The organism is Methylobacterium symbioticum (assembly GCF_902141845.1).
GTDB classification, from domain to species: Bacteria; Pseudomonadota; Alphaproteobacteria; order Rhizobiales; family Beijerinckiaceae; genus Methylobacterium; species Methylobacterium symbioticum.
On the sequence record NZ_CABFPH010000025.1, the window covers coordinates 1 to 57,485 of the forward strand.

A 57,485-nucleotide genomic window follows, 5' to 3' on the forward strand; every position below is an offset into this window, starting at 1 on the left:
CGTCATCGAAGGCCACATTGTGAGGCCTGACACACGTCCGATCGAAGACCCCGCCGAAATCTCAAAGATCATGCTTGCCAAACAGGGGGCATCCACACATGTCCCGGGCGTCCCTCGTCCATCCGCGTCAGCCTGCTCGCCGTATTCCCGGCCATCCCGTATTGCCTGGACCTGATCGGGGCAGCGCGTATCGAGACGGATCCGGCCGTGGTGCAGGCGTTCCGGCCGACTTAACCCGCCGGAGACCGCCCGGTCTGCCACGGTTCTCCCCTCTCCTTGCGATGGCGGCATCGATGGCGCAGAGGGCATTGAGGGACTGCCCACCGAGCAAGGCCCGGTGGCCTGTCGCGACGCGTGAGAACGGGTACGCGTACCGGATGACCGCCGTCGCGGGCTCCAGGCCGATCAGGTCCCGCCGCCGCAAGCGTCCCAGGCGGGCTCGCGCATGATCCTCGGCGACGCCCACCGTGGCGGCGATGGCGCCAGGGTGGACGTCCCCGTGCCGCGTAGAGGCGGCGGACGGCGCGCCAGAGCCGATCCTCATCGGCCTCCAGCGGACGCGCTTACGCCTCGATCAAGCTGGACCGCGCAGCCGTCGCCGGGCGAGCGCGGCCCGCGCGCCAGGCGAGACAGCGGCCGACCATTCCGGGCGGAGCACGCCCGGCCTGATCTCGACGGCAGAACGCTGCGGTCTCGCCTGCAGGTCGGAAGACATCCCCCTGCGGATCCTGGGCATCCCGGTTAACCGGCGCAGCAGGACAATTTCCTGACGTCCCTGTCGAAGGTCTGGGCCGCGAGCTTGAGACCCTCGACGGTGGTCAGGTATGGGAAGATCGTCTCCGCGAGCGCGTCGATGGTCAGCCCGCCGCGGATGGCCATCGCCGCCGTCTGGATGCTGTCCGCGCCCTCGGGGGCCAGGATATGCGCTCCCAACAGCTGCCGGGTCGCGCGATCCGCCACGAGCTTGATCAGCCCGCGCGTGTCGCGCGCCGCGAGCGCGCGGGGCACGTTGTCGAGCGTGAGCACCGAGGTGCGCACGTCGTACCCGGCCGCCCGGGCCTGCACCTCGGTGAGGCCGACGCTTCCGACCTGAGGGTCGGTGAACACCACGGCCGGCATCGCCCTGTTGTCGTAGCGCAGGCTGTCGCCGTTGAGGGCGTTCTTGGCGGCCAGTTTCGCGCCGTAGGCCGCCATGTAGACGAACTGGTCCTTCCCGGTGACGTCGCCGGCAGCGTAGATGCCCGGCTTCGAGGTGCGCATGCGGTCGTCGACCACGATGGCGCCCGTCGGCGTCTGGGCGACACCCGCGTCGGCGAGACCGAGGTCCTCGGTATTCGCGGTGCGCCCGGTCGCCGCCAGGATCCGCTCGGCCGTGACGGTCTCCCGGCGGCCGTCCCGCCAGAACGTAAGGCTCACGCCACCCTCCGTCCTGTCCACGGCCTCGTAGGACAGGCCGCCCAGAACGGCGATGCCTTCGCCGGCCAGATAGCCGGCGAGGGCCTCCCCGATCTCCGGCTCCGCCGCGGGCAGGAGCCGGCTGCGGCAGACGAGCGTCACGGCGACCCCGACCCGCGCGAAGGTCTGCGCAAGCTCCGCGCCGATGTAGCCGCCGCCGAGGACGATCATCGAGCGCGGAAGTTCGGTGAGGGCAAGCGCCGCGGTGCTGTCGAGGGGCGAGGCGTCGGCAAGGCCGGGAATGTTCGGCATGGCCGGGCGCGTGCCCGTGGCGATGAGGATGCGATTCGCCGCGAAATGCCGGCCCCCTGCCTCGACCCCGCCGGCGACGAGGCGCGCGCGACCCTCGTGGTAGGACACGTTGTTGTAGGCCGGCAGGAGGTCCGCGTACTTCGCCTGGCGCAGGCCCTGCACCAGGGCGTCCTTCTGGGCGACCTGGGCGCGCCAGTCGGTCACCCGAGCCTGGGCCTGGATGCCCGCGAACCGGCCGCCCGCGGTGTTGGCATGGTGCACGGTCTCCGCGGCCCGGATCAGGGCCTTCGAGGGGACGCAGCCCACGTTCACGCAGCTGCCGCCCAACGTGCCGTGCCCGATGAGGGCGACCTGTGCGCCCTGCTCGGCGGCCGTGATCGCGGCCGAGAACCCGGCCGAACCGGCGCCGACGACGACGAGGTCGTAGGGGCCGCTGCCGTTGTTCCCGCGCGGGGTGCTGCAGCAATCGCTCATGATCTCAGCTTCCGTGTGTGTTCGTCCGCGCCGCGGCACTCGGATGCCGCCGGACGCGTGGAGGTGTTGAACCGATCGGGCTTGATCCCGGCTGAGCTGCCCAGGACGAGGATTGGCGGGACCGGGACACCGTCGGCCCCGGTGGCCCCGGCCGCGAGACCGCCCGATCCTGGGACGGCCACCGGGATGGGCGTCGCGCGCCAGGGCGCGGCCGGGCAGGCGCCGGCTCGAAGGAGATGGCGGTCGCCAGAATGATGTCCCGGGCCTCGTCAGCGCGCCTGAGCGGGGCTGCCGGTGATGTCGGCGGCCGCGTTCCTCACCTCCTTCACGGAGGACGGGTACCCGGCGTTGGTGGCCGCCCCGGACAGGGCCTCGGCCGTGACCTTGTCGTCGTCGAAGGTCACGGTGGCCGTGGCCGTGCCGCCACGTTCGACGACCGTGACCTGGGTCACCCCGTCGAGGCGCGACAACGTCTTCTTGACGATGGGCGCGCAGGTGACGCAGCTCACGTTCTGGACGTCGAGAATGGCCGTGCGCGGGGCGGCGAAGGCGCCACCGGCCGGCGCCAGGACCGATCCGGCGATGAGGGCGCGAAGCAAGATCTTCATAGTGATCTCCTGGGTAAGGACGGTGAGGGTCAGACGAACAGGGGGGCGGTGTAGGGGAAGGTCACGGCCGCCAGGACGAGTGCGGCGGCAATCCACAGCCCGATCCTGGCGAGACGGCCCGAGCCGGGCCGCGCGCACGCGCCGGCATCCGCGCAGGCCGCCGGCCGGCGGTAGGCCCGCCAGAACCCGAAGCCAAGGAACGCCACCGCCGCGGCGATGAAGACGGGCTGGTAGCGCGCGAGCGCGGTCAGGTTGCCGATCCAGGCCCCGCTGACGCCGAGGCTGAAGAGTGCGAGGGGCAGGATGCAGCAGGAGGAGGCTCCGAGCGCGGCGAGGATGCCGCCGACGGCAGCGATCCTCTGCCCGTCCCCTTCGGCCTCGCTGCGCGGTGCGACCGTGCTCTCGCATGGAGCCGTGCCAACCAACTTGTCCATGTGGGATCCTTTCGATGTCCGGATTGTGCAACCTGTAGCGACTACAGGTGCAAGCGCTGATTTGGGCCGTTCACGTGTTCCTCGCTCCGGCCTCGGGACGGCTCTGCGGGCTGCCCCGGTGGGATCGGGTCCAGGATGAGGGATCGGCCCGTCCGGCCCGGTCACCACGCGACGGTAGAAGCAGCTGGAGCGGCCGGTGTGACAGGACCCTGCTCGACCGGCCAGGCGAACCCTCAGCCAGATCGCGTCCTGGCCGCAGTCCACCCGGATCTCCTGGACGTGTTGGACCTGCCCGCTCGTCGCGCCCCTGTGCCAGAGGCGCTGCCGGGACCGGCTCCAGAACCACGCCTCACCGGTCTCGATGCTCCTGTGGAGCGCGGCGGCCTTCATCCAGGCCAGCATCAGGACGGCGCCGGAGCCCGCGTCGGTGGCAACGGCCGGAAGCAGCCCGGCGCCGCCGAAGCGTGGCAATAGCGCGGCGCATTCCTCGCGGGCGATGGTCTCGCCAGAGTGGAACATGCGTCGCCCTCGGTCTTGCCCGTGCCGGGTCGCCGCCGGCGGACCTGCGGCCCCGTCCACGACCCGGCGAAGACCCGAGAGTCGCTCACCGGTTGCCGCCCTCGGGCCGGTGACGCCCGATCCCGTTCGAGCGGGCGAGGGCGAACCAGACGGCGCCGTCCGGATCGACTGCGATCCCGTTCGGTGCCTTGAGGCCGCCCAGACCGATCTCGCTGAGCCGTCCGCCCGGGGACAGACGGCTGAGCCGTCCGCCACAATGCTGCGTCACCCACAGCGCGTCGCTGCTGGCCGCGATGCCGCAGGGAGACCTCGTGCCCGTACAACGGGCAGGGTGGCCGTCCTCGGAAACGGAACCAGGCGCGCACGATGCGAGCGTAAACTCGGTCACGCTGCCGTCTGTCGTGATCCGACCGATGGCATCCGCCGCAGCCTCGGTGAACCACAGGGCGCCGTCCGGACCGGAAACGATATTTTGCGGGGCGCTATCTGGGGTCGGCAGCGGGAACTCCGCAACCTGGCCGGCCGGTGTGATCCGGCCGACCGTGTTGCTGTTGAAGCCCGTGAACCAGAGATTGCCGTCGGGCCCGAGCGTGATGCCGTAAGGCGTCAGGGTCTTGGCGAGGCTGAACTCGCTCATCCTCCCCTCGGCCGTGATGCGGCCGATCCGGTTCGTGCCCGACAGCGTGAACCACAGGGCACCGTCGGGCCCCGTCGTGAGGCCGAACGGGTAGCTCTCGGGCGTCGGGACCGGATATTCCGTGATCACGCCCGCAGGCGTGATGCGCCCGATCTTGTTGCCGCGGTTCTGCGTGAACCACAGGGCGCCGTCCGGACCGGCCACGATCGCCTGTGGGCGGCTGTCTTGGGTCGGGATGGGGTATTCGGTCAGTTCGCCGTCGGGAGCGAGCCGCCCGATCCTGTTGCCCTGCTTCTCCGTGAACCAGATGGTGCCACCGGGTCCGACGGCCACGCTTTCCGGGTAGCTGTCGGGGATCGGGAGCGCGAAGAGCCCCACGTCGCCGGCGTGCGCCGGGCCGGTCAGGGCCAGGACGACCGGAAGGCTCCCGAGGCGCAGCGGCCGGAGGCGGAAGCGCGAGATTTCGTCGATCACACTCCGGGCATGCCTGCGCAAGGCCTGGGGGACGCGGGCAATCAAGGAGAATTTCAACACGGCTTTCCCTCCCACCTTGGAGGGGCTAGCATCTGTAGCGACTACAGGTTCAAGGAGATTTGCATGGGCATCGTTCCTGCGTCGCGCGGACGCGCTGCCCTGACCATCGGGGCGCTTTCTGAGGGAACCGGCGTCAACATCGAGACGATCCGGTATTACGAGAAGGTCAAGCTCCTGCCGGCACCGCCCCGGACGGCCGGGAACCAGCGGATCTACGATCGAGCTCACCGGCAGAGGTTGACCTTCATCCGCCGGGCCCGCGAGCTCGGGTTCAGCGTCGAGGACATCCGGGCGCTGCTGACGCTCGTCGACCGCCACGCGGTCACCTGCGGGGAAGTCCAGGGCGTCGCCGACCGCCAACTGATCGCGGTGCGGGCGAAGATCGCCGACCTCCGGCGGATGGAGCGCGTCCTGAAGGACATGACCGCGGCCTGTATCGGCGGCCTCGTACCCGACTGTCCGATCATGGAGACGCTGTTCCAGGACGAGGACTCGTGACGCCTGCATCCGCCGGCCGTATGCTTCGGGCACGCGGCCGGCGGCTTCCCGCCGCCTCAGGTGGCCGACGGCCTGCTCCACACGTGACCGCCAGCAGCGAGCGCGCTCAAACCGGCACCCTCCGAGGCCGGCCGATAGGTTCGCGGGCAGACGCCGCCGAGCCTGTTCGACAATCCAGACCGAACTTCGCATTCACCTCTGGCCGATACGGAACCGAAGAAACTTCCGGCCCGGCGGAAACCTGAAGCTGCTCCAGGTTTGTTGACCATCGTGCGTGCGGCCATCGGCCCATCTTCTGTCGCCGGTCGGGTCAGACGCGGGCTCGTCCGAGGCACCAAGCCGAGCCGGGGCCCGCTTGCGCCTGTCTGGCTGCCGACCTGTTCGGGGAGGTTCCATGCTGTCCGCTCGCGGCCCTTCGCGTGAGGTGGGCAATATCCCGGAACCGGCGCGAGCGCGGGAGTCGCCACCTTCCTCGCCTTCGCCGCGCTTGCCCTCGTCCGCTGTGGCTTGCCCATCCATCCATCTTCCGTCCGACGTGCCACTGGCCTCCGTGGCTCCGTACGAACCGGCGGCCGCAGGTGCCCTTGCAGCGCTCGGGCGGGTCGGCTTCGGCTGACACCTCCGACGGTGCTGCGCCACCTGCGCGCGCAATGCGGGCCGTCCCGGCAGGGCTCGCGACCGAAGAGGAGCTGCCGGTGAGCAGGACATCCCTCGCAAGTCTGGGTGAACGAGATGGCTGGAAGCTACGACTTGATCATCATCGGCAGTGGCACGGCGGCCATGGTCGCGAGCAATCGGGCCTCGGCCGCCGGCCGTAAGGTCGCAGTGACCGACTTCCGGCCCTTCGGCGGCACCTGCGCCCTGCGCGGATGCGACCCCAAGAAGATGCTGGTGACCGGCGCCCAGGTGATGGACGACATCCGCCGCATGCGCACCCGCGGGGTGGTCGCGCCCGAGGCTCGGATGTCCTGGCCGGAGCTCATGGCGTTCAAGCGCACCTTCACGGCCCCGATCCCGGAGAAGCAGGCGAGGAACTACGCCGGGAAGGGCATCGACGCCTTTCACGGCCAAGCCCGCTTCGTGGGTCGGAACGCGGTCGCGATCGCGGGCGAGGGCGTTTGCGAGGCGCGGCACATCCTGATCGCGGCCGGAGCCCGCCCAGCGCCGCTCCCCTTTCCCGGCGCCGAGCACCTCGTCACCAACGAGGAGTTCCTGGAGCTTGAGGAGCTCCCGCCTCGTATCATCCTGGTCGGGGGTGGCTACATCGCGGCCGAGTTCTCGCACATCGCGGCCCGGGCGGGCGCGAGCGTCGCGATCCTGCAGCGTGGCGAGCGCCTCCTGACCCAGTTCGACCCCGAGCTCGTCGGTTGGCTCATGGAGAGCTTCCACGAGGCGGGGATCGACGTGCGGACGCGGCGCGCCGTCGTGCGGGTCGAGAAGGCGGGGCACGGGTACACGGTCCTGACGCGGTCCGAGACCGGCGCCGAGGAGGCGATGGAGGCCGACCTCGTGGTCCACGCCGCGGGCCGAATCCCGGATCTGGAGCCGCTGCAGCTCGATGCCGCCGGCGTCGCGCGGGACGAGCGCGGGCATCTCAGGCTCAACGCGTTCCTGCAGAGCCCATCGAACCCTGCCGTCTACGCCGCAGGCGACGCCGCCCGGACGGGGCCGCCCCTCACGCCGGTATCGAGCCACGACGCCAAGGTTGCCGTGCGGAACATGATCGAGGGCAATCAGTACCGGCCTGACTATCGCGGCGTCCCGAGCGTCGCCTTCACTATCCCCCCGATCGCGAGCGTCGGGCTGAGCGAGGCAGAGGCGCGGCAGAGGAACTTGAGGTTCCGCCTGCGGAGCCAGAGGGTGTCCGGCTGGTACACGGCCCGGCGCGTCGCCGAGCCCACCTACGGCTTCAAGGTTCTGGTCGACGAGGACACCGACCGCGTGCTCGGTGCGCACTTGGTCGGCCCCCACGTCGATGAGGTCATCAACATCTTCGGCCTGGCGATCCGGCATGGTCTCACGGCCGAAGACCTGAAAACGACGATGTTCGCCTACCCAACCGGAGCATCCGACATCGGATACATGCTCTGAACGGCTGCGTTCTCGACGAGCAGGTGAAGGCAGGCGGCCTCGGAGAGCGGGGGCGTGGCTTGCACCCGGCTGCGCCGTCGCAGCCGGACGGAGTCCCGCGGCGCCGCCTTCGTGACAGGCACGTCCACGTCGCTGATCGTCGACGAGGCCGCGACACCCGCCCCTGGGGCTTCGCCTCGCCCGGCCGAGAGTCCCCGACGCTCGCGCAGGTCCGCGGCTTGGCAAACCAGCGCGTGTACGGCGCAGCGGCAGCGAGGATGGCGGAGCCGCTCCAGCGCTTCCAGGGGCTCTGCACCGGGGCCCTCCTGCACGGTACGCTCCTGCTCCGCTTGCGCAGCGGGACTCGGTGCACCCGAGCGGCCCGCCGGCGCCGGTTGGGCCGTCCGCGGTCACCTCAAACTGGGCTGGTGGGCCGTCCCGGCCTTAAGAGGTGTCGAATGCGGGGCACGGCTCCGCTCCGACGCGTTCCGCCTCAGAGACCCTGCCGCCCCGGGACGAGAACGGACCGTCGAGGCTCAATGCGGCTGCCTCGATCGACTTCCATACGTCGGGGAAGCGCGTCCCGTGCCCTGCTCGTCCGCGAAGCCAAGGCATGCCTCGGCCACGCAGGCCGATGCCGACGACGGGTCGGCCGCGCCGGCGAGGGCCTCCAGGGCGCGCATGAGGTGCTCGGCCGCGTCGCGATGTCCCTCGCGGCGCGCCTGCCGGAATGCGGAGAGGATGACGGTGTCGAGGGTATCCTCCTCGAATTCGGGTGTTGGCGTGCTCAGGGGCGTCCTCCTTCGACGGACGGCGTCTCGGGCCTGAAGAGACGCACGGCAGTTGCGGCCAGCGCCAGTTCCGCCGCCGCGAACAGCGCGAGCGTCGTCCCGAACCCGAAGCGGAGCAATCCGCCGAAGAGCAGGCTTCCCAGCCCGAACCCGGTGAACAGCAGGCAGACGTTGAGCCCCATGGCCTGCCCCGGACGTTGGCCCCCGAGCGCGGTGACGACGCCGGCGAGCAGCGGCTGGGTCATGTCGTAGCCGAGCGACAGGACCGTTACCGCCGCCGCAGCCAGGAGAAGCGGCGCGTCGAGGGTCAGAGCTGCCGCCGCGAAGGCCCCCAGGAGCAGCCCGACCGGGAGCAGGCGGCCGCGCCCTCGCCGGTCCGCGATGCGGCCGATGACAGGCCCCAGGAGGAAGCCCGGGATGCCGTAGCCGAGGAGCGCAAGGCCGACCCCGACGGGACCGAGCCCGTATCGCTGCTCGAAGTACAGGCCGAGCCAGGTGAACACGCCGGAGTGGAACATCGAGTTGAGCAGGACGAAGCTATAGGTGCGGCGTCCGCGTGGGATGAGCAGGAGGTCGCGATAGCCGCGGAACAGGTCGGGCAGCCGTGTCCCGATCGCCGTGGCGCCCGGGATGATCCCCCGTGACGGCGCAAGGACGAGCAGGAGCGCGCCCCCGGCGGCGCCGACGGTCAGGAAGAGGCCGCGCCATCCGGCGACCGGTTCGAGCAGGGCGCCGAAGGTCGACCCGAAAGCCATGCCGCCGGCCATGGCGCCGAACAGCCATCCCAAGGGGCGCCCGCGTCGTTCGTAGGGGAAGAGCCGGCCCACGAGAACGAGGCCGAGGGGGACGACCCCGCTCGCCCCCAGGCCGGTCAGGAAGCGCCACGTGGCGAGTTGCCCGACCGAGCTCGCCGTGGCTGTCAGGGCCGTCAGCGCAGCGAAGGCGGCCAGGGAACCCGCCATGACGCGCCAGACGCCGAGGCGGTCCGCCAGCAGCCCGTAGACCAGCGTCGCCGCGCCGTACGGAATCAAATAGGCCGGAACGATGAGCCCGACACGCTCGGGCAAGACGCCGAACCCCTGCGCCAACTGCGGCAGGACCGGCGCGACCATGAACGCCTGAAAGAAGATCACGAACGCCGCTGCCGCGAGCACGCGGAGGAGGCGCTCGCGGTCAGCCTCCGCGGGTTCCGCCGTTCCGGGGATCATGCCTGTACCTCGGCGCCGTCGAACCCGCCATTGGCGAGCGCCGACCGGATCTCCGCGGGTCCGACGCGGGACGGCTCGAAGCGAACGGCGACGTGCTTACGCCAGGCGCTGGCCCTCGCCTGCCGGACACCCGGAATGGCCATCAGCAGGTCACGGACCGTCTCGGCGCAGCCGTCGCATAACATGGTTGGCACGGAGAGGGTGACCTCCGTCAGAAAGGCGGTTTCGTCGCTCATGAGGTCTCCGGGGTTCAGAGCAGGTCCGCGTAGACCCGCGCGTAGTAGGCGCTGACCAGTAGGAGGGCGGCGCCGCTGAGGAGCTGCAGGGCTCGGCCCCAGACGCCGAGGCGGGCCAGGCGGGTGACCGCGCTCCCGGCCGCACCGGCGGCGAGGAAGGGCAGGCCCCGACCGAGGCCGAAGGCGAGGGCGAGGACGACGCCGCGCCCGTCCCGACCCTCCGCGGCCGCCACCGTGAGCAGCAGCAACAGCGGCGCGGCCGAGGTGCCGACGCTGAACACCACGCCGTAGGCGAAGGCGCCGAGCAGGCCGGGGTGGCGCCAGGCCGTCAGCGCTCGGGTGCGCAGGCGCGGCCACCAGAAGGCGAGCAGCGCCGCCGCGAGCGAGACGCCGGCCATGAGCAGGGCCCAGCTCCGGCCGAACGCCTCCGTCGCGAGCGCGCCGAGATGTCCCACCGCGGAGCCGAGGGCGGCGAGGCTCAGGACGATTCCGGCGAAGAAGGACCCGGCCACCTGCAGGCCGGCGCGGCGGGACCCCGCCTCCGAGGCCCCGGCGACGCTGGCCAAGCCGAGCCCGACCGGCAGGGTGCAGGGGCAGACCGCGCTGGCCAGGACCCCGGCAAGGAACGCGATCCAGAGGGCGGCCGGCCCGCCGGCGCCGGTCGCCAGGGGCCGGACGAGATGTTCGAGCGTCACGGCGCCACCACGGGAGGACCGGGGGTGTAGCCGAGGCCCGCGACGGCCGTCCGCACGCGACCGAGCAGGAGGGGTCGGCCGGCGGCGTAGGTGACGCGGAGCGTGCGGCCGACGAAATCGATCTCCGCGTCGGTCACCCCGTCCACCTTCCGGACCGCACGCTTGATCGAGGCGGCGCAGGAGAGGCAGACCATGCCTTCCACCGGGAGGGTCGCGACCTTCAGATCGGAGCCGCGGCGTGACGTGGCCGGCGTGTCCTCTTGGGCCCGAACAGGCCCCACCGGTCCCAGGAGGAGAGCTGCCAGTGCGGCCGCCCCGCTCGAAGAAATCAGGAACCTCATCGCCGACCTCCTTCGATGGCGAGCCCGTTCGTCCCGGGCAGGCTGCCGACGCTCGTGATCGCCCCCAGGAACAGTCCGGGCTGGCCCCAGAGGGAATTGAGGAAGATCGCGGTGACGCTCACCGCCATGGCGACCATGGCCCAGATCGGGTTGATGAGGCCGGTCGCGGCGATCGGGATGCCGAGGCCGTTGAAGGCGAAGGCGAGCCAGACGTTCTGGAGCATCTTGGCGTAGCTGCGCCGGCTGATGCGGCGGGCGAGCGGCAGCGCGGCCAGGCGGTTCGACAGGATGATGATGTCGGCGGCCTCGATGGCGATGTCGGTGCCCCCGCCCATGGCGATGCCGACATCGGCCTGCATCAGGGCGGGCGCGTCGTTGATGCCGTCGCCGACCATCGCGACCTTGGCCGTCGCCTGGAGGCGCCGCACGGTCTCCGCCTTGCCGTCGGGCATCACCCCCGCGTGGACCTCGTCGATGCCCGCCTCGGCGGCAATCCGGCGGGCGGCCCGCTCGTTGTCACCGGTGAGCAGGACCGTCCTCACGCCCTCAGCCCGCAAGGCCGCGACCGCCTGCGCCGCGTCGGACCGCAGGCTGTCGTCGAGCGCGAGCAGACCCAGCAGGCGATGGTCCCGGCTGACCACGATGACGGTGCGCCCGGCCCCCTCCAGGGTCAGGATGCGCGCTGAAGCGGGCGCGAGATCGATGCCGTGGCCGGCGAGGAAGGCCGGGCTGCCGACCAGGACGTTGCCCGCCTCGGTCTGGGCGACGATGCCCTTGCCCGGGACGGCCTCGAACGAGGTCACGTCCGGGGGCACGGCGCCGCGAGCGAACGCGGCCTTGACCACCGCCTGCGCGAGCGGGTGCTCGGACGAGGCCTCGGCCGCGGCGGCAACGGCGACGAGATCGGCCTCGCTCCCGGAGAACGCCTCGACCTCGCGGACCGCGGGCCGGCCCTCGGTGAGGGTCCCGGTCTTATCGAAGACGACGGTGTCAACGAGGCGATAGCCCTGGAAGGCCTCGCCGGTCCGCATCAGGATGCCGTGCTCGGCGGCTTCGCCGGACCCCCGCACGATGGAGAGCGGTGCCGAGATCCCGACGGCGCAGGGATAGCCCATGACCAGGACGCTCAAGCCCGCGAACACGGCCCGCTCGATGTCGGGTTCGCCGCCCGCCAACCACGAACCGGCGAGCCAGCCGACGAAGGCCAGCGCGGCCACCGCGAGCACGGTCGGGGTGTAGACCTGCAGGACGCGGTCGACGAGGTGGAGCAGGCCAGGCTTGAGGGCGCGGGCGTCCTCGACCTCGCGCACCACCTTCTGCAGGAAGCTGCCGGCCCCCACCGCGGTTACCCGCACCAGCAGGGTGCCGGTGCCGTTGATCGAGCCGCCGATGACGGCGTCGCCCTCCGCGCGCTCGACCGGGATCGGCTCGCCGGTGACGAGGGCCTGGTCGACGGCGGAGCGGCCGCCCGCGACCGTGCCGTCGACGGGCACGCGCTCCCCGGGGCGGATGCGGACGAGGTCGCCGACTGCGACCGCGTCCAGCGGCACATCCCGCTCCTGGCCGTCCCGGACCACGCGGGCGGTCTCCGGCTGGAGGTCGAGGAGCCGCTTCACGGCCTGGGAGCTGCGCGTCTTGACGATGAGGGACAGCCACTCGGAGAAGATGTGGTAGGTCGCGACCATGACCGAGACGGCGAAGAACGGGGCCGTCGGGTAGTCCGGCCGGTCGAGAACCAGCCCGATGACGCCGCCGAGCATGCCCGCGAAGGCGCCGATTTCCAGCAGCACGTGCTGGTTCAGGATGCCGCGGCGGAGGGCCTGGACGGCCATGTGCAGGATGTGGCGCCCAACCCCGAAGACGAGCACGACCGCGAGCGCGGCGACGAGCCAGGGAGCGGAGGCCGTTAGGTAGCCCTGGAGGTTCAGGTAGAGCAGGCCGAGTGCCAGGACTGCGAGACCGGTGGTGCTGGCGGCCGCGGCGAGGAGGCTGGTCTTCCGCAGGACGAGGAAGACCATCGCGCCGAGGCTGAGGCAGACCAGGGCGGGTAGGAAGCCGATCCAGCCGAGGGTGGGATCCGCGATGATGGGAATGGAGGCGACGCTCAGGGCGACCGCCACGACGAAGCGGCGGCTCTCGCGCACGAGATCGCGCTCCTCCTCCTCGTAGGGCCGGACCTTGCGCGGGTCGGAGATGGTGTAGCCGATGTCGCGCAGGATCCCCAGCAGCGCCGCCGGCCGCGCGACCGCCGGGTCGTACTCGACGAGGGCCTGCTCGTGGGTCAGGCTGACCGCCACCTTGTCGACGCCGGGCTGGCTGCCCAGAGCCTTCTCGATGGTTCCGGTGCAGAGCGAGCAGTGCAGGCCGCCGATCCGGGCACGGATGCGCGCCCGGTCGGGCCGGCTCGCCGGCTCCTCGCTCCACAGGGAAAAGTCGGTGTCGAGGGTTGCTGCGGCCATCGGTCCGTCTCCAGGAATGTCCAGCCGGCCGGATCAGGCCGAAGTACGGGCCACGACCTGGAAGCCGCGCTTCTCGATCAGCTCGACGAGGCGGTCCTCGCTGGTGGTCGCCGGGTCGTAGAGGGCGCGGACGCGTCCCTCGTCGAAGGAGACGTCGATGCCGCGGACGCCGGGATGAGCCTCCAACAGAGAGCCGACCGAGGCGGAGCAGGCGGCGCACCGCCAGCCTTCGACCTTCAGGGTGACCGTCCTCATGGCGTCTTCCTCTTTCTCGGCGCGCCGCATCGGCACGCCGCCGGTGCCGGCGGTGCCTCGTCGAGGGCTTCCAGGATGGTGCAGCCACCCAGCCCGCCGTGGCCCGGGCACGAGGCGACCACGGCCTCCAGGGCGGCGCGGACGCGCAGGAGTTCGGCGATCCTCGCGTCCACCTCGGCGATCTTGTGCCGGGCCCGGGCCCGCACGTCGCCGCAGTCGGCCTGCGGGTCGGCGCGCAGGGCGAGGAGCTCCTGCGCCTCCTTGAGGGAGAACCCGATCCTCTGGGCCTGCCGGATGAAGCGGATGCGGGCGATCACCTCGGGCGGGTAGGTCCGATAGCCGGCCCCCTTGGCCGGCTGCGCGATCAAGCCCTGGCGCTCGTAGAACCGGATGGTCTCGACGCCGACGCCGGCCTCCCGCGCCGCCTTCCCGATGGTCGGATCCCGCATGTGCTGCCCCGGCATCACCAACGCCCCGTGAGCCTAAGGTCCGTACCGTAGTACGGGGTCAAGGGCGTTTTACGAGGGAAGTCTTTGGGCTCTCGCTCCCGGTTATCCTCCGTGGTTTCCGGAAGGGGCGGCCCATGGGCTCGGTCTGCCGCCGGGCGGCGGCCCGAGATGCCTCAGGGATAGGCTCGCACCGCGTCATCGTGCGATGCGGACGGGGCGGGCAATGGCCTCGCGGGTCCCGCGCAATTCGCTGGAGGGCAGGTAACGCGGGTCGAGGTCGCCCACGCGCGAGAACGCCGGCCCGGCGAACTGGGCGCGCACGTCGTCCCCGCGGTTGTCCCGAGCCACCCGGAAGAAGTTGCGCGCGGTCCCGCCCTCGACGCCGAGGGCGAGGTCGAGCATGCGCACGATGCCGGAATAGATGCTCGTGGTGCGCGCGACCTCGAAGGCCGCCGCGACGTCGCCGCCCGCCTTGCCCAGCCAGAGCACGTCGATGAGTTGCACCGTCTCGGCCGAGCCGCTCGCGGTCAGGCGTTCGGGCAGGCGGTTGAGGCAGCCGCCCGACAGGCGGCCGGGGCCGTAGGGACGGCCGGCGTCGTTCGAGGCGATCCAGACGTCGAAGCCGAGGGCCAGGCCGAGGTCCCGCAGCCAGCCCTGGATCTCGGTGTGGGTGTGGTCCGCCTTGCTCGCGGCCTGCGCCCGCACCCGGTCGAGGTCCGCCCGCCGGCGGGCCAGGGCCGCGGCCCCCGTCGCGCTCGGGCAGCGGCCGGACCCGACGTCGAACAGGAAGCCGGCGACGCCCCCGTCATCGTTCGAGAGGAGCGTCCGGTGGCTGGCGTTGAGGGCGACGATCCCCCGGGCCCATGGCGAGGGACTCGTCCCACTTGCCGAGTGTCGCGTTGGCCCCGGTCAGCGCGTTGTAGCCCTTCACGATGGCCGTGTTGAACGGGCTCACCCAGGTCGGGTGCAGGAAGTAGAGCAGGTTCGCCGCCGCCGGGCCGAGGCTCGTGATCCCCGCCTGGTCGAGCGCTTGGATGGCCGCGAGCACCTGCGCCTCGGCGGTGCCGCGCAGGCAGGCGTCGAGGAAGCGCCCGAAGGCGACCTGGTTGGCGCCGTCCTCGTGGATGTCAGGGATGCGCAGCTTCGGCTTCCAGAGGAAGGCGTGGTCGGCGCCGTGGAAGACCTGGCGCTGCTCTGCGATCGCGTGGGCCCCCGTCTCCAGTCACGAGCCGCGGTAGGCGTTGCCGAAGGTGTCGGCCCGGATCTCCTCGACCACGGCCTGGAGGCGGCGTCGGATCGCGCGGAAGTTCTCGATGCGCTCCTCCCACAGGGACCAGGTCCGGTGGGAGCCGCCCGGGTCGTCGCGCCAGGCCCGGATGCGGTTCCCGATCCAGGCCGCGTCAGGCAGGGAGGGTTCGGTCGGTCCCGGTCTCGTCCATCACCTGCATCGGCGCGGCATACCCGTCCTTCGCATCCGGATGGGAGCGTACCATCCCGCCTTCGGGAACGCTGTCATCGGCAAGGCTCACGCGGGCAGTGTGGTCGGTCGCGTCGAAGGCGGCGCGCTCGGTCAGGGCGCGGCCCCCTCCCCGCTGGCCTGCCGGACTCGGCGCGGCAATTCGCGCGCGAGCGCCGTGCGCCGACAGGGCGTCATCTTACGCCATGCCCTGATCTCCGAACTGGTCCGGCCGCAGCCGACGCACCAGCCCGACCGGCCATCGAACCGGCAGACGCCGGTGCAGGGATCCTTCTCCGTCACGGCACGCCCTCCCTCGCCCGCAACGGGCTTCTCGCTCGACATACATAGGGTAGCCCCCTATATTACGAAGCGAAGGGAGCCGACCCATGTCCCACACCGTCAAGGACAAGACCAAGCTTCTGGCGCGCGTGCGCCGGATCAAGGGGCAGGCCGAGGCCGTCGAGCGCGCCCTGGAGGCGGAGATCGGCTGCACCGACGTGCTGATGCTGGTCGCCTCGATGCGGGGCGCCATCAACGGGCTGACCGCCGAGCTGATGGAGGACCACATCCGCCATCACGTCGTCGACCCCGCTCGCGAGCCCGACCCGGAGCGTGCCAAGGGCGCGGCCGAGCTCATCGAGGTCGTCCGGACCTATCTGAAGTAGGAGGGCGACCCGTCATGGTCCCGTTTCCCGAATTGCTGCAGCAGGGGACCGCGCACGCCTGGCTGTTCGTGCCGAGCGCGATCCTGCTCGGCGCCCTGCACGGCCTGGAGCCCGGCCACTCCAAGACGATGATGGCCGCCTTCATCATCGCGGTCCGCGGCACCGTCCTGCAGGCGGTCCTGCTGGGCTTGGCGGCGACGCTCTCGCACACGGCGGTCGTCTGGGTGATCGCGCTCGGCGGCCAGTACCTGGGGCAGGCGTGGGGCGGCGAGGCGTCCGAGCCGTACTTCCAGCTCGCCTCGGCCGTCCTCATCGTCGGCATCGCGCTCTGGATGGCGTGGCGCACCTGGCGCGAGCAGCACCACGACCACCACCACGACGCCGAGGGCCACGGCATCATGGCCCGCGATGGCGTCTTCCAGCTGGAGGTCATCGAGGACGGCGTGCCGCCGCGCTGGCGCCTGAGCCGGGTCAAGGGCGTGCTGCCCCCGGCCCAGCGCGTCACCCTTGAGACGGTCCGACCCGACGGTGCCCGCCAGGCATTCTCGTTCGCGAGTGGGGGCGACTTCCTGGAGAGCATGGAGGAGATCCCGGAGCCGCATGCCTTCAGGGCACGGCTGCACCTCGATGGGTCCGCCGGGGCGGAGATCCACGAGGTCGCGTTCGAGGAGCACGGCCACGCACACGACCACCTGAACCTGGGCGACGAGGACGACGCACACGCCCGGGCGCACGCCGAGGCCATCCGGCGACGGTTCGGGGGCCGCACCGTGACCACCGGTCAGATCGTGCTGTTCGGCCTGACGGGCGGCCTGATCCCGTGCCCGGCCGCCATCACGGTGCTGCTGCTCTGCATCCAGCTCAAGCAGTTCAGCCTCGGCTTCGCGCTCGTCGTGTGCTTCAGCATCGGGCTGGCGCTCACGATGGTGTCGGCCGGAATCCTGGCCGCGCTCAGCGTGAGGCACGTGGCGAACCGCTGGTCGGGCTTCGACGCCTTCGCCCGGCGGGACCCTACGCCTCCGCGGCTCTGATCGTCCTGGTCGGCCTCTACACGGGCTGGCTCGGCTGGGAGGGCATCCGGCACGGCCACCAGGAGCCTGCGACGACGATTGCCGTGTGGGCGCCGGCCTGACGGGCGCCGCGGCCCTTGACCTTCCCACCAGGGGAAGCCCCATCTGCGTAGGACGCCACCGACGGGAGGGCGTCATGGTCCGCTACAGGGTCGAGAAAATGGGCTGCGGCGGCTGCGCCCGGACCGTCATACACGTCGTGACCGATATCCGATTTTGACGAAACCGTTCGATTCGATTCACAATCGGTCGATTGCGATTCTGGCGAAACACCATGGCAAATCCCGACCGCACCTACTTGGTTTACGCAACGAACACGGACGGCCACGAGGTTTGCGCAGGCGAATACGCGGCCAAGTGCGCAGATCATGCGATCAACCTGGCCAAGGCAGCCGGGTACGGCGGCACCATGGTCGCGCAGCCCTCGCCGGGTCAGCTCGTTCGCGACCATTACCGGAAGGACAAGGGGCGCGGCTGAGACTATCGCTGGACCGGTTCGGCCCCGACCTGGCCAGGCGGCGCGACCGCGCTCATGCGACGCCTCAGCGAACTCGGTGGAAAGCCCGGCTTGCGCGGCTTTCTTCGGGTGGCGCGTCTTTTCGAGGGAAAGCCATCAATTGTGGTTTTCACCTCCTGTCCCGGAAAAGCCTGTTGACCTTCCCACTATGGGAAGCCCCATCTGAGCGGGACGCCACCGAGGGGAGAGCGTCATGGCCCGATACAGGGTCTCGGAACCGGGTTGCGGCTGCGACCAGGCCGTCACGCGCCGTCCTCGGCGTCGAGTCCGGGGCTCGGGTCAATGCCGACCTGCGGGCCAAACGCGTGACGGGTTCGGGCGCCGGCGGCCTCGCCGACCGCATCGCCCAGGCCATCACGGCCGCCGGCTACCCGGCCGAGCCGTTGCCCGCGGCACCTTGAAACGCCGCCGCGGCAACCAAACCTGCACGCCGGCATTCACGTCCCTGACGACATAGTCCCGCCACTGGAAACGGTGTAAGCAGCCCTCATGAGCCCCGACCGGCAAATCGTGCGCCTGATGGCGGCGATGATCCTCGCGATCATCGCCTACGTCGCGCCGTCCGCCGTCCAGGCCCACGAGGGCCACGCGCACCATGGCCGCCACCAAGCCGCGGCGGCATATGTCCAGGCGGCGCCCTCCATCGCTGAGACCACGGTTTCCGCTGCCCCTTCGCGCGTCGTAAAGACGTCGGCGAGGCCCCGGACCGCTGTCGATCTTCAGGCGCCGGCCGTCGAGCCGGTGGCCTCGCTGCGAGCGAATGACGCCGGCGGTAGGTGCTGTCCGGCCGGCTGCAGGGGCTCCTGCTGCGGGACCATGGTCTGTTGCGCGTCGGGCATCATGTCCGGCACGGGGGCCCTGTCACTTCCCGTGGTCCGCACTGCCAAGCTGATCCCGCACGACGTCGCTGGCCGCCCGGGCGTCGGCCCCGAGGCCCTGCCCAAGCCGCCACGAACCCTCGCGTGACGTGAGGCGCGCCTGAGGCGCGCAACGCCCGGACTGCGTCCGCCATCGCGGCGTGCATCCGGACTTCCCGACGCGAGGATACCCATTCATGTCGACCCGTCTTGCCGCCGCCCCCGGGGCGGTGGCGCTGCTTGCCGCCGTCCTGGCGGGGCCCGCGCTCGCCCACGAGGGCATGACCACGGCGCCGCGCCGCCGCCCGTCACCAAGACCATCGCGCCGCGCGGCGAGGCGCTGTCCGACGCCTTCGAGCTCGTCGCCATCCCGCGCGACGGCACCCTGACGCTGTTCCTCGACCGCTTCCGGACGAACGAGCCGGTGCCCGGCGCGACCATCGAGGTCGAGACGCCGGAGGGGGCCAAGATCGCCGCGGCCACGCCCGAGGGCGGCTACGCGCTGCCGGTGCCCTGGCTGGCGAAGCCCGGCCGGCACGAGCTCGTGGCGACCGTCACGGCCGGGGATGCGGTCGACGTGTTGACCGTGGCGGTCACCGTGCCCGATCCCGCCGCGCAGGCAGCCGCAGCGGCCGCCAAGCCGACGCCGACGCAAGCGGCCTTTGGACGCGCCTCCGAGTTCGCCCACGGCCTCCGGGAGCGCCTGACGGCCAAGGACCCGACGCTGGTGGCGGCGGTCGCCGTCGCGTTCCTGCTCGGCATGCTCGTCACCGCGGTCGTTCGCGGGCGCCGAGGCGCCCCCGCCCTGGCGCTGCTCGCCATCGGCATCACCCTCATCCTCGGCACCGCCGCCTTCGCGCACGGCGACGAGGACCACGGCGAGCCGATGCGGGGGGCCGCCCTGATCGAGGCGCGGGCCCCCGGCTCGGCTGACCTCGCCCAGCGCCTGCCCGACGGCTCCGTGTTCGTGCCCAAGCCCACGCAACGGCTCCTCGTCCTGCGAACGACCATGACCGAGCAGGGCAGCTTCCACCGCTCGGTCGAGCTGCCGGGCCGCATCATCCCGGACCCGAACGCCAGCGGCGTGGTGCAGTCCTCGGTCGGTGGCCGGCTCGCGCCACCGCCCTCCGGCCTCTTCCCACGCCTCGGCACCAAGGTGCGCAGGGGCGACGTGCTCGCGACCGTGACGCCGCCGGTCCAGGCCGTCGACGTCTCCGACATGCGCCAGCGGCAGGGCGAGCTCGACCAGCAGGTCGCCATCGTCGAGCGCCGGGTCGAGCGCTATAAAAAACTCGCCACCACCGGCGCCGTGGCCCAGACCCAGCTCGACGACGCGGTCGCGGAGCTGAACGGCCTGCACGACCGCCGCGCCGCCCTCGACAAGATCCGGCAGCAGCCCGAAACCTTGGTGGCGCCCGTCGACGGCGTGGTGGCGCAGGCCGCGGCCGTGGCCGGGCAGATGGCCGCGCCCGGCGCGATGGTGTTCCAGATCGTCGACCCGAACCGCCTCTGGGTCGAGGCCCTCAGCTTCGACGCGCTGACCGCGGCGCAGAACGCCACCGCCCGGCTCGCGGATGGCCGGACCCTCAAGCTCGCCTACCAGGGCACGGGGCTCGCCGACCGCAACCAGGCTATCCCGGTGCAGTTCGCGGTCCTCGGCGACGCCGCCGGCCTGCGCGTCGGGCAGTTCGTCACGGTGCTGGCCGGGACCGAGACCGAGCAGGCCGGCCTGGCGCTGCCGCGCTCGGCCGTGGTGCGCACCGGCAACGGGCAGGACGTCGTCTACGAGCACACCACCGCCGAGCGCTTCGAGGCGCGGCCCGTGCGGGTCGAGCCGCTCGACGGCGCCCGCCTGCTGGTGGCCGAGGGGATCGGACCCGGCAAGCGGGTGGTGACCCAGGGCGCCGAGCTCCTCGACCAGGTCCGCTGAGGAGGCCGGCCATGTTCACCGTCCTCGTCAGCCAGTCGGTCCGCAACCGCCTGCTCGTCCTCGCGCTCGCCGCGGTGCTGGTGCTGTACGGCGCCTTCACCGCCACCAAGCTGCCGGTCGACGTCTTCCCGGACCTCAACAAGCCCACCGTCACCGTCATGACCGAGGCGGAAGGGTACGCGCCTCAGGAGGTCGAGCAGCTCGTCACCTATCCCATCGAGACCCGGATGAACGGGTTGCCGGGTGTCACCCGCGTGCGCTCGGTCTCGGGGGTCGGGCTCTCGATCACCTACGTCGAGTTCGACTGGGGCACCGACATCTACCGCAATCGCCAGCAGGTTGCCGAGCGGCTGTCGCTGGTGCAGGACCAGCTGCCCCGCGGCGTGACCCCGGTCATGGGGCCGATCTCGTCCATCATGGGCCAGATCCTGCTGGTGGCGGTGACGGGCGAGACCGCGACCCCGATGCAGGTGCGCGAGGTCGCCGACTTCACCATCCGGCCCCGGCTGCTGACCATCCCGGGCGTGGCGCAGGTCATCCCCATCGGGGGCGAGGTGCGCCAGTTCCGGGTCAGCCCAAACCCGGCGGCGATGCGCGCGCTCGGGGTGACGAACGCCCAGCTGGAGACGGCGCTCGCGCAGTTCGGCACCAACGCCGGCGGCGGCTTCACCGACCAGAACGCCCGCGAGTACCTGATCCGGAACATCGGCCGGACCATGAGCCTCGACGACCTGCGCAACCTCGTGGTCGCCACGGTCGCCGACGCCCCGGTCTACCTGCGCCAACTCGCCGAGGTGTCCTTCGCCGCGAAGGTGAAGCGGGGCGATGCCGGCTACATGGCCAAGCCCGCGGTCATCGTCTCGGTCGAGAAGCAGCCCGACGTCGACACGGTGCGGCTGACCCGCAGCATCGAGACCGCCCTGAAGGAACTCAACCCGACCCTGCCCGGCGGCATCAAGGCCGACCAGGTCTTGTTCCGGCAGGCCGACTTCATCGAGACTTCGATCCGCAACGTCGAGCGCGTCCTCGTCGAGGCCGTGCTGGTGGTGGCCCTGGTGCTGTTCGCCTTCCTCTTGAACGTGCGCACCACCGCGATCTCGCTGCTGGCCATCCCGGTTTCGGTGCTGACGACCGCTCTGGTGTTCCACCTGTTCGGCCTGTCCATCAACACGATGACGCTCGGGGGGCTCGCCATCGCCATCGGCGAGCTCGTCGACGACGCCGTCGTGGACGTCGAGAACATCTACCGACGGCTCGGCGAGAATCGGAAGGCGGGCAACCCTAGGAGCACCTTCGAGGTGGTGGTCTCGGCCTCGAACGAGGTCCGCTCCGGCATCGTCTACGCGACGCTGATCATCATCCTGGTCTTCGTGCCGCTGTTCGCGCTCTCAGGCATCGAGGGCCGGCTCTTCGCGCCCCTGGGGCAGGCCTACATCATCTCCATCCTGGCGAGCCTGCTCACCTCCATCACCCTGACGCCCGTGCTGGCGTCCTGGCTGCTGCCGGGGCTCCGGAACCTGGAGGAGCACGACAGCCGCTTGCTGAAGCTGCTCAAGCGCGGCAACGCCGCCCTGCTGCGGGTGGCTTTCCGGCATAAGGGCCTGCTGGTCGGCACCGTCGCGGCCGCGGTGGCCGCCGCCGGCATCGCCGCCTGGAACTTGCCGCGCGCCTTCCTGCCGCCGTTCAACGAGGGCTCGTTCACGGTCAGCATGACCTTCAACCCGGGCATCTCGCTCGCCGAGAGCAACCGGGTCGGGCTGATCGCGGAAAAACTGCTCCTGGAGATTCCGGGCGTGAAGGCGGTCGGCCGCCGGACCGGCCGGGCCGAGCTCGACGAACACGCCGAGGGGGTGCATTCCTCCGAGATCGACGTCGCCCTGGACGATGGGCTGAAGCGTCCGAAGCAGGCGCTCGTCGCCGACATCCGCGGGCGCCTCGGTGCCCTGCCGGTGGCGGTCAACGTCGGCCAGCCGATCTCGCACCGGCTCGACCACATGCTCTCGGGCGTCCGCGCTGAGATCGCGCTCAAGGTGTTCGGCGACGACCTCGACGCCCTGCGCCGGGTGGCGAACGGCCTGAGGGACCGCCTCGCCAAGATCCCGGGGCTCGCCGACCTGCAGGTCGAGCGGCAGGTCCGCATCCCGCAGCTGGAGGTGCGCGTCGACTACACCCGGGCGGCCCTCTACGGGGTCCAGCCCGCCGCGGTCGTCGAGCAGATCAGCCGCCTCTCGAACGGGCGGGTGGTCTCGACGGTCGTCGACGGCGTGCGCCGCTTCGACGTGGTGCTGCGCCTGTCGGAGAACCGGCGGACGACGGCTGGCCTCGGTGACCTGCTGCTGGAGACGCCCTCGGGCTGGGTGCCGGCGCGCCAGGTCGCGGACATCCGCGAGACGGACGGGCCGAACCAGATCCTGCGCGAGAACGCCCGCCGCCGCATCGTGGTCCAGGCCAACACCACGGCCGAGAGCGACATGGCCACGATCGTGGCGGCGATCCGCGAGGCGGTGGCCCAGGAGCCGATGCCGCCCGGCTTCTTCACCAGCCTGGAGGGCACCTTCCAGGCGCAGGAGGAGGCGAGCCGGACCATCGCGGCGCTCTCCGGCCTGTCCTTGGCGCTGGTCTTCGCCATCCTCTACAGCCGCTACCGCTCGGCCGCGCTGGCGCTCATCATCATGGGCAACGTGCCGCTCGCCCTGATCGGCTCGGTGGCGGCCCTGTGGCTGGTCGGGCAGCCGCTCTCGGTCGCGTCGATGATCGGCTTCATCACGCTGACCGGCATCGCGGCCCGCAACGGCATCCTCAAGATCAGCCACTACCTGAACCTGTCGCTGCACGAGGGCGTGCCGTTCGGGCCCGAACTCGTCGTGCGCGGCAGTCTGGAACGGCTGACCCCGGTGCTGATGACGGCGCTCTCGGCCGGCGTGGCGCTGTTGCCGCTGCTCTACGACGCGGCGAGCCCGGGCAAGGAGATCCTGCACCCGGTCGCGGTGACGATCTTCGGCGGCCTGATCAGCGCGACGTTGCTCGACACCTTCCTGACCCCCGTCCTGTTCCTGCGCTTCGGCCGCAGGCCGCTTGAGCGGCTGCGTGCGCTGCACGCCGAGGCGCCGGCCTACCCATCCCCGGACGGCGCGCCCCCGCGGCCGGCCGAGGCCTACTGACCCCGCAACCGAGGAGTTCCCCATGATCCTTTCGAGAGTGACCCTGGCCGCCGGCCTGCTCGCCGCGACCGCCGCCTACGCCCACGAGACCACCGGCCAGCACGGCGGCCGGGTGGCGGACGCGGGCAAGTTCCACGTCGAGCTCGTCACCAAAGGCGAGACCGTCGACGTGTTCCTGTTGGACGAGGGCCAGAAGCCGGTCCCGACCTCCGGCTTCAAGGGCACGGCCATCCTCGTCGTCGGCGGCAAGCCGACCCGCGTCCCCCTGGAGCCCGCCGACGGCAACCGCCTGTCCGGCAGGGCCGCGGTCGCCCTCGGCGAAAGCCCCAAGGGGGCCGTGCAACTCACTGGTCCCGACGGCGCGACCGCCAGCGGCAAGTTCAACTGACCCCTCGCACCAGGAAGCCTCCTCGATGAAGACCCTGACCTCGACCCTCGCCGCCGGAGCCCTGGCCCTCGGCCTCTCGGGCATCGCCTTAGCGCACGAGGCCCACGACCATGCCAGCCATGGCGGTCACGACCACGCCGCCATGGCTGCCGCGGACAAAGCGGACACGCCGGCCACGAAGGCGTTCCGGGACGTCGATGCCGAGATGCACCGGAACATGGACATCCGCTACTCGAACGACGTCGACGTCGATTTCGTGCGCGGCATGATTCCCCACCACAAGGGCGCCGTCGGGATGGCCAAGGTCGCCCTCCAGCATTCCAAGGACCCCGAGATCCGGAAGCTGGCTGAGGAGATCATCAAGGCTCAGGACGTTGAGATCGCCCAGATGGAGGCCTTCCTCAGGAAGCGCGGCACCAACTGAGCGGTCGCGTCCGCGCGCAGGCGGCCCTCCCGAATACGTGATGCTTCAGAGTATTTATTTCAGAACGCATCTGTATCCCGTGAGTTCTATATTAGGGTAATGACGGTCTGACTTATCTGATACTGAGTCAGCATTCCAGTCGTGCCGCAAACCTTGCGATGGATAGACGGAGAACCTGAATGCACCAGATGTCGAGCGAGATGCAGTCCTGCATCGACGAGTGCCTACGCTGCTACCAGACCTGCCTCAGCATGGCCTCGAACCACTGCCTCCCGGCCGGCGGCAAGCACGTCGAGCCCGAACACTTCCGGCTGATGCTCGCCTGCGCCGAAATCTGCCGGACCTCGGCGCACTTCATGCTGTTGGGGACCGCACACCACAAGCATACCTGCGCCGAGTGCGCCGACGTCTGCGAGGACTGCGCCCGCAGCTGCGAGCAGGTCGGCGACATGCAGCAATGCGTCGAGCAGTGCCGCCGCTGCGCCGAGAGCTGCCGGAAGATGGCCGCCTGATGGATCCGGGGCGGCCGACCGGGCCGCTCCTCACCCCCAACGAGAGAAGGCAATCATGCTTGTTCGTACCCTGATTCTCGCCGCGGCCCTGGCGCTCCCGGGCGCCGGGATGGCTCTCGCGGCCGACCACGACCATGGCTCGATGCAGTCCGCCGTGAAGCTGCCGGAGGCCTGCAAGGCGGCCACCGCCGGCAAGGACGCCATGATGAAGGACATGCAGGGGCACATGTCCCAGGCCATGCAGGGCATGGGCGGCCAGATGACCGAGACCCAGAAGGGTCTCCAGCAGGCCATGATGTCGATGAACGGCCCGATGATGCAGGGGATGATGGCGGGCGACCCCGACGTCGCCTGGATCTGCGCGATGATCCCGCACCACCAAGGCGCCATCGACATGGCCCGCGCCGGGCTGAAGGGCGCCGACAACGCCGAGAGCAAGCGCCTCGCCGAAAAGACAATCGAGGAGCAGGAGAAGAGCATCAAGGAGCTCGTCGCCTGGCTCGACAAGAACGCCAAGACGGAAGGCAACCAGTAAGCCGCCGGCTGTCGTCGGGTCGCTTGCGGCCCGGCGGCGCCCGCTCGGCCATGCGGAAGGAGCGGTCATGAGCGACGCGCCACAGGGACACGATCCTGCCCCAGGAGGCCACGGCCATGCCGAGCACGGGCACGCACACGGCCACGACCACGGCCACCATGCCGGCGTCACGGAGAGCGAGGACGGCGCCTTCCGCGTGAAGGACCCGGTCTGCGGGATGATGGTCGACCCGCATGCGACGAAGCACCGGGCCGAGCACGACGGGCACCCCTACTACTTCTGCTCGAACGGCTGCCGGACCAAGTTCGAGGCCGACCCGGTCCGCTACGTCGACCCCGGCCGGGCCGCGAAGAAGGCCGACCCGGTGCCCGAGGGCACGATCTACACCTGCCCGATGCACCCCGAGATCCGGCAGCTCGGCCCAGGGGCGTGTCCGATCTGCGGCATGGCCTTGGAGCCGGTGCTGGTCGGCGCCGACAAGGGTCCGAGCGAGGAACTCGTCGACATGACCCGGCGGTTCTGGATCGGGCTCACGCTGACCCTGCCGGTGTTCGCGCTGGAGATGGGCGGCCACCTGACTGGCCTGCTCGACCTCCTCGGCCAGCAGAATTCGAACTGGGTCCAGTTCGTCCTCGCGACCCCGGTCGTGCTCTGGGGAGGCTGGCCGTTCTTCGTGCGCGCCTGGGCGTCGGTGCGCAGCCGCAACCTCAACATGTTCACCCTGATCGCGATGGGCACCGGGGTGGCCTGGGCCTACAGCGTCGTCGCCACCGTTGCGCCCGGACTCTTCCCGCAGGCGCTGCGCGGTCACGGCGGGGCGGTGCCGGCCTACTTCGAGGCGGCCGCGGTCATCACGGTGCTGGTGCTCCTCGGGCAGGTCCTGGAGCTCCGGGCCCGCGAGAGCACGGGCGGGGCGCTCCGCGCGCTGCTCGACCTCGCGCCGAAGACGGCCCGCCGCATCCGGCCCGACGGGACGGACGAGGAGGTGCAACTTGACGCCATCGGCGTTGGCGACCGCCTTCGCGTCCGCCCCGGCGAAAAGGTGCCGGTCGACGGTGCCGTCGTGGAGGGCCGCAGCTCCGTCGACGAGAGCCTCGTGACCGGGGAATCGATGCCCGTCACCAAGGAGGTCGGCACCTCCGTCATCGGCGGCAGCCTCAATCAGTCCGGCGCCCTCGTCATCGAGGCGACCAAGGTCGGGCGCGACACCATGCTGGCCCGCATCGTCCAGATGGTGGCCGAGGCCCAGCGCTCTCGCGCGCCTATCCAGCGTCTCGCCGACCAGGTCGCCGGCTGGTTCGTGCCGGCGGTCATCGGCGTGGCGGCGCTGGCCTTCATCGCCTGGATGGCGTTCGGGCCGGAGCCGCGCTTCACCTTCGCGCTGCTGGCGGCTGTCGCAGTGCTCATCATCGCCTGCCCCTGCGCGCTCGGCCTCGCCACGCCGATGTCGATCATGGTCGGCGTTGGCCGCGGCGCCGGGGCCGGGGTGCTCGTCAAGAACGCCGAGGCGCTGGAGCGCATGGAGAAGGTCACCACGCTGGTGGTCGACAAGACCGGCACGCTGACCGAGGGCAAGCCAGCGGTGACGCGGGTGGCGGCGGCGACCGGCTTCGACGAGGCCAGCGTGCTGCGCCTCTCGGCGAGCGTCGAGCGGGCGAGCGAGCACCCGCTCGCCCTCGCCATCGTGAAGGCGGCCGAGGAGCGCGGGATCGGCCTGGCTCCCGTGGCGGATTTTGACAGCCCGACCGGCAAGGGCGCGCTCGGCACCGTCGAGGGGCGCCGGGTGGCGCTCGGCAACGCCGCCTTCCTGCGCGAGCAGGGGGTGGAGGTGTCGACTTACGCGGCCGAGGCGGACGACCTGAGGCGAGATGGGGCGACCGCGATCTTCGCGGCCGTCGACGGGCGCGTGGCCGGCGTCATCGCGATCGCCGACCCTGTCAAGGTCACGACGCCCGAGGCGCTCGCCGCGCTCCGGGCCGAGGGCATCCGGGTCGTGATGCTGACCGGCGACAATCGGACGACCGCAGAGGCGGTGGCGCGCCGCCTCGGGATCGAGGAGGTCGAGGCGGAGGTGCTGCCCGACCAGAAGGCCGCCGTGGTCGAGCGGCACAAGGCGGCCGGCCAGGTCGTGGCGATGGCCGGCGACGGCGTCAACGACGCTCCCGCGCTCGCCGCCGCCGACGTCGGCATCGCCATGGGCACCGGCACCGACGTGGCCATCGAGAGCGCTGGGCTGACCCTGCTCAAGGGCGACCTCCTCGGCATCGTGCGGGCGCGGCGGCTGTCGAAGGCGGTGATGGGCAACATCCGCCAGAACCTGTTCTTCGCCTTCGTCTACAACGCGGCCGGCGTGCCGATGGCGGCGGGCGTCCTCTACCCGTTCCTCGGCATCCTGCTCTCGCCCGTCATCGCCGCCGCCGCCATGGCGCTGTCTTCGGTCAGCGTGATCGGCAACGCCCTGCGCCTGCGGGCGACCCGGCTCGGTTGAAGCGTCCCACCTCGGAGCCCCTTGTTCGCGCCCGTCGTCCACGACCTGATCCACCGGGTCACCGGCCTGGATCAGCCCCACGGCCCTGGGTGGATTGAGCTCGTCTCGGTCCTCGTTCTCGTCGTGGCGCCGGCCTGGACGGGAAGGCTGGCGCTCCGCCTCGGCTGGCGCTGGCTGCGCGGACGGCAGCGCCGTCGCGGCGCCGGAAGCCCGGAGCGGCGGAGCCTTGAGCGCGACGTCCCGCGGGCGACGCTGCGCTTCCAGCTGCGCCTCGTGCTGCTCTCGCTGCTGACGCTTCCGGCGGCGTGGCTTCGTCCAGGGCCGCCTCTCGCTCGACGCCCTGGTCGCGGCGCTGGCAGCCTTCAAGGAGATCGCGCCGGCCCTGCGCGAGCTGTTCGGCTTCGCGCAAGGCTGGTCCGACGCGAGAGCGCGGTTCGAGGAGATCACGAGGTCGCTGCAAGCACTTGAGTTGGCCGTGGGGCTGCGCGGCCTTGAGGTGAAGCTGGAAGCTCGCCACAGCGCGGCCGGACCCGCGTCGATCATCCACGCCATGTCGCGGCAGCTATCCGCTGTCGGGGTTCGCGGCGTCCTCCCGAAGTTCCGCAATTGAAGACCAGGCGCCGGTTCGTTCGTGCGCGCCTTCCATCGATGTTCGGCCGTTATATGGCATCCCGGACGCTCGCATTGCGTGCTCGCTCATACACTGCTCAGGCTTGAGTGAGTTGTCCGGACGATCGTTGTGTTCGGGTTCTCGATGCGCGCCGCGGTGGAACATTGCATCATCGTCGGCGAGGTGAGGTGATGAGACAAGGCGCGGCTGTGCTGGCAGCGGAGGATGCGGGCCCTCACCGTCGCGCCAGGGCCGCCGTCCGGGCGATGGCCACGGTCGCCCCCCCCTCCCCCCCGCCGTGGCGTGCTGCGGGTTCGCGGCCAAGGGCCGTTCGAGAGACGGGAGCTGATGCCCCTTGCGTCGCCTGCAGAGCCAGCCGCACGTCCCTCAGGCGGGGTCGACCATCGGCGAGAGGGCCTCGATGATGCGGCAGTCCGCGACCGACCCGCAGCCGCACTGGCCGATGACCTCGCGCAGTTCCGCGGCGAGCCGGGCCAGGTCGGCCAGCTTGCGCTCCACGTCGGCGAGGTGGGCGCGGGCGATGATGTCGACCTCGGTGCACGAGCGCTCCCGGTCGTCGGAGAGCGCCAACAAGTCCCGGATCTGCTCCACCGTGAACCCGAGGGTGCGGCTCCGCCGGATGAAGCTCAGCCGGCGCAGGTGCTCGGGCCCGTAGAGCCGGTAGTTCCCGCTCGACCGCGCCGGCGGGGGCAGCAACCCGACCTTCTCGTACCACCGCACCGTCTCGACGCGGGTCTGCGTTGCCTCCGCGAGCCTGCCGATGGTCATGGACGCGGTTTTGCTCACGGCTTGACCCTGCAGTGACTACAGGGTGCATGTAGGCACCCGTCCCGGTCCGGTCCAGGGCTCGGACGAACGGAGCGCAGCATGAACCAGGCCGCCCCCGCGGACACCCTGTCCCCGTCCGCCCCCGGCGCGCAGGCCCTGCGCTACAGGGTCAGGGGCATGGACTGCCCGACCTGCGCCGGGAAGATCGAGACCGCCGTCTCCCGGCTGCCGGGCGTCGCGGACGTGCGCGTGAACTACGGCAGCCAAATCCTCGACCTCGCGCTCGACGAGGCCGCGACGCCGAGGACCGACTTGGAGGGGCGCATCGAGCGCCTGGGCTACGGCGTCGCGCCGCTCCCCACGGCCGCGGACCTGGCCAGGGCGCAAGCCTCGGGCGGCGCCCCGCCCGCCGAGAGCGCGGAAGAGCCCGAGCCGCCGCTCTGGCGGAGCCGGAAGGCGCTGCTGGGCATCCTCATCGGCGCCCTGTTCGCCGCCGGCTTCCTCGTCGAGCGGATCGCGCCGGGCCTGGCGGGCGAGTACGCCTACTGGCCGGGCGCGCTCGTCGGGCTCGCCTATTACGGCCGCCGGGCGGTCCTGGCGGCGTTCGCCGGCACGCCCTTCTCCATCGAGATGCTGATGTCGGTCGCGACCGCGGGGGCGCTCGCCATCCACGCCGCCGAGGAGGCCGCCATCGTCGTGCTGCTCTTCACGGTCGGCGAGATGCTGGAGGTCGTGGCGGCGGGCCGGGCGCGCGCCGGGATCAAGGCGCTCGCCGCCCTGGTGCCGAAGACCGCCCGCCTCGTCGACGGGCCCGACGGCGCCATCCGCGAGGTGCCCGCGGCGTCGCTGGCCATCGGGCAGGTCGTCGTCGTGAGGCCGGGCGACCGCGTGCCCGCCGACGGCGTGATCACCGACGGCGCGTCGAGCCTCGACGAGTCCCCCATCACCGGCGAGTCGGTCCCGAAGCCCAAGGAGGTCGGCGACCCGGTCTTCGCGGGCAGCGTCAACGCCGACGGCGCGCTGCAGGTCCGGGTCACCAAGACGGCGGCCGACAACACGGTCGCCCGCATCCTGCACCTCGTCGAGGAGGCGCAGGCCTCGAAGTCGCCCACGGCGCGCTTCATCGACCGGTTCAGCGCGGTCTACACGCCCATCGCCTTCGCGTTCGCCGCCGCGGTCGCAATCGTGCCGCCGCTGCTGCTCGGCGCCGACTGGGGCACCTGGGTCTATCGGGGCCTGGCGCTCCTCCTGATCGCCTGCCCCTGCGCGCTGGTGCTCTCGACCCCGGCCGCCATCGCGTCCGGGCTGGCCGCCGGAGCGCGGCGCGGGCTGCTCGTGAAGGGGGGCGCCGCGCTGGAGGTCATCGGGCGGGTGCGCACGGTCGCGTTCGACAAGACCGGGACGCTGACGGCGGGGCGGCCGCGGGTCACCGACATCCTGGCCCTCGCCCCGGACGCGTCGGAGCGGTCGCTTCTCGGGTTGGCCGCCGCGGTCGAGAGCGGAAGCAGCCACCCCATCGCCCGGGCCATCCTCGACCGGGCGAACACGGACGGGGTGCCGCTGCGGCCGACGCGGGACGCCCGCGCCATCCCCGGCAGGGCGGTGCAGGCCACGGTGATGGGCCAGACGGTGCTCGTCGCCTCCCCGCGCCACGCCGCCGAGAGCGCGCGGCTCGGCCCCGAGGCGGACCGCGCCGTCGCGGAGCTGGAGGCCGGCGGCAAGACGGTGGTCATCGTCGTCCGCGGCGCCGAGGCCCTGGGCGCCATCGCGGTCCGGGACGAGCCCCGCGCCGACGCGGCCGCCGGCATCGCGGCCCTGCGGAAGCTCGGCGTGCACAGCGTGATGCTGACCGGCGACAACCGCCGCACGGGCGGGGCGGTCGCGTCCGAGCTCGGCCTCGACGTGAAGGCCGAGCTCCTGCCCCAGGACAAGCTCGCCGAGATCGCGGCCCTGAAGGAGAGGGGCCCGGTCGCCATGGTCGGCGACGGCATCAACGACGCCCCGGCCTTGGCCGCCGCCAGCGTCGGCATCGCGATGGGCGGCGGCACCGACGCGGCCCTGGAGACGGCGGACGCGGCGGTGCTGAACGACCGCGTCGGCGACGTGGCCGCGCTGGTCTCGCTGTCCCGGGCGACCCTGGGCAACATCCGCCAGAACGTCGCCATCGCGCTCGGCCTGAAGGCGGTGTTCCTGGTGACGACCATCGCCGGCATCACCGGCCTCTGGCCCGCCATCCTGGCCGACACCGGCGCGACCGTCCTGGTGACGGCCAACGCGCTGCGTCTTCTGAGGGCCTGATGAGCTCTTCGTCAGGCTGGGCCGGCCGCATGGCGACCGTGGCCGTGGTCATCCTCGCCTCCACGGCCATCGACCTCGGCGCGAAGGCGGTGGCCGAGGCGTGGCTGACCGAGGGCGTGCCCCGGGGCTTCGTGCCCTTCGTCGACCTGAGCCTGTCGTTCAACCGGGGCATCAGCTTCAGCCTGTTCGCGGCGCACGATCCGTCCTCCCTCGCGCTGCTCCTCGCCCTCCAGGGTACGCTCACCTGCCTCGTCATTGCCTGGGCGCTGGCTACGACGGGCACGCTCGAACGTCTCGGGCTCGCCGCGATCGCCGGCGGGGCGGCTGGAAACTTCCTCGACCGGCTCATCGACGGCGCCGTCACCGACTTCCTCGACCTGCACACCGGCGGCATTCGCTGGTTCACCTTCAACCTGGCCGACACCTGGATTTCCGCCGGCGTCGTCCTGCTGCTCCTCGAAGGCCTTTCCGCGCGACGGAGCCATCCCGGTGCCGGGGAACCAGTCCCATGAGGGGCCCGATTCCGCCGAACCACGGCCACGACAACCTGGCATCAACCCTTCGGGCCCAGGCTCGTGCGCCCACCCCAGCGAGGCCGACATGCTGAAGACGACGACGCTCGGTCTGGCCCTCCTCCTGGCGCTGTCCGCCTGCCAGGACGGCCAGTACGCGGCCTCGACGCGCCACCTCGCGCCGATCCCGCCCGCGACCCTGGCCCTGATGTCGACCAAGGGGGTCTCGGCGGCCGACCCGATCCTGATGCGGGCCTACAAGAAGGAATCCGAGATCGAGCTCTGGAAGCGCGGCGCGGACGGCAGGTACGCCCTCCTGAAGACCTATCCGATGTGCCGCTGGTCGGGCCAGCTCGGGCCCAAGACCCGGGAGGGGGACCGGCAGGCGCCGGAGGGCTTCTACGCGGTCACGCCCGCGTCCCTGAACCCGAATTCGAGCCTCTATCTCTCGTTCGACCTCGGGTACCCGAACGAGTACGACCGCTCCCTGGGACGCACGGGCGCGCACCTGATGGTGCACGGCTCCTGCTCGTCGCGGGGCTGCTTCGCGATGACGGACGAGGCGATCTCGGAGCTCTATGCCGTGGTGCGCGAGGCCTTCGCGGGCGGGCAGCGTGCCGTCCAGTTCCAATCCTATCCGTTCCGCATGACCCCGGAGAACCTGGCCCGGCATCGGCAGGATCCGAACGTCGCGTTCTGGAGGAACCTCAAGGAGGGGTCCGACCGCTTCGAGGTGACGTGGGCCGAGCCGGTCGTCGGCGCCGCGGGCGGTCGCTACGTGTTCGATGCCGGCGGCGACGAGGCCACGGCCGGCGCGGTCGCGCGGAAGCAGGCGGACGACGAGCGGCAGGTCGCCGCCCTCGTGGCGAGCGGGACGCCGGCCGTCCGGCTGGTGTACGAGGACGGTGGCCAGCACCGGGCTTTCCGCGAGACCATGATGGCGATGGGAAACGGGCTCGGCGAGGTGAGCCGCCCCGAGGCCCTGGCCGCAGGGCCGCGCGAGGTCGCGATGCCGGCCTCGGGCCCGGTTGCCCTTGCCGGACAGCGCGAGCCGGTCCGGGGTGCGGCGGCACGCAAGCCGCCGGGGCCCGGCGGGACCGAGGCGGAGCGCCAGCGCCCCCGCAAGACCTTCGCCGCGGCGGGGGACGGGCGGGAGTGACGAGCCTGCCTTCATCCCTGCGCCGGGCCTGAGACCATGGCCATCGACGCCTCAAGCGTGGGCTTCGTGGCGGCCTTCGCGGCCGGCGCCGTGTCGTTCCTGTCGCCCTGCGTGCTGCCCCTCGTCCCGGGCTACGTGTCCTACGTCGCGGGCCAGTCGGCTGCCGGCGGGCGCGACAGCCTGCGCACGCTCGGCCTGAGCCTCTGCTTCGTGCTCGGGTTCACGACCGTCTTCGTCGCGTTCGGCGCGGGGGCGAGCGCGCTCGGCTTCGCCCTGCTCGCCCATCGCGAGGCGCTGAACCTCGCCTCGGGCCTCCTCGTGATCCTGTTCGGCCTGTTCACGGCCGGTCTGCTGCGGCCCGCCTGGCTGCAGCGCGAGCTGCGCTGGCACGGCGATCCGCCGGGGCGAGGGCCGGTCGCCGCCTATCTCCTCGGAACGGCCTTCGCCTTCGGATGGACCCCCTGCATCGGTCCCGTCCTCGGCGCCATCCTGGCGGTCACGGCCTCCTCGGCCTCGGGCAAGGGCGTCGCCCTGCTCACCGTCTACTCGCTCGGCCTCGGCGTGCCGTTCGTGGCCGCGGCCCTGTTCCTGTCCGGCTTCGTCGCGCGCCTTCGGACCCTGCGCTGGTTCGGCCGTGCCCTTCAGGTGGTCGGCGGCGGCGTCATGGTGGCGATGGGTCTGCTGATGATCACCGACCGCATGACCGCCGTGGCCGCCCTCATCCTGGAGGCCTTCCCCGCGCTCGGGCGGATCGGTTGAGCCGGGCGAGCGCGCAGGCGCCCGCGCGGCGGCAGAGGCAGCCGCCGAGGCAGGGCGTCGTTCGCGCGGAGCGGGTCAGCTTCGTGGCCGCCGGCGCGGGATCCGGACCTCGCCGTCCCCAACCCGGGGACGGAACGACGGCGGGTCAGGAACGTAGGGAGGCGCGCCTCAAGCGAGCTTCGCGCGCGGCGCGGATCGGCGCGAGGCGGTCGCGCAGGGCCTCCATCCGAGCGATCTTCTCGCCGAAGGTCAGGGCGGCGAGCTCGCGGCGCCCTTCCGCTTTCCGAGCAAGGATGTCGGACCGGTCGGGATAGGCAGCGGTCGAAGCGTTCTTCATGACACCGTCGACCCTACGGCGCACCGATCCGCGACGCCAACCACCGGGCGGAAGGCCTGCCACTTCTCGACCGGCTTGATCCGTACCGACACGGGGGCCGGGCCGTTCAGCCAAGCTGACGCGTCGCCCTTCCCGCGATCCGGCGGGCATAGAGGAGGCCGCCGGCGCCCGCGTCAGGCGTACGGGACCGCTGCCGACGGCATCCGTGCGAGGCCGCATGCCTGCCCGGCCGCCCCTCAGCGCCGCCGCCATCGTTCCCGCAATGTTCCCTTTCCGGTCCGGGTGCCCTACCCTCTTGCGACGCGGGCCGGCACCATGCGGAAACGAATCCGTGGACAACGGCCGGAATCGGACGTGACGGGCGGGAGAGCCGGAACGTAGACCATGCGTCATGCGGTTGTGGGAGGCGGCGGAGCCGGCGTCGCCGCGGGGACAGGACCGAGGATGGGCGAGCAACTCGACTGGACGGCCCTTCTGAATTCCCGGCGTCGCAAGCCGAGGCCCGGCGGGAAGGCGCACGAACCGAGGCTGGGCGAGGATCGGACCCAGCACGAACGCGATCACGACCGCATCCTGTTCTCCACCCCGGTGCGGCGCCTCCAGGACAAGACGCAGGTCTTCCCGCTGGAGCGCAACGACAGCGTCCGCACGCGGCTGACCCACAGCCACGAGGTGGCGAACATGGCGCGGAGCATGGGGACCACCCTGGCCTTCGTCCACGGCGAGGCGCTCGGCTTCCCGGCGTCGGTCGAGCCCCTGCGCAACGTGCCGGCCCTGCTGGAGGCCATCGGGCTCGCCCACGACCTCGGCAACCCGCCTTTCGGGCACCAGGGCGAGACCGCGATCCAGACCTGGATGAAGCGTCACGCGACACCCCGTTCGGAGGAGCCGGGCTCCTTCGCGATCTTCGACGCGCCGGGCCTGACCGAGCCGATGCGCCGGGACTTCCTGGCGTTCGAGGGCAACGCGCAGGCGTTCCGCTTGCTGACCCGGCTGCAGATCCTGAACGACGATTTCGGGCTCAACATGACCTACGCCTTCCTGGCGGCCCTGATGAAGTACCCCGTGCCCTCGGACGCGGTCGACAAGTCGTCCCATGCCCGGAAGAAGTTCAACTTCTTCCAGTCCGAGGCCGGCATCGCCGCGGAGGTCTGGGCGGAGACCGGGCTGCGCCAGGGCGTGCGGCATCCGCTGACCTTCGTGATGGAGGCTTGCGACGACATCGCCTACTCGGTCGTGGACGTCGAGGACGCCGCCAAGAAGAACCTGATCAACTTCAACGTGCTGACGGCGTGGCTGCGCCACGATGCCTGCGACGACGAGGTCACCCTCGGGGTCTGCGAGCGGGCGGAGCGCTACCATGCCGACTTCCGCGACGAGGGACTCTCGCCCGGGGAACTCGACGACATCTCGATGCAGATGTTCCGCGTCGACGCCATCGGGACGATGGTCCGGGCGGCCGTCGGGGCCTTCGTCGCCAACCGGGACGCCATCATGGCCCGCGCGTTCGACAGGGAGTTGATGGCGGCCTCGGACGCCGTCGTGCTGTGGACCTCGCTCAAGCGCTTCGCGAAGTTCCACGTCTACCGCCACCGCAGCGTCCTTGAGGTCGAGCTCGCCGGCCACCGCACGCTCCACGAGCTCATGGACATGTTCTGGACGGCCGTGGTCGAGCGCAAGGACCCGGACGACCTGAGGTCGGATCGCGAGGCCCTGCCGGCCTACGTCTACTCCCGGATCTCGGAGAACTACCGGCGGGTCGCCGAGGCTCCGGGCAACCGGATGCCGATGCGCTACCGGGAGTTGCAACTCATCACCGACATGATCTCGGGCATGACCGATACCTTCGCGGTATCGCTGCGCGACGACCTGGGGCGGCACCATGGCTGACCCGGGCCGGCGCGCCCGGGACGGGGCCGAGCTGGGCCGGCGGATGCGGGCCTTCCTCGCGGACGAGGCCCGTGGCGGCGACGAGATCGCGGACCTGATCGGCCACCTGGGCCAGGCCGGCGAGGTCGCCATCTTCGGGGGCATGCCGCGCGACATCGCCTGGGGCGGGGCCGACGCGTTCGGGTCGGACGTGGACCTCGTCGTGGACACCGCGCCGGGGCGCCTGGCGGAGCTGCTGCGCGACGGCCGCGCCGTGCGCAACCGTTTCGGCGGGTACCGGATCGCCGGCCGCCGGCACTCCTACGACGTCTGGGCCCTCCCCTCCACCTGGGCGGTGCGCACCGGCCACGTCCGCGCGACGCGCCTGGCCGACCTCGTCCACACGACCTTCTTCGACCGGGACGCCGTGCTGTACCTGTGCGGCTGCCACCGGGTTCACCACGGCCCGCGGTTCGCGGCCTGGCTGGGTCACGGCACGGTCGACATCAACCTGGAGGAAGACCCGAACCCGCGCGGCACGGCGCTCCGGGCGCTGCGCATCCTCCTCGAACCCGGGCAGGCCGTCGGCCCGAGGCTGGCCGACTACCTGCGCCGGATGGCGACGGCGCCCGGCCACCATCTCGACGCGGATACCGTGTCGCGGCTCGCCGCGGCGGCGAACCTTGCCAGCGCGCCGTCCCGGCCTGTCGGACCCGTGGCGCAGCGCCGGTGCAGCCCTGCCGAGGGCCGGGCTCGGGCACGGGATTGGCGCGCCGACCCTGCTGGGCGCAGGGGTGGCCGTGGCGAGCGGTGAGGCGCGGTCCATGGCAGGGCGCGAACCGGGGGCCGGCCGAGCCCGGGAAGGCCTTCTGTTGCTCGGATCGGCCGTGGCGCTGGCGGCCGCCGCGATGCAGTTCGTCCAGGTGGGCTGGCCGGCCCTCGTCACGGGCGCGACGGTCCTCCTGGTCGGCTGGATGAGCCTCGGACGCCGTTCGGGCGACCGCGCGACGGGCGCGGGCGCGACCACGGAAGCCGCGAGCGCGCCGGTCGACCCCGCGCCGTCCACGATCCATGCTCCGCCTGACCCGCCTGACCTCGCCATCCCCGCGACCCCCCTGCCCGCCCCGCCCGAGGGACCGCGAGACACGTTCGGTCGACGGCCCCCCGAGGCGGTTGCCTCCGAGGCGCACGTCGAGCCTGCCTTCACGGTCACGCCCCTACCCGACGATCCCGCGCCCGTGCCGCAACCCTCGCCGGAGGGGCGCGGCAAGCGGGGCCGGTCGGCGCGCTGGGTCCCTCCCGGCGAACCGGTCGAGATCCAGGGCCTGACGGTGACGGGAGGGCTGATCTACGTCGGCGAGAAGCTCGGGTCGGATCCGTGGCGCAGGGAGAACTGCCTGATCGATCCCGCGCTTCCCGTGGCGAAGGCGGGGCGGGGCTCGGCGACCGGCCTGACCTACTGGTGCCGGTACGACGGGCTGAACCCGGCGGGCCGCCGCGCCTACCTGGACTGGCTGGCCGGGGGGCGCTCCGACCCCGCGGCCAGCATCGCGCTCGTCTTCCTGTACTTCTACGGTCTGGAATACCGGCTGTTCAAGGAAGGGGTCGCGGCCGACGCGCCCGTGCTGGTCGCGGAGGTCGAGCGCCTGCGCGCGATCTACGGGGCGAACAGCTCGTTCCAGGCCTATGCGCGGAGCTTCGTCGAGGCCGCCCGGCTGTTGGTGCCCGCGGCGGAGGAGCGGCGTCCCGAGCTGAACCTCGACCCGAATTTCTACAGCTACGAACTGCCGCTCGCCGTCAGGGTCCATCTCGGCCGGAAGCTGGCCGACGGCCAGCCCCTCGACGCGGACGACGCCCTCCTCTGGCTGGCGGGCCTGCCCGACCGCGGCTTCCGCACGCCGGTGACGCGATGCCCGGACGAGTTCGCGGCGCTCTGGCGCCTCCGGTTCCCGGCCAAATACCCGAAGGGACTCAAGGTCGGCGCGCCGAAGGCGCGGATCAAGGCGTCCTATCGAGCCGCCAGTTCGACGTTCCAGGTGGACCTCAAGGCGCCGGGGTCCCTGCCCGATATCGCTGCCGTCTCCGCCCCCGTGAGGAAGCTCCGCGAGCTCGTCGAGGCCTGCACCGACGAGCTCGATGCGTTCAGCCGCTTCGTCGGCAGGCGCCCGGACGCCCGCGGGAGCGTGCAGGCGGCCCTGCTCCTGCCGCCGGACCTGGCCTGCGCAGGCGACGCGTGGACGGCCGTCGGCGAGCGCTGCGAGGCCCTGTTCGCCGCCGGAGCGGCCATGCCGGCCACGTCCCTGCGCCGGCTGCTTGAGGTGATGGAGATCCCGCTGCCGGAGGAAGGCCGCGTGCCGCAGGCCGGCGTGACGCAGCTCTGCCAAGCGCTCGACCGGGTCGGCATCGGCATCGAACCGGACCGCCGCTACGGGCCGGAACCTCGCGCCGGCGCCTCGGCCTCGGACGCCGATGCGGCGGTCGTCCTGTTCAAGGGGGCCGCCGGGGCACCGGTCGACGCGACACGCCCCGAGTACCTGGCGCTGCGCGGCGTCATCGAGGCCGCATGCCTCGCCGCGGCGTCGGACGGCGCGGTGTCCCAGGGCGCCGCCGACGGGATGCTCGCCGCGATCCGGGGCACCGATACCCTCAGCCTTGCCGAGAAATCCCGCCTGACCGCCTACGCCCTGTCGATCCACCGCAACCCGCCGAAGCCGCAGGGGATCCTGAGGCGGTTGGCGGGCCGCCCCCTGTCCGAGCGCCAGGCCTGCGCGCGGGCGGCGCTCGCGGCCGTCATGGCCGGCGGTCAAGCCAAACCCGCGGAGGTGCGGTTCCTCGAACGGTTGCACGCGTTCCTCGCGCTGCCGGCCGACGGGATCTACGCCGCCCTGCATCGCGGGCCGCTCGGGTCGGCCGCGTCGGCGGAGCCGCGGGGCGCCGACGGGAGCCAACCGCGCGGGGACGTCGGCGACCGCGCTTCCGGGCGCGTCGTCATCGACGCATCGCGGCTGGAGCGCGTTCGCCGCGAGACGCAGGCGGTCGCAAGCCTGCTCTCGGACATCTTCGTCGAGGACTCGGCGCCCGGGTCAGGTGCGGGCCCGGTTTCGCCGCCGGGTGGCGTCGCCCCGGAAGCGCCCGCGCCGGCACCGGCGGACACGGGCCCGGCCGGGCTCGATCCGGCCCATGCCGGCCTGCTCGCCGCGGTCGCCGCATCCCCGGACCCGATGCCGCGCGAGGCGTTCGACCGGGTGGCCCGCGCGAACGGCCTGTTTCCCGACGGGGCGCTTGAGACCATCAACGAATGGGGCTTCGAGCGCTTCGACGAGGCCTTGATCGAGCACGACGACCCGGTCACCATCGCGGCCCACCTTCGCCTCCACCTGCTCCCCAGCACCACCGCCTAGCCCCATGCAGCCAGCCCCGACCATCCGCCCGCGGGACCGTGACGCGATCCTGCAGGCCCTCTCGGCCGGCGTCGTGCCGCGCACGGGCCTGCGCCACGTCCAGGTCGGGCGCGCCGCCGAGATCGCCGCCCTGGTGCGCGACATCGACCGCGTCGCCGACGAGGGGTCCTCGATCCGGTTCGTGATCGGCGAGTACGGGGCCGGGAAGACCTTCTTCCTCAACCTGGTCCGGCTCGTCGCCCTCGAACGCAAGCTCGTCACCGTGCACGCGGACCTCGCGCCGGACCGCCGCTTGCACGCCAGCGCGGGGCAGGCGCGGGCCCTCTACGCCGAGGCCCTGCGCAACATGGCGACCCGCACCAAGCCGGACGGGGGCGCCCTGGGCAGCGTCGTCGAGCGCTTCGTCACGGACGCGGTCAAGGAGGCGCAACAGGCCGGCCTGCCCGTCGAGCGGGTCATCGACCGCAGGCTCGCGCCGCTCCAGGACGAGGTCGGGGGCTACGACTACGCGGTCGTCCTGAAGGCGTACTGGCGCGGGAGCGAGGACGGGAACGAGGCGCTGAAGGCGGCGGCCCTGCGCTGGCTCCGCGGCGAGTTCTCGACGCGGACCGAGGCCCGGCAGGCGCTGGGCGTGCGGACCATCGTCGACGACGACAACGTCTACGACGCGCTCAAGCTGCTCGCCGCCTTCGTCCGGCTCGCGGGCTACGGCGGCCTGTTCGTCGTCTTCGACGAGCTGGTCAACCTGTACAAGCTCCAGAGCGCGCAGGCGCGCAACCAGAACTTCGAGCAGGTCCTGCGCATCCTCAACGACGTGCTGCAGGGGAACGTGCGCGGGCTCGGCCTGGCCCTGGGCGGCACGCCGGAATTCCTGCTCGACACCCGCCGCGGGCTGTACAGCTACCAGGCGCTCCAGAGCCGGCTGGCGGAGAATGCCTTCGCGAAGGGCGGCCTGGTCGACCTGTCGGGCCCGGTGATCCGGCTGCAGAACCTGACCCCGGAGGACATGCTGATCCTGCTGTCGAACATCCGGGCGGTGTTCGCCGGCGGAGACCCCGCCAGGCACCTCGTGCCGGACGAGGCGCTCGGCGCCTTCATGGGTCACTGCAACGACCGGATCGGCGAGGCCTACTTCCGGACGCCGCGCAACACGATCCGCGCCTTCGTCCAATTGCTTGCCGTCATCGAGCAGAACCCCGGCACGGGCTGGAAGGAGCTGCTCGGGCACGTCGAGGTCCGCAGCGACGACCAGGCCGATGACGCCGGGGCGGACGCCGACGTCCCCTCCAGCCCGGCGCCCGGCGATGAGCTCGTCAGCTTCCGCCTCTGAGCGGCGCCTCCGCGACGGGGCCTTCGACCGCCTCGCCCCGGAGGTCCGCTCCTGGATCCGGGAGCAGGGTTGGACGGGGCTGCGTGACATCCAGGCGCGCGCGATCGACGCCGTCCTCGACGGCGGTGACGACGTGCTGGTCGCCGCGGCGACGGCGGCCGGCAAGACCGAGGCGGCCTTCCTGCCCATCCTGACCCGGATCGCCGGCCGGGCCGAACCCGGCCTGGCGGTGCTCTACGTGAGCCCCCTGAAGGCGCTCATCAACGACCAGTTCCAGCGGCTCGACCAGCTCTGCGAGCGGATGGAGATCCCGCTTGTCCGCTGGCACGGGGATGCGCCGCAATCGGCCAAGGCGCGGATGCTGGCCAAGCCGGCCGGCATCGCCCTGATCACCCCGGAATCCGTCGAGGCCCTGCTGATCCGGCGTCCCGCCGATGCCAGTCGATTGCTGGCGGCGTTGGATTTCGTGGTCGTCGACGAAGTGCATGCCCTCCTGTCGGGCCCACGGGGGCTCCACCTGGCGTCGCTGCTGAGACGTGTCGAGGCCCTCGGCGCGCCGGGCAGGACGCGACGGGTCGGCCTGTCGGCCACCATCGGCGACGCCGAGGCTGCGGCGGCCTGGCTTCGCCCGACCGCGCCGGAGCGCGTCCGCCTGCTCCAGGACGGCGGGGCCGGCCTGGACCTCCAGCTTCGGATCCTCGGCTACCTGGAGCCGCTCGACGCCGACGGCACCGACGGGGCCGAGGCGGAGGGCGCGGCCGGCGCAGGGCCGGTGCCGGCACTCGACGCGATCACGGACCACCTGTTCGCCTCGCTGAGGGGCAGCAACAACCTGGTCTTCGGCGGCTCCAGGCGGCTGGTGGAGGCCCTCTCCGACAGGCTGCGGCGCCGGGCCGAACGGGGCGAGGTCCCCAACGAGTTCTTCCCGCACCACGGCAACCTCTCCAAGGAGTTGCGCGAGGAGCTCGAAAGCCGCCTCAAGGACGCGTCCCTGCCGACCACCGCGGTCTGCACCTCCACCCTGGAACTGGGCATCGACATCGGCTCGGTGCGGTCCGTCGCCCAGGTCGGCGCGCCCCGCTCGCTGGCGTCGCTGCGGCAGCGCCTGGGCCGGACGGGGCGGCGGCCGGGCGTGCCCGCCATCCTCCGGATCTACGTCCGCGAGCAGGAGCTCGACACGCGCTCCTCGGTCCTCGACGAGCTTCGCCAGGACGCGGTGCGCGCGGTCGCGGCCATCCGCCTGCTCGCCGCCCGCTTCGTGGAGCCGCCGCTGGCCAGCGACGCCGCGCTCGCGACCGCCCTGCTGCACCAGGTCCTGTCCGTGATCGCGCAGCGCGGCGGCGCCCGGGCCGACGCGCTCCATCGGCTTCTCTGCGGTCCCGGGGTGTTCGCCTCGGTGACGCCGGGCGACTTCGCGGAGCTGCTGCGCGGCGCGGCCCGGACGGGGGTGGGCCTCATCGAGCAGGCGCCGGACGGCACGCTGCTCCTGGGCGAGCGCGGCGAGCGCCTCGTCCACGCGCGCGAGTTCTACGCCCTGTTCGACAGCGGGGCGGAGTGGCGCCTGGTCGCCGGGACCCGGGCGCTCGGCACGATCCCGCTCACCAACGCGGTCGCCCAGGGCACCCTGGTCGTCTTCGCCGGGCGCCGCTGGCTGGTCGAGGAGGTGGACGAGCGGGCCCACGTCCTGCAGGTCTCCGCGCACCGGGGCGGGGTGATCCCGAAGTTCGAGCGGCTGTTCGCCGAGCCCACGCACGACCGCCTCCTCGCGGAGATGCGCGGCGTCTTCGAGGCCGACGACGTGCCGGCCTACCTCGACGCGCGGGCCCGCACCTTCCTCGCGGAGGGGCGGTCGGCCTACCGCCGCCTCGGTCTGGGACGCTCCCGGATGGTGCACACCGGGCGCGACCTTCACCTCTTCGCGTGGCGCGGCAGCGCGACGTGCGACGTCCTGGCGGTCATCCTGTCGATGCTCGGGTTGCCGGCGGAGCCGCACGACCTTGGCGTCACGCTCCCCGGGGTGAGCCCGGACGACGCCCGAGCGGTCCTGCGCAGGGTTGCGAGCATGGTGCCGGGCGATTTCGCGGCCGTCGCGGAGTTCGTCGGGACCATCCAGACCGCGAAGTACGACGAGCATGTTCCGGAGACGCTGCTGCGGCGCTTCTGGGCCCGGCGAAACGAGGGCGTCCTGGCGCGGATGCCGGGCTTGGCCGCCGAGATGCTCGACGGCGTGCCCGAAGCCTGACGCCCGGTGACGGGCGCGGCCGAGCGGGCCCAGGGGAAGCTGGCGACCCCGAGCGGGCCGCGCTGGGCACGGGCGCGCCGGGAAGAGCGCGCAAGCTCGCGCCCGGGCGCGGAGCCAAAGCCTCGGCCATCGTCAGGTTCGAGCAGGTTGTGCACGGCTGGGCCGGAGCGACTCGTACGAGCTTGACCGTTTCTTCAGCCTCGCCGGAGATGGGTGACGGTCGACGGTCGGGGAAATGATTCGCATGATGGCGCGCCGGACGGTGGTGATCCAAGGCCGCCTCGCCATGTCGGACGGCCGGCTGGCCGCCGCGCGCCGGTCCGACCATGGCGTCCAGCTCATGCCCGTGGAGCGCATGGTGGCGCGCCTCGCCGGGGGCTTCGCGCGACCGGTCGACGACGAGACGCTCAAGAGCCTTCTGCCGGCCGCCCTCGCCGAAACGGACCTCGGCGAGCTCGATCCCATCAAGACGCTGCCGGGCATGGTCGACGCCGCCGCCGAGACCGTGCGGAAGGCGTGGCTGGCCGCCTTCGACCTGGCGCGGTCGGCCGACCCGGCCGACCGGACCGCCTCGGTCCGGCGCCTGGAGGAGGCCGTCCTCGCCCGCCTGCCGGCCGGGATGATGCGGCCCGTCGACCTCGCCGAGGCCGCGCGGGCGCGTCTCGCCCACGCGCCGCGGGTGCTCGGGCCCGTCGAGATCGTCGGGCTCCCGGACGTGCCGCCGTGCTGGCGCGGCCTCGTCGCATCCCTGGTCGCGCACGTTCCCGTGACCTGGGTGGCGGGGCCGCGCTCCGTCCCGGATTGGGTGGAGGCGGCCGGCATCCGCGTCGTCACGTGCGCGCCGGAACGGCCGGCGGTCGCGGTCTGCAGCGCGGCGACCCCGAGGCACGAGGTCCTGGGGGCGCTGCGCTGGGCCCGCGAGCTGATGGCGTCCGGGCAGGCCGCGCCCGCGGACATCGCGGTCGCGGCCTGCCGCACCGAGGAGTACGACGACGTCGTGCTCGCGCTCCGGGCGGAGGCGAACCTCGACGTGCGCTTCGTCCACGGGGTGCCCGCCGCCAGCGTCCGCGAGGGGCAGGCCGCGGCCGCCCTCGCCGACGTCCTGGTCAGGGGGATCTCGCAGGACGGCGTCCGCCGCTTGGCGGCCCTCCTGCGCGACGGCCCCGGTCCCTTCGCCGCGTTGCCCGAGCGATGGACCCGCGTCCTTCCGCGCGAGGCGCCGCTGACCGACCCGACGGCCTGGGAACGGCTGCTGAACAGCCTCCGGGCAGAGGATTTCCCGGACGGGCAGGACCACGTCCCGGCGCTGCGGGACGTCGTGGGCGTGCTCGTGCAGGGCGTGTCGGTCGCGGCGGAGGCGGGAGAGCGCTTCCTGCACGGCCTGGCGCTCCGGATCTGGCGCAAGGCCTTGATCGAGGGGGCGCCGGCCGTCGTCGACCTGACGCTGGGACGCCTGCGCATCGACGACGGGGCGGACGCCTGCGCCTCGGTCGTCTGGGCCCCCGCCTCGGCGCTGGCCGCCGCCCCGCGGCGCTTCGTGCGCCTGCTCGGGCTGAGCTCGCGCGGCTGGCCGCAGGTCAGCGCGGAAGATCGGCTGCTGTCGGACCATCTCGTGCCGTCCCGTCTTCTCGACCCCTTCCCCAGGCCGCTGGCCGACAGGAGCGACTTCCGCGCGATTCTGGCCACCAGCGCCGGGGCCGTCGTGCTGTCCCGGCCGCGGCGCGGCCCCGACGGGCGCCTGCTCGGGAGGAGCCCGCTGCTGCGCGAGTTCGGCGCGGCCGAGACCTACCTGGGGCGCAACCGCGTCCCGGCCCACGCCGTGGGCGAGGTCGACCGACTCATGGCCCGGCCGGCGGAGTTCCGCGCGACGGCCCCGGCCATCTGCGCGGCGGGCTGCTGGCGGGCCTGGGGCCGGGCGGAGCTGACCGCGCACGACGGGCGCGTCCGGCCGGACCACCCGGTCGTGCTCGCGATCCTGGATCGCACCCATTCCGCCCGGTCGCTGCGCAAGCTCCTGCGCGACCCGCTGGGCTTCGTCTGGACCTACGGGCTCGGCCTGGAGACGGCCGACGCGGCCGCGGAGCCGCTCACGCTCGGTCATCAGGCCTTCGGCAACCTCCTGCACGAGGTGCTCGAACGCGCGGTGGTCGCCCTGGAGGCGGATGGCGGCTTCGCCCCGTCGACGGACGGGGGCAAGCGCCGGGCGCTGGCCGCGGTCCTCGCCACCGTCGCCGAGGTCTGGGAGCGCGAGCGCCCGATCCCGCCGCGGCTGATCTGGCGGCGGACCCTGGACGAGACGGCCGCGCTCGCCCTGGCCGCGCTCACCCACCCCGACCAGCCTCTCCTCGGGCAGGGAAGCTGGGTCGAGGTCCCGTTCGGCGGGCAGCCGCCGAAGCGCGACCACCACCCCCTCCCCTGGGACAGCGACGCCACGGTCACGATACTTGGCACCGGTTTCCGGATCTCCGGCTACATCGACCGGCTCGACCTGTCGCACGACCGCGGCAGCGCGCGGGTGCGCGACTACAAGACCGGCAAGCCCCGCGAGGCGGGGACGGTCCTCGACGGCGGCCGCGAACTGCAGCGGTGCCTGTACGGCTACGCCACCCGCGTGCTCCTCGGCGCGGACGTGTCGATCGATGCCTCGCTGCACTTCCCGCGGGAATCCCTGTGCCTCCGGCTCGAACGGCCGGACGAGGCCCTCGACGAGCTGGCCACGTATCTCGTCGCGGCCGGCGCGAGCCTGCGGGCCGGCAACGCCTTCGCCGGCCCCGATGCCCGGGATGCCTGGAACGACCTGGCCTTCGCGCTGCCGGCGAACGCCGACAAGACCTACTGCCCGCGCAAGCACGACCTGGTGACGACGGCGCTCGGCGAGGCCGCCCGCGTCTGGGAGGCCGCCTGATGACCGCCCACGACCGGGGCCTCGCCGACGCGGCCCAGCGCGCGCTCGCCATGACCGCCCACGACAGGTCGCTGCTCGTGGAGGCCGGGGCCGGATCCGGGAAGACGGCGCTGATGGCCGGCCGCATCGCCATGATGCTGGCCGCGGGCGTCGCCCCCGGATCCATCGCGGCGGTCACCTTCACGGAACTCGCCGCCAGCGAGCTGCTGGAGCGCGTCGGCGAGGTCGTCGGCCGGCTGGTCGAGGGGCAGGTCCCGGAGGAGCTGCGGGTCGTCCTCCCGAACGGGTTGTCTCCGGATCAGCGAGCCCGGCTGGTCGAGGCCGGCGAGCATCTCGACGCGCTGGCCTGCACCACCATCCACGGGTTCTGCCAGCGCCTGGTCAAGCCCTACCCGGTCGAGGCCGACATCGACCCGGGCGCCCGGGTCGCCGACGAGGCGGAGGCGGACGGCATCTTCCAGGATCTGCGCGACGGCTGGCTCCGCGAGTGCCTCTCCGGCGGCGGCGGCCTTGTCGCGGAGATGGTGCTGGCCGACCCGGACGCGGCCCTGGCGGCCATCGACCGCGTGGCCGGCTGCCTGCGCGAGGGGCGCGCGGTGGGCACCGCGCCGGCGGAACCCCTTCCCGACCTGGTGCGGGCCTTCGGCGCCAGCGTGCAGGCCTTCGCGGACTTCCAGCGGAGCTGCGGGGTTTCCGAGGGTGAGACCGCCGCGAACGTGCGGGCGTTCCAGGCGATGGCCGCGCGGCTGCCGGACACCGGCGTCGCCGACGCCGACCTCGTCGCCATCCTGACGGCGGCGGCGGAGGCGAGCCTGTGCAAGGCGGACGGCGACTTCGCGAAGTACCGCGGGGGCAAAGGCAAGTGGGCCGGCGCCGCCAAGCTGGTCGGCCTTCCGAAGACGGAGGCCGACCGGCTCCAGGCGTCGGCCGAGCGCCTGCACGTCGCGTGCTGCGAGGCTTGGCGCCGGCTGAAGGCCAACGCCGCGAGCGAACTCCTGGCCAGGCTCGTCGGAACGGTGCGGACCGTTCTCGACCGGTACCAGGCCCGAAAGCGCGACGGCGCCCTGCTCGATTTCGACGACCTGATCGCCGCGGCCGCCACGCTGCTCCGCGCGCACGAGACCGTGCGGCAGGCGCTGGGGCGCCGCTACCGCCACGTCCTGGTCGACGAGTTCCAGGACACGGACCCGATTCAGACGGAGATCCTCTGGCGGCTGTGCGGCGAGCTGCCCGACGGCGCGGCCGACGCGTGGACGGAACGCGTGCTGCGGCCGGGCGCGCTGTTCCTGGTCGGCGATCCGAAGCAGGCGATCTACCGCTTCCGCGGGGCGGACGTGTCGACCTACGTCCGGGCGCGCGACCGCATCCTCGCGCGCTCGCCCGACGACGTCCTCGCGATCTCGACGAACTTCCGGTCCTGCCGCTCGATCCTCGCCTACGTGGACGAACGCTTCGGCGACATCCTGAACGGGGTCGGGCAACCCGGGTTCGCGGCGCTCGACGCCTTCCATCCCGACCACGACCGCGGACCCTGCATCGCGGCGCTCGACGTGCCGGCCGGTGCCGACGGGGCGAAGCGGACCGCGGAGGCGCTGCGCGACGCCGAGGCGGAAGCGGTCGCGGACCTTTGCGCGCGCCTGATCGGGCACCAGCTCGTGACCTGCAAGCGCGCGGGCACCCGCACGCTCCGGGCCGGCGACATCGCGCTGCTGGCACCGAGCGGGAGCGACCTCTGGCGGTACGAGGAGGCGCTTGAGGCCAGGGGCATCCCCGTCTCGACCCAGGCCGGCAAGGGCTTCTTCCGGCGGCAGGAGGTGCATGACCTGATCGCGCTGACGCGGGTGCTCGCCGACCCGCGCGACACGCTCGCGCTCGGGGCCCTGCTGCGGGGGCCGGCCGTCGGCCTGACCGACGAGGAGTTGCTCGACCTCGTCGACGGACTGCCGCGCGACCCGGAGCGCCCGGAGAGCGTCCCCAGGCTGCGCCTGCACGTCGATGTCGCGCACGTGAACCATCCGGTGGCCCGGCCGGTGCTGGAACGGTTGCAGGCCCTGGCGAAGCGGGCGCTCGGCACGACACCGCACGACATCCTCAGCCAAGCCGTCGACGCGCTCATGCTGCGCCCGGTGGTGCAGCAGCGTCACGACGGCCACGCCGAGAGGGCGCTGGCCAACATCGACCTGTTCCTGGAAATGTCGCGCCCGTTCGCCGTGCGCGGCCTGCGGGCCTTCGCGGGGGCGATGAGGGCGGCCTGGGAGGGCCGGACGCGCACGGTCGAGGGCCGGCCGGACGCGCAGGAGGCCGCGGTCTCCTTGCTCACCATGCACGCGTCCAAGGGGCTCGAATGGCCCGTCGTGATCCCGATCAACACCACCACCCGGACCAAGGCCGTCTCCGGAGCCCTGGTCGACCGCGCCTCGAACTGTCTCTACTGCCCGGTCTTCGGGGTGCGCCCGGCCGGTTACGACGAGGCGCTGGAGGCCGAGAAGCGCGAGGTCGGGAACGAGCGGGTCCGCCTCTGGTACGTGGCGGCGACGCGGGCCCGCGAGACGCTGGTGCTCACGCGGTTCGCCGAGCCGGGCGCCAGCACGTCCTGGTCGGCGGTGGTCGACCTCGGGCTGGCGGATTTGCCGTCCATCGACGTGGAGCGGCTGCCGGTCGGGACGCCGGCCGTCGCGCCGGAATTCGCGAACGGTCAGACACGGGAAATCTTCGCCGCCGAGGCCGCCGCCGTCGCCCGGCAGCGCCGCTTGCGCTGGATCGTCCCCAGCCGCGGCGATGCGGCGGGTCCCGAGACGTCCGGCGCCCCCGGCCTGGTCGAGGGCGGTACCGACGGCGGGCGCGGACCCGGGGGACGGCCGACAGGCAGCCGGGAGCGCGGCATCCTCATCCACAAGCTGCTGGAGGAGATCCTCACGGGCGAGGCGAGCGAAGGCGACGATCTCGGACGGCGCGCCGGGCTCCTCGCCCGGCAGCTCGGTCTCGGAACCGGCGACGCTGCCGGGGCCGAGGTCGACCTGGCCGAGGTCGCGGCCAGCGTGACCCGGGCGCTCGGCCTTCCCGAGATCGCCGGGATCCGCGAGCGCCTCCAGGCCGAGTTGCCCGTGTTCGGGTTCGAGAGCCTCGCCGACGAGGACCAGGCGACGGCGGGCGTGGTGGACGCGATTGCCTGCGACGCGGTCGGCAAGCCGGACATCGTGGTGGACTGGAAAAGCGACGTGGATCCTGCGGAGGCGGTCCTCGCCGACTACCGGCGTCAGGTGGCCCGATACCTTCTCGCGACGGGCGCGCGCCTCGGCCTGATCGTCTTCGTGACGAGCGGCCGGGTCGTCCCGGTGACCCGCGCCGCGATGGCCGACGTCGGGGCTGGATGAGCGACGAGGAAGAGCGGCCGGGCTTCCGCAGGCCGCTGCGCGGGCATCACCCGGCCTGTTCGGAAGGCCGCCATGTTCCCGGAACGGAGGGTCCGGTGCCGATGCCTGGGGAGAAGCCTTGCCTCGACGTGGGAGCCTGCGCCTTCGCGAACGGCGGAGGAAGGCACTCATCACTTGCCAGGTCAACGCGGCTCGGCCTGCTCCGGCTCGTGAATGAGCAAGGACGCAGAGTGTGAGCAAGTTCAAGCGGTTGACAGCGGATCCCCGGGTCTGCGTGAAGAGCGCATGAAACAGTCCGTTCCCGGGGATCGGCAGGCTCGGTCGCTGGCCGGCGCCGACGGGCGTGGGCGGGCGCGTGTGCTCTGCCCGTCCCGGTGTGGCCGACGCCGCCGTCCCGTGCTGGCCGCGGCGCGGACCATGAACCCGTTGCGCGAGAGCGACCTGCCGGGCGGTCTCCCCCGAGCGCGTGCCGAGCCCGCCGCTGCCGACTGAATTCCGGTGGCGCCGCCTTGAGACGTCCATCAGAGAGCTTCCCGGACGGCTTCGAGCGCGCGCTCCCGCCCGCAGGCGCGGTTGTCCTGCGTCCCACGGTGGACTCACCGGCTTCGACGGATGATGCTCCCGCGGGAAACATGCGATGCCGGGCGAAGATGTCGAGCGCGTTACGCGCCGGCCACGTCTGCCTGCCCGGCATCGCCAGGGTTGGGAATTCCTGTCAGAGCCACCATGTTAGTGCCAGCTAAAACAGGGTTGTCTAATACAGGGCGGCCGACGTCGATGGATGCGGTGACAACGACCGACCTGCTGCGCCTTCAGGACAAGGCGGCCGATGCCGCGCGCCTGCTGCGCCTTCTCGCGAACGAGAAGCGTCTCCTCATCCTATGCCTGCTGGTCGCCCGGGGCGAGATGGACGTGACGAGCCTGGCCGAGGCGGTGGACCTCAGCCAATCGGCCCTCTCGCAGCATCTTGCCAAGCTGCGCGAGGACGGGCTGGTCGCCTTCCGGCGCGAGAGCCAGACGCTCCACTATCGCCTGGAGGATCCCCGCGCCGCGCGCCTGCTCGCGACGCTCAAGGACATCTTCTGCCCGGAGGCGGGCTGATCGGGTAACCAGGGCTCCGCCAGGCGCGCGCTCCGCCGCGTCGGCGGCTTGGCCGTCCACCCAGCGCCGCCGTGACGGCGTGGTCGACCCGGCTGCCACGGTCGTCGGCTCCGGGGCCAACCGGATCGGAACCCCCGGCGTGCCCGCAGGGCGTCGCGCTCGACATCGATCGCCCGGGCGGCCCGAAGGTCGAGGCGCCTCAGGACAGGCAACGGCGGGCCCCAGTCCTGGACGGCGTGAGGCGGCAGAAAGGCGGCCACGGCCGCCGGGAGCCGTGACCGGCGCCGGTCCGTGACCGCTCCCGAGAGCCATCCCGGCCAGCGTCGCCGCGTTGGCCGCCGACGTGGGCCCGCGATCCCATTCCCGTCCAGTTCGCGCGACCGCCGGCCGCTCGCCTCGGGATGCCCCCGTGCCAGCGGAGGCTCTCGTGAAGCGCCGCCTCGATCCGGCGGTTCACGCCAGGGGCGGTGTGGAGCGCGGCCCGTTCCGCCGTCCCGGACCATCCGGCGTCTCCCCGCCATCCCTTGACATTTGATTAGATATTTCTAATTTAGACATCACTAATCTGGTGGCGCCGTCGCTGGACGCTGCCGCTCACGACGGCCACGCCCCCGGCGCCTGAGGGATCGCTCCAAGCCTGCGCGAGACGCCCGGCACCGCGGTCCAGGAGTGAGTGCCATGGATACCTTCACCCCGCTTTCCGCCGTTTTCGGCGGTCTCATGATCGGCGCCTCCGCAGCGCTCTTCCTGATACTCAACGGCCGCATCGCGGGCGTCAGCGGCATTCTGGGCGGCCTGCTGCCGCCGAGCACCGGCGGGATCGGCTGGCGCGCCGCCTTCCTCGCCGGCCTGCTTCTCGCGCCCCTCGTCCACGCCGGCCTCGGCGGCGGCAGGCCGCCCGTGGCGGTCGAGGCCTCGCTCCCGCTCCTCGGGCTTGCGGGATTGCTGGTCGGTTTCGGCGCGCGGCTCGGAGCCGGCTGCACCAGCGGCCACGGCGTCTGCGGCGTCGGCCGCGGCTCGCCCCGCTCCCTCGTGGCGACCGGCACATTCATGGCCGCCGCCGCCGTGACGGTCTTCGTCACGCGTCACCTGATCGGAGCCTGACCATGTCCAGGATCGTGTCCGCGTTCGCGGCCGGCCTGCTGTTCGGGCTTGGCCTCATCGTCTCCGGCATGGCCAACCCGGCCAAGGTCCTCGCCTTCCTCGACGTGACCGGCCGCTGGGACCCGAGCCTCGCCTTCGTCATGGCGGGTGCCGTCACGGTCTCGGCCGCCGGTTACCGCATCGCGACGCGCCGGGGCCGGCCAGTGCTCGCGCCCAAGCTGGAGATCCCGACGCGGCGCGACCTCGATCCGCGCTTGCTGACGGGCGCCGCGGTCTTCGGCATCGGCTGGGGCTTGGCCGGCCTCTGCCCCGGGCCGGCGCTGACCCTCCTCTCGGTCGTGCCGACCCGGGCCGCGGTCTTCGTCGCCGCCATGGTCGTCGGCATGCTGCTGTTCCAGGCCCTGCCATCCGCCGTCTCCCGGCAAGCGGCGTCCACCTCTGCCGCGCCGGCGGATGCGTGATGGCGAGCTTCGTCACCTTCGGCCTGGCGGCGGGCTCGGGTGGGCTCGTCGGCGTGGTCCTCGGCCTCGTCGGCGGAGGCGGCTCGATCCTGGCAGTGCCCCTCCTGACCTACGCGGTCGGCGTGAACTCGCCCCATGTCGCCATCGGCACCAGCGCCCTGGCGGTCTCGGTCAGCGCGGCCGGCAACCTCGTCCCGCAGTGGCGGGCCGGGAACGTGAAGTGGCGGTGCGCAGGGGCGTTCTCGCTCGCCGGCGTCCTCGGCGCCCTGGCCGGCTCGGCCGCGGCCAGGGCGGTCGACGGGCAGAGCCTGCTCGCCCTGTTCGGGTTCGTGATGCTGGCGGTCGGCGGCCTGATGCTGCGCCGGCGGCGCGGCGAGGGCGATCCGGACGTGCGCCTGACCAAACGGAGCGCCCCGGTGCTCCTGCCCTGGCTGCTCGGCATCGGGTTCGCGGTGGGCCTGTTCTCCGGCTTCTTCGGAATCGGCGGAGGCTTCCTGATCGTGCCGGGCCTGATGCTGGCGACGTCCATGCCGCTGCCCATGGCCATCGGCACCTCGCTGGTGGCGGTCAGCGCCTTCGGGGCGGCCACCGCCGCGAGCTACGCGGTCTCCGGCCTGATCGATTGGACGCTGGCCGGGCTGTTCATCCTGGGCGGCGCGCTCGGCGGCCTCGTCGGCGCCCGCCTCGGCCAGCGTCTCGCCGGGCACAAGCGCGCCCTGACCATCACCTTCGCCGGCCTGGTGATCCTGGTCGGCCTCTACGTCGTCGCGCGCGGCCTGCCAGCCTTGCTCGGTCGGGCGTGACGTCCAGAGCCCCGAAGCCGTTCATCCCGAACCGGAGGAATGCATGTCAGACCTGACCGCAACGTCCCTGCACGGACGCCCGCTCGTGACGGGCTTCTACGAGCAGCGCACGGGCAGCGTGCAGTACGTCGTCGCCGATGCGGAGACGAAACACTGCGCCATCGTCGACCCGGTGCACGACTTCGATCCGAAGTCGGGGGCGACCGCCACCCGCTCGGCCGATGCCCTGCTCGCCCATATCGCGCGCGCGGGCTACAGGCTGCAGTGGATCCTCGACACGCACCCGCACGCCGACCACTTCTCGGCGGCCGGCTACCTGCACGACAGGACGGGCGCGCCGACCGCCATCGGCGAGAAGGTCGTCGAGGTGCAGAAGCTCTGGAAGGGGCTCTACAACCTGCCCGAGACTTTCCCGGCGGACGGCTCGCAGTGGGATCGCCTCTTCGCCGACGGCGAGCGCTTCCGGATCGGCAACCTGGACGTCGAGGTGCTGTTCACGCCGGGCCACACCCTGGCCTCCGTCGCCTACCGGGTCGGCGACGCCGCCTTCATCCACGACACCTTGTTCATGCCCGACAGCGGCTCGGCGCGGGCGGACTTCCCGGGCGGCAGCGCGCGCACGCTCTGGCCTTATTATAGCAGCCGCGTCCACGGCGGCACATCCACCGAGCGCTTCTTCCTGTTGATGAGGCGCCAGAAGGGGCTGTTGCGCCGTGCTTATGTGTTAGGATCGGCGACCGCATGGTGGCGACAGCGCAGGTCGGTCTGCCCGGGGCCTTTGTCCGGCGCCCGGCGGGCAACACGGTCCTGCTGCCGTACAGACTGCTCAGGCAGTTCAGCCTGCGCTTCAGGCGGGTCGCCTGCTTGAGGATCGGCCTGCGCTGACGATGTCTCGGCCCGGGGGGCGCTCAGCGTGCGACACGTGGCGGGCCGCTGGTACGGGCTCGGCGCCCTCGTCCTTGGACGACCTCCTGCCCGCACCCATGTGCTTCCCGGATGTCGCCTGTCGGCCACCCAGAACCGCCGCCACGCGGTAGCCTCGGTCCGCCCGGTCCAAATGCCGGTCAGGTCTCCCCCTCCCTGCTGCGTGCGGGTTCGCCTGCCCTCAGCCTCGGGCGCGTGGCCCGTAGAAGCGGTGCGCGTTCCGAACCACTCCGGGTTCATGCTCCCTCGGGAGATCGCGCCCATCCGTCATGGCGTTGATCACCTCGAACGCGTCCTCGATCCTCTCGAAAGCGCGACCGCCTTCGAGGTCCGACACGAACGTCCCGTCCGCCGCCAGGAAATAGATGACGTCGTCGTGTCTCAGGTAGACGTGATACTCGTCCGGCCGGTCTTCGCCCAACGTCAGCCCCCACTCCGCGAGCGGCCTATATGGAACGCAGCGAGGCCGGCACACACCGTAGAAAGTACGGTTGCGCGGGATCTGGGATTGACGGCCGTCCGTGGCGGGCGACCGTATGGCGTGAGACGTTGAGCGTGCCGGAGCGAGGTACGATGTCCCGGTGGCCGAGCGCGCGTTTGCCCGACCGGCCTGGTGACGGTGGCGCGGGAGAGCGGTGCGATGACACCACGCCGGGCGCCGGCGGCAACCCCGGCTGCGCTTTCCCGGCCCTTATCGGTTGAAGTTGTGCCGCCTCCGGGCGGCCTCGGGCGCAAGCCGTGGACACCGCTGGAGCGCGCCGGAACGGGTTCGACGCGGCTTCGCAACGCGCCACGGGACGCAGGGCAGTTCGTCCGGGGGGGCTGGTCGGCGCATCGGCGAACGTGCGCTGGTACCGCGGCCGCGGCTTCGTTCAAGTTCCGTTGTCCATCATGGACGGTCGCGCGCCGGTGCTGCCGCTCGCTTAACCGGCTCCGGCGAAACTCGGCCCCGGGCTGGGATACGGGGACGGATCGTGGGCGGGCGGGCGAGAACTCAAGCGGAGGAGGAGCTCCGATACGCCTGGGTCGACGTGGCAAAGGGCATCTGCATCTTGCTCGTGGTGATGATGCACTCGACCCTCGGCACCGGCGAGGCGATGGGTGGGGAGGGCTTCCTGCACCCGGTCGTCGCCTTCGCCAAGCCGTTCCGGATCCCGGACTTCTTCCTGCTCTCGGGTCTGTTCGTCGGACGGGTGCTGGACCGTGACTGGCGCCGCTTCGCCGACCGGCGCATAATCCACTTCGCCTACTTCTACCTGCTCTGGCTGCTGCTTCAGTCGGCGTTGAAGTACGAGACCGTCGCCGGGGATGGGGGCATCCCGGCCTTCCTGGCTCACCTTGCCCTCGCCCTCGTCGAGCCCTACTCAACGCTGTGGTTCATCTATCTCCTCGCCGTGTTCTCGATCGTGACGAAGTTGCTGCGGCCTTTGCCTGGCCCGGCGCTTCTCGGGACCGCCGCGCTGTTGCAGATCATGCCGGTCCAAACCTCCTCCTTCCTCGTTGAGGAGTTCTGCGCCCGCTACGTCTACTTCGTCGGCGGCTACCTCCTGGCCGACCAGATCTTTGCCTTCTCCGATGCCGTGCGGCGCTACCGGCGGCTGGCGCTTGCAAGCCTTGGGGCCTGGGCGTTGGCCGAGGGCTGGCTCGCCTTCACGCCGTCGGGCATCCCGGACCACCCGACCCTCGCGAGCCTGCCGGGGGTGGGTCTCGCGGCCGGATTCGCGGGCGCGCTGGCGATTGTCGCACTTGCCAGCTTGCTGGCCGAAGCGGGAGGCGTCGTGACGGGGGCGCTGCGTACCTGCGGGAAGCGCTCCATCGTGATCTATCTTGCCTTCTTCCTGCCAATGGCCGCCTGGCGCAGCCTGATCGTGAAGACGGGCGTGATCGAGGATGTCGGATTGGCCTCGCTCGCCGTGATGAGCGTCGCCGTCGTACTGCCTCTTCTCTTCGAGCGGCTCATCCGCGGCACCTGGCTCGGCTTCCTATTTCGCCGTCCCCGCGTTCTTCATCTCACGGGTACAAGGAGCGGTGAGGCAGCGCTCACGACGCCGCTGACCGGCAGCCGGGTGATCGAACGTCAGGCTCGCGGTTAGCGCAGGACCCGGGGGGGGCGTCTCGTCGGTGACGAGCAGGTCGAGGCTCGCGCGGCCGATTGCCTCGGCGAGCCCGTCCGTCAGGCGTGGGCGGGCCGGACAACCCTTCCGCACTCGCAAAGACCCGTTAGGTCTCGGCGTGTCAGGATCGAAGCGACGACAACGCAGCCGGGGAACGCCGCGCGATGATCCTGCCTCGGCGCCTCCCGCGCATCCTCCGGTCCGGCCGCAACTGGGTCGCGCTCAGCGTGCTGGCGCCCGTCGGCATGCTGGTCACGTCAGGGCTCCTGCTGCTGGAGGTGCGCCGTGACGCCTGGGACAAGGCCGAGCAAACCTCGAAGAACCTACTGCAGGTCATCGAGCGTGACATTGCCCGCAACGTCGAGCTCATCGACCTGTCCCTGCAGGCGGCGGTCGAGAACCTGCGTGCGCCCGAGGCGGCGGGGGCCGGCCCCAAGCTGCGCCAACTCATCCTGTTCGACCGGGCCGCCACCGCCAAGGACCTCGGGGTCATGCTGGTCATCGACGCCGACGGTGACGTCGCGGCCGATGCGGGCGCCGTCCCTCCGCGCAAGGGCAATTACGCCGACCGCGACTACTTCCAGGTCCACAAGGCGCGCTCGGACGTCGGCCTCCATATCGGCCGACCGCTGATCTCGCGCCTGACCGGGGAGCGCATGCTGCCGTTCAGCCGCCGCATCGCCAACCCCGATGGCTCGTTCGGCGGCGTTGCGCTTGGTACGCTCAAGCTATCGTACTTCACCCGGCTGTTCGACCGGATCAGCCTCGGTCATGAGGGTGCGATCAACCTCTACATGCAGGACGGCACGCGCGTCGTGCGCCATCCCTACGTCGAGGCCGACATCGGCGTGAACATCGCCGGCACCCGGAACTTCGACCGGTTCGTGCGCGAGGGCGGCGGCGCCTTCGTCGGCACCTCGGTCCGGGACGGCGTCGAGCGCCATTACGCCTTCACGCGGGTCGGCGACCTACCCCTCGTCCTCAACGTCGCCGTCGCCACCGCCGAGGTCGAGGCCGCATGGCGGACGAAGGCGCTCGGTATCGCCGCCGTCGTACTCGTGCTGTGCGGGCTGACGGTCACGCTGTCGCTGCTGTTCGGCCGCGAGCTCCGCCGCCGCGCGGAGATGCACGCCGAGATGGCCCGCCTCTCGCGCACCGACGCGCTGACCGGCCTTGCGAACCGCCGCCGGTTCGAGCAGGTCCTCGCCCGGGCTTGCGAGGACGCCCGACGCACGGGCAACCCGCTGTCGCTGCTCGTCGTCGATGCCGACCATTTCAAGCGCTACAACGACCGTTACGGCCACGCTGTGGGTGACGAGGTGCTCAAGGGCTTGGCCGGCTGCCTCAAGGCTGCCGTGCCCCGGCCCGGCGACCTCGCCTGTCGGGTCGGCGGCGAGGAGTTCGTGCTGCTCTTGCCGAACACCGACGCTGCGGGCGCGCGGCGCGTCGCCGAGAGGGTGCACGCCCAGGTG

The 57,485-nt window shown here is 72.0% G+C and carries 46 protein-coding genes and 4 pseudogenes (1 of these 50 running past the window's edge); 32 read left to right on the forward strand and 18 right to left on the reverse strand.

Annotation, left to right across the window (positions count from 1 at the left end):
* Window positions 1–99 precede the first annotated feature (99 nt).
* Window positions 100–234 (forward strand): annotated as a pseudogene (locus MET9862_RS30035) (molybdopterin adenylyltransferase); the annotation flags it as partial.
* A gap of 507 nt (window positions 235–741) precedes the next feature.
* On the opposite strand, the gene merA reads toward MET9862_RS30035, so the two are convergent.
* The 5 genes and pseudogenes from merA to MET9862_RS10795 all read right to left on the reverse strand — a co-directional run bounded on the left by merA (window position 742) and on the right by MET9862_RS10795 (window position 4,757).
* Window positions 742–2,181, reverse strand: coding sequence for a mercury(II) reductase (gene merA / locus MET9862_RS10775; RefSeq protein WP_012752963.1), 1,440 nt, complete (start codon window positions 2,179–2,181; stop codon window positions 742–744).
* 269 nt (window positions 2,182–2,450) lie between these two features.
* Window positions 2,451–2,789: a cation transporter gene (locus MET9862_RS10780; RefSeq protein ID WP_012752962.1), complete on the reverse strand. Its 339-nt coding sequence runs from the start codon at window positions 2,787–2,789 to the stop codon at window positions 2,451–2,453.
* 29 nt (window positions 2,790–2,818) lie between these two features.
* Window positions 2,819–3,223, reverse strand: coding sequence for a mercuric transporter MerT family protein (locus tag MET9862_RS10785; protein ID WP_009865694.1), 405 nt, complete (start codon window positions 3,221–3,223; stop codon window positions 2,819–2,821).
* A gap of 141 nt (window positions 3,224–3,364) precedes the next feature.
* Window positions 3,365–3,742: pseudogene (gene hisI, locus MET9862_RS10790) on the reverse strand (phosphoribosyl-AMP cyclohydrolase); the annotation flags it as partial.
* An 85-nt stretch (window positions 3,743–3,827) separates the two neighbouring features.
* Window positions 3,828–4,757 (reverse strand): Vgb family protein, encoded by a 930-nt coding sequence (locus MET9862_RS10795; protein WP_043766830.1) that lies wholly within the window; start codon window positions 4,755–4,757, stop codon window positions 3,828–3,830.
* A gap of 219 nt (window positions 4,758–4,976) precedes the next feature.
* Here MET9862_RS10795 and MET9862_RS10800 point away from each other — a divergent pair, with 219 nt between their 5' ends.
* Together MET9862_RS10800 and MET9862_RS10805 are read left to right on the forward strand one after the other, a co-directional pair.
* A complete protein-coding gene (locus MET9862_RS10800) occupies window positions 4,977–5,411 on the forward strand; it encodes a MerR family transcriptional regulator (protein WP_012752960.1) in 435 nt (144 codons plus the stop codon).
* Between the two features lie 732 nt (window positions 5,412–6,143).
* Window positions 6,144–7,502: a dihydrolipoyl dehydrogenase family protein gene (locus MET9862_RS10805; RefSeq protein WP_012752959.1), complete on the forward strand. Its 1,359-nt coding sequence runs from the start codon at window positions 6,144–6,146 to the stop codon at window positions 7,500–7,502.
* Window positions 7,503–8,268: 766 nt separating this feature from the next.
* On the opposite strand, the gene MET9862_RS10810 is transcribed toward MET9862_RS10805, so the two are convergent.
* The 10 genes from MET9862_RS10810 to MET9862_RS10850 all read right to left on the reverse strand — a co-directional run bounded on the left by MET9862_RS10810 (window position 8,269) and on the right by MET9862_RS10850 (window position 15,716).
* Entirely contained in the window at window positions 8,269–9,480 is a 1,212-nt protein-coding gene (locus MET9862_RS10810) for an MFS transporter (protein ID WP_012752957.1), read from the reverse strand.
* Window positions 9,477–9,716, reverse strand: a complete 240-nt coding sequence (locus MET9862_RS10815) for a heavy-metal-associated domain-containing protein (RefSeq protein WP_012752956.1) — start codon at window positions 9,714–9,716, stop codon at window positions 9,477–9,479. Before MET9862_RS10815 ends, MET9862_RS10810 begins: the two co-directional genes overlap by 4 nt.
* Before the next feature lie 14 nt (window positions 9,717–9,730).
* Complete coding sequence (locus MET9862_RS10820) at window positions 9,731–10,411, reverse strand: cytochrome c biogenesis CcdA family protein (protein WP_009866213.1); 681 nt, start codon at window positions 10,409–10,411, stop codon at window positions 9,731–9,733.
* Window positions 10,408–10,752, reverse strand: coding sequence for a heavy-metal-associated domain-containing protein (locus MET9862_RS10825; protein WP_012752955.1), 345 nt, complete (start codon window positions 10,750–10,752; stop codon window positions 10,408–10,410). The genes MET9862_RS10820 and MET9862_RS10825 overlap by 4 nt, the downstream gene beginning before the upstream one ends.
* Window positions 10,749–13,211, reverse strand: coding sequence for a heavy metal translocating P-type ATPase (locus MET9862_RS10830; RefSeq protein ID WP_012752954.1), 2,463 nt, complete (start codon window positions 13,209–13,211; stop codon window positions 10,749–10,751). The genes MET9862_RS10825 and MET9862_RS10830 overlap by 4 nt, the downstream gene beginning before the upstream one ends.
* 33 nt (window positions 13,212–13,244) lie before the next feature.
* Complete coding sequence (locus MET9862_RS29810; RefSeq protein ID WP_043766175.1) at window positions 13,245–13,466, reverse strand: heavy-metal-associated domain-containing protein; 222 nt, start codon at window positions 13,464–13,466, stop codon at window positions 13,245–13,247.
* Window positions 13,463–13,915 (reverse strand): MerR family DNA-binding protein, encoded by a 453-nt coding sequence (locus MET9862_RS10840; RefSeq protein WP_009866299.1) that lies wholly within the window; start codon window positions 13,913–13,915, stop codon window positions 13,463–13,465. Before MET9862_RS10840 ends, MET9862_RS29810 begins: the two co-directional genes overlap by 4 nt.
* A 195-nt stretch (window positions 13,916–14,110) precedes the next feature.
* A complete protein-coding gene (locus MET9862_RS30745; RefSeq protein WP_238231528.1) occupies window positions 14,111–14,620 on the reverse strand; it encodes a type II restriction enzyme NmeDI-related protein in 510 nt (169 codons plus the stop codon).
* A gap of 100 nt (window positions 14,621–14,720) precedes the next feature.
* On the reverse strand, window positions 14,721–14,963 hold the full coding sequence (locus MET9862_RS30750) for a hypothetical protein (protein WP_009866593.1): 243 nt from the start codon (window positions 14,961–14,963) through the stop codon (window positions 14,721–14,723).
* A 522-nt stretch (window positions 14,964–15,485) separates the two neighbouring features.
* The gene (locus MET9862_RS10850) at window positions 15,486–15,716 is read right to left on the reverse strand and encodes a DUF1289 domain-containing protein (RefSeq protein WP_012752952.1); all 231 of its coding nucleotides are present in this window, start codon (window positions 15,714–15,716) and stop codon (window positions 15,486–15,488) included.
* Window positions 15,717–15,760: 44 nt separating this feature from the next.
* Between MET9862_RS10850 and MET9862_RS10855 the strand changes: the two genes are divergently transcribed.
* The 11 genes and pseudogenes from MET9862_RS10855 (at window position 15,761) to MET9862_RS10910 (ending at window position 27,921) form a co-directional block, all read left to right on the forward strand.
* The gene (locus tag MET9862_RS10855; RefSeq protein WP_009866592.1) at window positions 15,761–16,039 is read left to right on the forward strand and encodes a metal/formaldehyde-sensitive transcriptional repressor; all 279 of its coding nucleotides are present in this window, start codon (window positions 15,761–15,763) and stop codon (window positions 16,037–16,039) included.
* 14 nt (window positions 16,040–16,053) lie between these two features.
* Window positions 16,054–17,171 (forward strand): annotated as a pseudogene (locus MET9862_RS30440) (nickel/cobalt efflux transporter).
* 212 nt (window positions 17,172–17,383) lie between these two features.
* Window positions 17,384–17,587 (forward strand): hypothetical protein, encoded by a 204-nt coding sequence (locus MET9862_RS10865; protein ID WP_009865907.1) that lies wholly within the window; start codon window positions 17,384–17,386, stop codon window positions 17,585–17,587.
* Window positions 17,588–18,115: 528 nt separating this feature from the next.
* Complete coding sequence (locus MET9862_RS10875; protein WP_012752950.1) at window positions 18,116–18,592, forward strand: hypothetical protein; 477 nt, start codon at window positions 18,116–18,118, stop codon at window positions 18,590–18,592.
* A gap of 88 nt (window positions 18,593–18,680) precedes the next feature.
* Window positions 18,681–20,413 (forward strand): annotated as a pseudogene (locus MET9862_RS10880) (efflux RND transporter periplasmic adaptor subunit).
* Between the two features lie 11 nt (window positions 20,414–20,424).
* The gene (locus tag MET9862_RS10885; RefSeq protein WP_012752947.1) at window positions 20,425–23,574 is read left to right on the forward strand and encodes an efflux RND transporter permease subunit; all 3,150 of its coding nucleotides are present in this window, start codon (window positions 20,425–20,427) and stop codon (window positions 23,572–23,574) included.
* 22 nt (window positions 23,575–23,596) lie between these two features.
* Window positions 23,597–23,962: a hypothetical protein gene (locus MET9862_RS10890; RefSeq protein ID WP_142583006.1), complete on the forward strand. Its 366-nt coding sequence runs from the start codon at window positions 23,597–23,599 to the stop codon at window positions 23,960–23,962.
* A gap of 25 nt (window positions 23,963–23,987) precedes the next feature.
* Complete coding sequence (copM, locus tag MET9862_RS10895; RefSeq protein WP_012752945.1) at window positions 23,988–24,386, forward strand: CopM family metallochaperone; 399 nt, start codon at window positions 23,988–23,990, stop codon at window positions 24,384–24,386.
* Window positions 24,387–24,565: 179 nt separating this feature from the next.
* Window positions 24,566–24,898, forward strand: a complete 333-nt coding sequence (locus MET9862_RS10900) for a four-helix bundle copper-binding protein (RefSeq protein WP_009865580.1) — start codon at window positions 24,566–24,568, stop codon at window positions 24,896–24,898.
* 55 nt (window positions 24,899–24,953) lie between these two features.
* On the forward strand, window positions 24,954–25,433 hold the full coding sequence (locus MET9862_RS10905; protein WP_009865581.1) for a DUF305 domain-containing protein: 480 nt from the start codon (window positions 24,954–24,956) through the stop codon (window positions 25,431–25,433).
* 67 nt (window positions 25,434–25,500) lie between these two features.
* Complete coding sequence (locus MET9862_RS10910) at window positions 25,501–27,921, forward strand: heavy metal translocating P-type ATPase (protein WP_012752944.1); 2,421 nt, start codon at window positions 25,501–25,503, stop codon at window positions 27,919–27,921.
* Window positions 27,922–28,918: 997 nt separating this feature from the next.
* Here MET9862_RS10910 and MET9862_RS10915 read toward each other — a convergent pair.
* A complete protein-coding gene (locus MET9862_RS10915; RefSeq protein ID WP_012752942.1) occupies window positions 28,919–29,320 on the reverse strand; it encodes a MerR family transcriptional regulator in 402 nt (133 codons plus the stop codon).
* Window positions 29,321–29,419: 99 nt separating this feature from the next.
* Here MET9862_RS10915 and MET9862_RS10920 point away from each other — a divergent pair, with 99 nt between their 5' ends.
* The 4 genes from MET9862_RS10920 (at window position 29,420) to MET9862_RS10935 (ending at window position 34,048) form a co-directional block, all read left to right on the forward strand.
* Window positions 29,420–31,618: a heavy metal translocating P-type ATPase gene (locus MET9862_RS10920; protein WP_012752941.1), complete on the forward strand. Its 2,199-nt coding sequence runs from the start codon at window positions 29,420–29,422 to the stop codon at window positions 31,616–31,618.
* Window positions 31,618–32,130 (forward strand): signal peptidase II, encoded by a 513-nt coding sequence (gene lspA, locus MET9862_RS10925; protein ID WP_009864915.1) that lies wholly within the window; start codon window positions 31,618–31,620, stop codon window positions 32,128–32,130. The genes MET9862_RS10920 and lspA overlap by 1 nt, the downstream gene beginning before the upstream one ends.
* An 88-nt stretch (window positions 32,131–32,218) precedes the next feature.
* Complete coding sequence (locus MET9862_RS10930) at window positions 32,219–33,289, forward strand: L,D-transpeptidase family protein (RefSeq protein ID WP_012752939.1); 1,071 nt, start codon at window positions 32,219–32,221, stop codon at window positions 33,287–33,289.
* 36 nt (window positions 33,290–33,325) lie between these two features.
* A complete protein-coding gene (locus MET9862_RS10935) occupies window positions 33,326–34,048 on the forward strand; it encodes a cytochrome c biogenesis CcdA family protein (protein WP_012752938.1) in 723 nt (240 codons plus the stop codon).
* Between the two features lie 145 nt (window positions 34,049–34,193).
* On the opposite strand, the gene MET9862_RS10940 is transcribed toward MET9862_RS10935, so the two are convergent.
* On the reverse strand, window positions 34,194–34,385 hold the full coding sequence (locus MET9862_RS10940; RefSeq protein WP_009861980.1) for a hypothetical protein: 192 nt from the start codon (window positions 34,383–34,385) through the stop codon (window positions 34,194–34,196).
* Between the two features lie 444 nt (window positions 34,386–34,829).
* Here MET9862_RS10940 and dgt point away from each other — a divergent pair, with 444 nt between their 5' ends.
* From dgt to MET9862_RS11005, 12 genes are all read left to right on the forward strand, one after another.
* The gene (gene dgt / locus MET9862_RS10945) at window positions 34,830–36,275 is read left to right on the forward strand and encodes a dGTP triphosphohydrolase (protein WP_142583007.1); all 1,446 of its coding nucleotides are present in this window, start codon (window positions 34,830–34,832) and stop codon (window positions 36,273–36,275) included.
* Complete coding sequence (locus MET9862_RS30060) at window positions 36,268–37,068, forward strand: hypothetical protein (RefSeq protein ID WP_244612669.1); 801 nt, start codon at window positions 36,268–36,270, stop codon at window positions 37,066–37,068. Before dgt ends, MET9862_RS30060 begins: the two co-directional genes overlap by 8 nt.
* A gap of 58 nt (window positions 37,069–37,126) precedes the next feature.
* Window positions 37,127–39,655, forward strand: a complete 2,529-nt coding sequence (locus tag MET9862_RS10955; RefSeq protein WP_244612670.1) for a tellurite resistance TerB family protein — start codon at window positions 37,127–37,129, stop codon at window positions 39,653–39,655.
* 4 nt (window positions 39,656–39,659) lie between these two features.
* Complete coding sequence (locus tag MET9862_RS10960; RefSeq protein WP_066925038.1) at window positions 39,660–40,985, forward strand: ATP-binding protein; 1,326 nt, start codon at window positions 39,660–39,662, stop codon at window positions 40,983–40,985.
* A complete protein-coding gene (locus MET9862_RS10965) occupies window positions 40,960–43,227 on the forward strand; it encodes a DEAD/DEAH box helicase (RefSeq protein WP_012752933.1) in 2,268 nt (755 codons plus the stop codon). Before MET9862_RS10960 ends, MET9862_RS10965 begins: the two co-directional genes overlap by 26 nt.
* Window positions 43,228–43,471: 244 nt before the next feature.
* Window positions 43,472–46,132, forward strand: coding sequence for a PD-(D/E)XK nuclease family protein (locus MET9862_RS10970; RefSeq protein ID WP_142583009.1), 2,661 nt, complete (start codon window positions 43,472–43,474; stop codon window positions 46,130–46,132).
* A complete protein-coding gene (locus MET9862_RS10975) occupies window positions 46,132–49,506 on the forward strand; it encodes a UvrD-helicase domain-containing protein (protein WP_066918778.1) in 3,375 nt (1,124 codons plus the stop codon). The genes MET9862_RS10970 and MET9862_RS10975 overlap by 1 nt, the downstream gene beginning before the upstream one ends.
* A gap of 777 nt (window positions 49,507–50,283) precedes the next feature.
* The gene (locus tag MET9862_RS10980; protein WP_012752930.1) at window positions 50,284–50,607 is read left to right on the forward strand and encodes an ArsR/SmtB family transcription factor; all 324 of its coding nucleotides are present in this window, start codon (window positions 50,284–50,286) and stop codon (window positions 50,605–50,607) included.
* A gap of 678 nt (window positions 50,608–51,285) precedes the next feature.
* Entirely contained in the window at window positions 51,286–51,711 is a 426-nt protein-coding gene (locus MET9862_RS10990; RefSeq protein ID WP_066918776.1) for a YeeE/YedE family protein, read from the forward strand.
* A gap of 2 nt (window positions 51,712–51,713) precedes the next feature.
* Entirely contained in the window at window positions 51,714–52,172 is a 459-nt protein-coding gene (locus tag MET9862_RS10995) for a YeeE/YedE family protein (protein ID WP_012752928.1), read from the forward strand.
* Window positions 52,172–52,975: a sulfite exporter TauE/SafE family protein gene (locus tag MET9862_RS11000; protein WP_066918775.1), complete on the forward strand. Its 804-nt coding sequence runs from the start codon at window positions 52,172–52,174 to the stop codon at window positions 52,973–52,975. The genes MET9862_RS10995 and MET9862_RS11000 overlap by 1 nt, the downstream gene beginning before the upstream one ends.
* A gap of 43 nt (window positions 52,976–53,018) precedes the next feature.
* Window positions 53,019–53,843: an MBL fold metallo-hydrolase gene (locus tag MET9862_RS11005; RefSeq protein WP_238231524.1), complete on the forward strand. Its 825-nt coding sequence runs from the start codon at window positions 53,019–53,021 to the stop codon at window positions 53,841–53,843.
* 237 nt (window positions 53,844–54,080) lie between these two features.
* Here MET9862_RS11005 and MET9862_RS11010 read toward each other — a convergent pair whose 3' ends face one another.
* Entirely contained in the window at window positions 54,081–54,320 is a 240-nt protein-coding gene (locus MET9862_RS11010; protein ID WP_066918773.1) for a hypothetical protein, read from the reverse strand.
* Between the two features lie 553 nt (window positions 54,321–54,873).
* On the opposite strand from MET9862_RS11010, the gene MET9862_RS11015 reads away from it, so the two are divergent.
* Both MET9862_RS11015 and MET9862_RS11020 read left to right on the forward strand, forming a co-directional pair.
* Window positions 54,874–55,992, forward strand: coding sequence for an acyltransferase family protein (locus MET9862_RS11015; RefSeq protein WP_066918771.1), 1,119 nt, complete (start codon window positions 54,874–54,876; stop codon window positions 55,990–55,992).
* Window positions 55,993–56,177: 185 nt separating this feature from the next.
* A protein-coding gene (locus MET9862_RS11020) for a sensor domain-containing diguanylate cyclase (protein WP_012454476.1) crosses the window boundary here: on the forward strand, window positions 56,178–57,485 show its 5' portion. The gene runs 213 nt beyond the window's last position; 1,308 of the gene's 1,521 nt are visible here — the first part of the coding sequence; it begins with the start codon at window positions 56,178–56,180; its stop codon lies beyond the right edge, outside the window.

Bases quoted from the DNA above. Each gene is read 5' to 3' on its own strand.
- merA (WP_012752963.1), bottom strand. From the start codon at position 2,181: ATGAGCGATTGCTGCAGCACCCCGCGCGGGAACAACGGCAGCGGCCCC.
- MET9862_RS10780 (WP_012752962.1), bottom strand. From the start codon at position 2,789: ATGAAGATCTTGCTTCGCGCCCTCATCGCCGGATCGGTCCTGGCGCCG.
- MET9862_RS10785 (WP_009865694.1), bottom strand. From the start codon at position 3,223: ATGGACAAGTTGGTTGGCACGGCTCCATGCGAGAGCACGGTCGCACCG.
- MET9862_RS10800 (WP_012752960.1), top strand. From the start codon at position 4,977: ATGGGCATCGTTCCTGCGTCGCGCGGACGCGCTGCCCTGACCATCGGG.
- MET9862_RS10805 (WP_012752959.1), top strand. From the start codon at position 6,144: ATGGCTGGAAGCTACGACTTGATCATCATCGGCAGTGGCACGGCGGCC.
- MET9862_RS10810 (WP_012752957.1), bottom strand. From the start codon at position 9,480: ATGATCCCCGGAACGGCGGAACCCGCGGAGGCTGACCGCGAGCGCCTC.
- MET9862_RS10815 (WP_012752956.1), bottom strand. From the start codon at position 9,716: ATGAGCGACGAAACCGCCTTTCTGACGGAGGTCACCCTCTCCGTGCCA.
- MET9862_RS10825 (WP_012752955.1), bottom strand. From the start codon at position 10,752: ATGAGGTTCCTGATTTCTTCGAGCGGGGCGGCCGCACTGGCAGCTCTC.
- MET9862_RS10830 (WP_012752954.1), bottom strand. From the start codon at position 13,211: ATGGCCGCAGCAACCCTCGACACCGACTTTTCCCTGTGGAGCGAGGAG.
- MET9862_RS29810 (WP_043766175.1), bottom strand. From the start codon at position 13,466: ATGAGGACGGTCACCCTGAAGGTCGAAGGCTGGCGGTGCGCCGCCTGC.
- MET9862_RS10840 (WP_009866299.1), bottom strand. From the start codon at position 13,915: ATGCGGGATCCGACCATCGGGAAGGCGGCGCGGGAGGCCGGCGTCGGC.
- MET9862_RS10850 (WP_012752952.1), bottom strand. From the start codon at position 15,716: ATGTCGAGCGAGAAGCCCGTTGCGGGCGAGGGAGGGCGTGCCGTGACG.
- MET9862_RS10855 (WP_009866592.1), top strand. From the start codon at position 15,761: ATGTCCCACACCGTCAAGGACAAGACCAAGCTTCTGGCGCGCGTGCGC.
- MET9862_RS10865 (WP_009865907.1), top strand. From the start codon at position 17,384: ATGGCAAATCCCGACCGCACCTACTTGGTTTACGCAACGAACACGGAC.
- MET9862_RS10875 (WP_012752950.1), top strand. From the start codon at position 18,116: ATGAGCCCCGACCGGCAAATCGTGCGCCTGATGGCGGCGATGATCCTC.
- MET9862_RS10885 (WP_012752947.1), top strand. From the start codon at position 20,425: ATGTTCACCGTCCTCGTCAGCCAGTCGGTCCGCAACCGCCTGCTCGTC.
- MET9862_RS10890 (WP_142583006.1), top strand. From the start codon at position 23,597: ATGATCCTTTCGAGAGTGACCCTGGCCGCCGGCCTGCTCGCCGCGACC.
- copM (WP_012752945.1), top strand. From the start codon at position 23,988: ATGAAGACCCTGACCTCGACCCTCGCCGCCGGAGCCCTGGCCCTCGGC.
- MET9862_RS10900 (WP_009865580.1), top strand. From the start codon at position 24,566: ATGCACCAGATGTCGAGCGAGATGCAGTCCTGCATCGACGAGTGCCTA.
- MET9862_RS10905 (WP_009865581.1), top strand. From the start codon at position 24,954: ATGCTTGTTCGTACCCTGATTCTCGCCGCGGCCCTGGCGCTCCCGGGC.
- MET9862_RS10910 (WP_012752944.1), top strand. From the start codon at position 25,501: ATGAGCGACGCGCCACAGGGACACGATCCTGCCCCAGGAGGCCACGGC.
- MET9862_RS10915 (WP_012752942.1), bottom strand. From the start codon at position 29,320: ATGACCATCGGCAGGCTCGCGGAGGCAACGCAGACCCGCGTCGAGACG.
- MET9862_RS10920 (WP_012752941.1), top strand. From the start codon at position 29,420: ATGAACCAGGCCGCCCCCGCGGACACCCTGTCCCCGTCCGCCCCCGGC.
- lspA (WP_009864915.1), top strand. From the start codon at position 31,618: ATGAGCTCTTCGTCAGGCTGGGCCGGCCGCATGGCGACCGTGGCCGTG.
- MET9862_RS10930 (WP_012752939.1), top strand. From the start codon at position 32,219: ATGCTGAAGACGACGACGCTCGGTCTGGCCCTCCTCCTGGCGCTGTCC.
- MET9862_RS10935 (WP_012752938.1), top strand. From the start codon at position 33,326: ATGGCCATCGACGCCTCAAGCGTGGGCTTCGTGGCGGCCTTCGCGGCC.
- MET9862_RS10940 (WP_009861980.1), bottom strand. From the start codon at position 34,385: ATGAAGAACGCTTCGACCGCTGCCTATCCCGACCGGTCCGACATCCTT.
- dgt (WP_142583007.1), top strand. From the start codon at position 34,830: ATGGGCGAGCAACTCGACTGGACGGCCCTTCTGAATTCCCGGCGTCGC.
- MET9862_RS30060 (WP_244612669.1), top strand. From the start codon at position 36,268: ATGGCTGACCCGGGCCGGCGCGCCCGGGACGGGGCCGAGCTGGGCCGG.
- MET9862_RS10960 (WP_066925038.1), top strand. From the start codon at position 39,660: ATGCAGCCAGCCCCGACCATCCGCCCGCGGGACCGTGACGCGATCCTG.
- MET9862_RS10965 (WP_012752933.1), top strand. From the start codon at position 40,960: ATGAGCTCGTCAGCTTCCGCCTCTGAGCGGCGCCTCCGCGACGGGGCC.
- MET9862_RS10970 (WP_142583009.1), top strand. From the start codon at position 43,472: ATGATGGCGCGCCGGACGGTGGTGATCCAAGGCCGCCTCGCCATGTCG.
- MET9862_RS10975 (WP_066918778.1), top strand. From the start codon at position 46,132: ATGACCGCCCACGACCGGGGCCTCGCCGACGCGGCCCAGCGCGCGCTC.
- MET9862_RS10980 (WP_012752930.1), top strand. From the start codon at position 50,284: ATGGATGCGGTGACAACGACCGACCTGCTGCGCCTTCAGGACAAGGCG.
- MET9862_RS10990 (WP_066918776.1), top strand. From the start codon at position 51,286: ATGGATACCTTCACCCCGCTTTCCGCCGTTTTCGGCGGTCTCATGATC.
- MET9862_RS10995 (WP_012752928.1), top strand. From the start codon at position 51,714: ATGTCCAGGATCGTGTCCGCGTTCGCGGCCGGCCTGCTGTTCGGGCTT.
- MET9862_RS11000 (WP_066918775.1), top strand. From the start codon at position 52,172: ATGGCGAGCTTCGTCACCTTCGGCCTGGCGGCGGGCTCGGGTGGGCTC.
- MET9862_RS11005 (WP_238231524.1), top strand. From the start codon at position 53,019: ATGTCAGACCTGACCGCAACGTCCCTGCACGGACGCCCGCTCGTGACG.